Raw genomic sequence first — 56,792 nt, 5'->3', positions numbered from 1 at the left:
GTTTATTTAATCCCCAAATCCAAAAAACTTTGGGAACTTATCGCACATTGCTAGCAAATGAATTTTTCTGTACAAAAGATGAAATTGCCAATTTAGAGGCAATTTTTAACTTCCAGTTAGAGACATTAGAAAGTTTTTTGCGGCGCTATCTAGCAGTTTGAATTAGGTAATGGGGCATAGGGCATGGGGCATAAACTCAATCTTCAATTTTCAATCCCTAATGCCCAACTCTCAACCTCAATGCCCAATGCTCAATAATCTAAAATCCAAAATCTAAAATCCAAAATTCTATGAAATCATCCCTAGGTGTAAATGCTGCTCAAGCACGTCAGACAAAAGAGCGATTTGCCCAACCAGAGGAACAACTCACCTATGAATTGGGGAAGGCGGTACAGGAATTGCCACCCCTGTACACTAGATTATTAGCGGGAACGATCAGTGTCATCGTATTTGGAGCGATCGCTTGGGCGTACTTCTCGCAAATAGATGAAGTAGCAACAGCGCCAGGGGAATTAATTGCTTCTACACAGGTAAGACCGGTGACATCCTTGGGTGGAGGGTCAATTGTGGCCGTCAAAGTGCAAGAAGGCGATCGCGTTACTAAAGGTCAAATTCTGATTCAAAAAGATCCAGACTTGCAGAAAACCGATGTTTCTCGCCTAGCTAAATCTACCAGATTGATTCAGGACGATTTGCAACGTTTAGATGCAGAACGCATCGGAGGCAAAACTACTGGGACGAAACTGCAAGATGAACTTTTAAGCTCCCGTCTGCAAGACTTCCAAGCGCGTCAAGCAGGGGCGGAAGCAGAAGCAAATCGCCAAATAGCACTCATTGATCAAGCCAAAGTCCGCTTGAGCCGATTGCAAGATAACTTAGTTAATGCCAAAAGCAGCGTTGCAAATGCTAAAACCAACCTTGTCAACGCAGATAGCATTCGGATCAAAATTGAAAGTAATTTGGCGCTTGCTCAAGAAAGGGAAAAAAGCCTACGTACCTTAATTACTCCTGGCGCTGTACCTCGTGTCGATTACTTGGATGCCCAAGAAAGATTAACTCGTGCAAAGACAGAAATCACTAGAGCACAAGATGAAGTAACCAACGCCCAGAATAAAATCACAGAGGCTCAAGATAAAGTCACATCATTAGAAAAAGATATTGCTGCCCAAGTCCAAGAAATTCGCCAAGCAGAACAAGCTTACAATGCCGCGCGCAGTCAGTCCCAGCGTGTAGCATCAGAACGCCAAAGTGAAATTCTGACCCAGTTCAACAAGCGTAAAGAAGAACTAACAACTGTTCAAGGTCAATTAGAGCAGGCGAGAAAGCAGCAAGCTTTAGAAACGATTGAGGCTCCCGTTGCCGGTACGATTTACAGAGTTAAAGCCACCAAGGGGCCAGTTCAATCAGGTGAAGAATTGCTATCAATTTTGCCAGAAGGAGAAGAAATGCTCTTAGAGGTGAAAGTTCTCAACCGCGATATTGGGTTTATTCGTCAAGGAATGAAGGCAAAAGTAAAAATGGCGACTTTCCCCTTCCAGGAATTTGGCACTGTGAATGGCGAAGTTATGCAAGTCAGTCCGAATGCAATTGTTGATAAAGAATTAGGCTTAGTTTTTCCCACCAGAATTAAGCTAAATAAACACTCAGCCAACGTGCGGGGTCAAGAAGTACAATTTACACCAGGGATGGCTGCTACAGGTGAAATTGTTACTCGTAAAAAGTCAATTTTGACATTCATTACTGAGCCTGTGACACGGCGATTCAATGAGGCATTTTCGGTTAGGTAGGTTTGTAGCCTCTTCTGCTTTTATAACCATTTCAAAAGTCTACGACGGGCTACGCCTACGCATCCCACAAACTACACCTAAATGTAAGGGTTTAGCATTGCTAAACCCCTACATCCATTCAGGTTGGACGAGCGCTTTGGTTGATTTTTTGAACAAAACAGTATTGGAATCAACTGCAAATCGCTATATTTTTCAAGCGATACCCAAAAATTTTCTTTACTGATATATTTGTTTTTGGATTCCTTCTAGTAATTTTCCCAAATCAAGATTATTCTCATCTTTATTATCATCATTGCTATCGACATTGATGCTGCCCAGGATATTCTCAAAGGTTTGGAATTGCGACCATAATTCTGGATTGACTAATTCGTTATTACCTTCGGCTGGTGTCAAATATTCTGCTGTTTCTGTAATTGCCTGACTTATTAAAGAACCAACATCAGAACTATTAAAACTAGCAATAGTCTCTGGTGTTAGATATCTTGCTGTTTCTGTAATTGCCTGACCTATTAGAGAACCGACATCGGAATTATTAAAACTAGTAATAGTCTCTGGTGTTAGATATCTTGCTGTTTCTGTAATTGCCTTACCGATAAAAGAACCAACATCGGAATTATTGAAACTAGTAATAGTCTCTGGTGTTAAATATCTTGCTGTTTGTGCGTCGATGTGTAGCAGGTTGTCGTTAGACATCGCCTGCCTTGCCAGAGAACTGACATTGGAAATATTAAAACTAGAGATTGTAGTTTGTATATTGTTTAATGCTGTGTCTGCAATCACCTGACTTGCTAGAGAACTGACATTAGAAATATTCAAACTAGAGCTTGTAGTTTGTGTACTATTTCCTGCGGTTTCTGTGACAATCTGACGTACTTGGGCATCAGTCAGGCTGGAGTTAGCACTCAGCATAAGGGCAACTACACCAGCAACGTGGGGGGCTGCCATAGAAGTGCCGCTATAAGTGGCATATTGATTATTCGGAACTGATGAATAGACTTTGACTCCTGGGGCTGTGACGTAAGCGATTTCATTCGTCCCAGAGCGGTTAGAGAAGTCAGGCATGTTATTATTCTGATCCACTGCCCCAACGGCAATTCCCGACTTGTATGCATAACGGGCGGGATAGTCTGGTGATGAGTCACCATCATTACCGGCTGCCATGACAACAATCACTCCTTTGCTGCTGGCATAGTCAATGGCTGACTGTAGAGTACGGTTGGAAGATGTGCCTCCTAAACTGAGGTTAATTACATTAGCTCCATTATCGACAGCGTAGCGAATACCTTTAGATATGGAATTATAGGAACCAGAGCCAGAGTCATTCAAAACTTTAACGGGCATAATCTTGGCATTATATGCAATACCAGTGACACCGTAGTTATTATTTTCTCCTGCGATCGTGCCGGAAACATGAGTACCGTGACCGTTTTTATCTAGGGTGTTATTGTTTTTCTCAGCAAAGTTCCAGCCGTAATTATCATCAATATAACCATTGCCATCATCATCTATACCGTTACCTGCAATTTCGTTGGCATTCGTCCAAATATTATTTCTTAAATCCTCGTGGTTATAGTCAACCCCAGTATCTACAACAGCAACAACAACACCCTTACCTGTGTATCCCTGTGTCCAAACTTCTGGTGCTTTAACAAGGTCTGCTCCCCAATTATTGCCACCAAGATCAGGAACATCTGCAAAGGTATTTTGACCAGTAGCTCTAGCCACTGCTGCTGCCCCATCAATCAAGCCATAGCCATTGGTGGAGTTATAATTTTCAGTGCTAAAAGCATTAGCAGTAGCGTTACTTGTATTTTCGGAGTCACCGTTATTTAGCAACTGCACATCAGCATCGGTTGAGTTGTAGCTACTACTTCCGCTAAAGTTGAGGCTGTAATCATCCTTCGTATTAAAGCTATCTAATGAAGAGATTGAAGTGACATTTAGCTGTTTATTTGACAATATCTTGTTATTAACATCATCAATGAGCATAAGCTTTTGTTCTCAAAGATAGCAATAGTTTTTTGACAGATTGAAGCGTCAAAACCTTTACAAGAAAAGATTTTAAGTTGTGAATAAGCTCCATTGTTAATAATTACTATGTAATCTCATAACAAAATGCTAACTCTACTACTAAAAAGCATAATCAATAGTGGAATTATTGTTAATAAGTTAATTGATACAATCAATCTTAAATTTGTAATAATATAAGTATAAATTGATGGAATAAAAAATCAATTGTGCTATGTATAGCAATCCTAAATGAGTTACGAACAAAAAGATCCCCAATTTGTTGAATAAGTCGGGGATCTGAACCTCTCGGTGGAGAGCAAATCAAATATTTTACTTTTCAGAAACCACACTTGAGGATTGTTCTATGCCAAGCTATTTCCTGCTGTCGTTGTGACTATCTGACGCACTTGAGCATCAGTCAGAGTTTTGTTAGCACTGAACATCAGCGCAACTACACCCGCAAAGTGATGAGCCGCCATAGAAGTGCCTGGAAGAAATTCATATTTATTACCAGGATATGTCGAGTAGATGCCGATACCAAAATAGTCTTCGTATGCTCCAGGAGCCTTCACCTGATAGCTCAGTTGAAGGGTTCTACCAACGGATATTGTGCTGCTGAGGTATTTTGAACTATCAGGTCTGGCTTGATCAGCCGCCGCAGCGATCGTCTTTGAGGTTGCTGGAGACATCGCTTGAGTAGCGTTTTTGTTGCGTTATTGGCTCTTGGCAACATAGTCATACGTGTAATTATTGCCGGCGAAAGTGTTGATTACTCCAGCAGTGTAACTACTGCGATCGCTGGCTCTAAAACTATTTACACCACTCAAATTAAAGCCAGAGTAATTATTAGTATCATCAAAAATATCAGAAAGCTTTTAGCTATTACATCTACTAAATGTTTGCTTGCTGCCGCTGATATAGTGACCAATACAAACCTTTTTGTTGCAACAACTGTGAGTGAGTACCACGTTCGGCAATCACGCCTTGCTCCAATACCAAAATCAAGTCAGCACGTTTGAGGGGAGCAAAGCGGTGAGCAATCAGGAACACGGTACGGTTGGCGGAAATTTTTTGTAGGTTTTGCAGTACTTGCTGTTCAGTTTCACTATCCAAAGCACTGGTAGCTTCATCCAAAACTAAAATCGGCGCTTGGGAAAGAAATAGCCTGGCGAGGGCAATACGTTGTCTCTGTCCGCCAGATAAAGCTGTACCGCGTTCACCAACATTGGTTTCGTAACCGTAGGGTAATTGACTGATGAAGTCATGTGCTACTGCTAATCTTGCCGCCTCTACTACTTGCTCTGCGGTAATGTCGGGATTACCGAGAGTAATATTTTCCAAAATAGAACCGTTGAATAAAAAGTCTTCTTGGAGAACTACACTAATTTGTTGCCGGAGTGAGGCTAAATCTGCACTTTTTATATCAAAACCATCAATAAGGATGCGTCCTGATTCAATTTGATAGAGGCGTTGCAATAGCTTAGACAGGGTACTTTTACCAGAACCGCTGCGTCCGACAATGCCAACAAATTGCCCTGGTTCGGCATTGAAAGAGATTCCCCGTAGAATTGCTTCAAAGTTCGGGCGGTAGCGGAAAAAGACTTGCTCGAAGGTGACTTGACCTTTCAGGGGTGGTAAAACTAGACCAGTTCCCAGTTCAGCTTCTGGAGAGACGTTGAGAATATCACCAATGCGATCTACAGAAAGTAGCACTTGTTGGAGGGTTTGCCACAACTGTACTAAGCGTAAAAGTGGGCCTGTGACTCTACCAGACAGCATTTGAAATGCAACTAGCTGTCCAACTGTAAGCTTTTGTTCAATGACTAACTTGGCACCAAACCAGAGAATCAGCATGGTGGAAAAATTGGTGAGAAAGTCACCTATATTGCTGCTGATATTGGAGGTAGTAGAAGCTTTAAAACCTGTGCGAATGAAGCGAGCAAACAAGCCTTCCCAGCGATCGCGGGCTACTGGTTCGGCTGCATGGGCTTTAACGGAGTGAATCCCTGTGATTGTCTCTACTAGAAACGATTGACTATCGGCACTCCGGTTAAAGGTTTCGTTGAGCCAGTTACGCAGAATTGGTGTTGCAACTATCGTCAATGTGGCAAACAGCGGTAGTACTGCTAAGGCCACAAAGGTGAGTGGGATATTATAATAAAACATCAATGCTAGGTACACCACAGCAAAGATGCTATCCAGAATCACAGTTAATGCTGTACCTGTGAGAAACTGACGTATTTGTTCGAGTTCCTGGACTCGTGCTACTGTGTCTCCGACGCGCCGCGACTCAAAATAAGCTAATGGCAGACGCATCAGATGGCGAAATAGCTGTGCTGATAAGCTCAAATCCAGACGACGGGCTGTATGGGTAAAGATGAATAGGCGCAGAATGCCAAGTATGGACTCAAATATGGCAACGAAAAGAAGTGCGATCGCCATCACATCGAGAGTCGGCAAACTCTCCTGCACCATTACTTTATCAATGACGACTTGCGTAATTAGTGGTGTTGTTAACCCCAAAAGCTGCAAGGTAAAAGATGCTAACAATACTTCTGTTAGCAATCCCTTATACTTCCAAACTGCTGGGGTGAACCAACTAAGGTTAAATTTTTCTTGCTGGGATATGAGTTCTACTTGCCACAATCTTCCATCCCAAGACGCTTCAACTATGGACTGCGATAAGGTTTCACAAGTCCGTTCGGGATTTAGAGGGTTAGCGATAATGAGGCGATCGCCCTTCATTCCATAGGCCACTACCCAGGATGGACTCTGGGGTGAGTCAGAATTCCACAGCAGTAAAGCTGGAAATGACAACTGTCGCAACTCACCCCAACTCACTTGTAACCGCCGCAATACTAACCCTAACTTTTCTCCTGCTTCCACAACCTGTTTTGGGCGTTGTCCTCTGAGTTGGCGCTGCACCCATTCAAGTTGCACAGAATTTTCTAACTGTTGCGCCACCATTGTTAAACAGGCAGCAGCGGTGTTCCAACTGGCAACAAACGGATAATTTGAGATGATTAGATTTGCTGCTGGGAGTCCTCTTTGGGGTTGGAGGCTGTGGGGGCTGGAAGTTCCCTCTGAGGCTGGCGCTAGTGAAGGAGTCGAAGAGAAGGAAAATGTCTCCCTTTCTCCCTCGATATTTACTGGTAACACTTGCCAGAACTCCTGAATTTGTGGGTTAGAAAACTCTGCCCACAGCGCTGTATTCCAACACACTACTACTACTTCTTTACTAGCAGCTACAGCTTTAAAATCCGCAGACAGCTTTTGTAAGTCACCAAACCAATCCCCCGCATCTAGGGCGGCTAAAGGTTTACCAACGCCCTCTTCTCGTAAGCGAACTTTCCCAGCCACAATTAAGAATTGGTAACCGCCGACATCGTTTGACCAGATTTTTTCTCCAAGACGATACTGACGAGTTTGGCACTCCTTTTCCAATCGGGATTGTTGTTCGGGAGTCAGCCAGCATAACGGTGGCTGATTCCAAGGCAAAGAAGCTAGCACTTTTAATCGTAAAGATTCATTATCCAGAATATTTAACTCACTTGTAATTTGACTGTCAGTTTTTGAATTTTCTCTGCTAGCCATTTCTCAAACAACTCATTTTGTAGTGCTTGCTTCAGTTGAGTATCTTCTAAAGACGCTGGCAAAAATTGTTCTACTCGAAACAAACCATAAGGTACTTCTCCTTGGGGAGAGTCTTTGCCAACGATTTGTATTGGTCCTACCAATTGCCCAGGACTTGCCACATCAATAGCTGCCCGTAATATATCTGGCATACTTCCTCGGCTGACTATTCCCATCATGCCGTTCACAATTCGGTCATCTGAAAGTGAATACTCTTTAGCTAGTTGCTCAAAACTACCTCCTTCTTCAATTTGGGTTTGTAGTTCGTCTGCCAATTCTCGATTATCAACAACAATCCGAGAAAGTACTACCCGATCCAAGAAAATTTTGCGTTCAATAAAATATTCTTGGAGTTTTGGTTGGGTTACTACAGCTTTCAGCTTTTCTAACTTGTAACCAAAAGTAACCGATGTGTGAAAGGTAGCGTAATCTGTGTTATTGGTCTTTAACCATTCTTGAAAGCTTTGGGGGTCAGTCAGTTGATTTTTCAGCCTAAAGTCAATAATTGCCTGTTCAGTTATTGCTGTACCAATCTCAACATCGTCTCGTGTTCGGATTTCTTCCTCAATTACATACTGGCGAAGAATATCCCCAATGAACTGCCCCAATTTTCCAGAGGACTGCAAGTACTTTACTGCTTCCTCAATAGAAATTATTTGGTCATTAATTGTCAAAAATGATAAAGATTCCATGAAATAATTATGTGAAAATGGTTAAACACTTATAGGACTTTTAAAGTAAATCATATAAAAATCATCTGGTCGTTGATGAATAAATATGATAAAGATTCCATGAACTAATTACATCTAAATGGTCAAAAAATTATATAGCTAGTAAATACAATAATTTCCCATGATCAGTTTTACAGTCTAGCGGGGACAAAACAGGATTGAAAATATCAGCGTTAGTGTAGTCGTAAGGCAGATTGCTTATTTTCTCTCAATGCCCAATGAGGCCAGCCAATCATCGGGGAAACCCCTTGGCCCTAGACTCTTACTTTTGGAGAAGACCTTGCTGGTTACCCAATGCCCCACCTAAACGAGTAATTATTTATTCTCACCGTTCTACTTAATGAAACTTATCCATGTCCAGGCAAGTAACACAGCTGCGATCGCACCGATTAATGTATTAAAAATATTTACTACTTCATTAGTCAGCCAAGTATACTTAGATTGCAGTGTTGCCCCAATCACACTTTCTAAATTAGTGGCAATAAATGCAGCCAGCACACACCAAGCTACTCCCAATAGGTCAATTAAACCAACTCCCCAACCAACAAATGCGATCGCTACAGAAGCCACAATACCAGCTAAAGTTCCTTCCAAGCTTACCGCTCCTTCTGTACCACGAGGCACTGGTTGGAGTGTGGTAATTAAAAAGGTGCTTTTACCATATGCTTTACCAACTTCACTAGCAGTGGTGTCAGCCAGCTTGGTACTAAAACTCGCTACATAGCCTAACAATAATAGGGACTGGGGATTAAGGGCTATAAATTGGGGACTAAGTACAACAAATCCCGAATTGATTATCCCTACTCCCAAGGCACACAGTGCCCCAGTCAAAGCCGAACCCCAAACATTTTCTGGCCCTCTTGCCCCCGAACGCTTTTCGGCAATTCCTTCTGCCTCCTTCTGGGCCATACCGATGCGGGTAACGCCAGAACCAACCAGAAAATAGAACATTACGACTGCATATCCTTGCCAGCCTAGAGTTACCCAAATTAGGATGGCCAAAAACCAAGCGTGGAATAATCCAGCAGGGGTAAGCAGCTTTTTCGGAGTAATCCAAGCTAAACCCAATAGAATTGTGTTTAATACTACCCCCACCAACCAGGGATTCACAGAATTAATTAAGGATGACATCAGCAATTAATCATGAGTAATTTTGTTTGAATATCAACAGAATAACGAATTTGTCATGCTTAAAGCTTAATTTATGAAACCTCTCCACCTAAAGTAATATGTTTGTATTGTTAAACTCAATAGCGTAGGCATCGCCCTGAAAGCTGAATGTAAAACTACAAACAATGTTTTAGATATACACTGCAATCTTGACTAAAGAACGTGGATTAAACAAAATGCAAAGCTTTTCACTTATTTGGGTGGACTCTTCAAGTGCGTAACGCATCCAAAGCACTTTCATCGGATGCGTTAAGTTTCCAACACACCCGATGAAAGTCGTAAGTTATTAAATCTTACGTTCCTAAGCGTCTGGCAATACAAACCTAAATTAGTATAGCCGCAGGGTGTAACACCTGAAGTGGTACTCAGTCACCAATCTTAGCCATAAGGATAAACAATATAAGTTAATGTCAATTAAAACTGTGTTCAAGTTAACCACAATCAAGACTTAACAGCATAAATTGTAGATACCATGAACTACTAGTCTTTTCCACACAAGCTATGAGCCAAACCTTATTCCATCTTGCTTTCCCTGTGACTGACATTGCCCAAACAAAAGCATATTACGTGGATGGCTTGGGCTGCATTCCTGGTCGTGAAAACCATCATGCCCTGATTCTTAATCTCTACGGGCATCAACTAGTGGCTCACATCACCAAAGAACCCTTGACACCACAAAAAACTATCTATCCCAGACACTTTGGGCTAATTTTTACGCAAGAAAGTGACTGGCAAGACTTACTAAAAAGAGCACAACAACAACAGCTACTTTTTCGTGAAGAAACCAAAAATCGCTTTGTTGGTTCTCCTCTTGAGCATCGCACTTTCTTTTTAGAAGATCCCTTTTTTAACCTAATGGAGTTCAAGTATTATCGTTACCCAGAGGCGATTTTTGGGAGTTACGAACATACACAAATTGGGGATAGGATTTAAGAAATTCGTAATTCTTAATACTCGCCTCCGACGAGAAGCAAGCTACGTAATTCGTAATTGAAAGATGAATAAATCCAGTATGGCAAGCATTCTAGCTACTGACTGGATTTTTATTCAGCAAGGGTAGCTTAATACCCTTTGCTAAAGCTGCTTTCACTACTGCTAAACTTCTAGAGTCTGTCAGCATCCAAGGGTGTAAAGCAACTGGTACTATGACTTCGCTTCCTACGGGCATTTGTGAACTATTTGCTGGGACAATCATCAAATCATAAGGTGTCCATATAGATGTAAAATCTAGCTGCCCCAATATTACAGCATCAGAATTTAAATCTTTGAGAAAAATACTGTCAGGGCGCATTTGTATGCAACCAGGACGCAAGGAACCATAAGCAACCACGGTTCCATGATGAGGGGAAGAGATCGTGATAAACCGCTGAACGCGGTTAATTCCTCCCAGTCGCTGGACATAGTAACGGCTGACAATTCCTCCCATGCTGAAGCCTACTAAATCTAGCCGTTGTTCTGGCGCAAATGTGGCTGTAACATAATCTGCTACTTGCTTTGCCAACTCATCAAGACCCACACTACCATTATTAGGTACGAGATCCAGGGAATATACAGACCATCCCTGTAGTCTTAACTGAGCCGCCATTTTATGGAAAACTGCCTCTGTATCGTCAATCCCGTGTATTAACAAAACGGGATTGCGTTGTTGATTTTCAATGTTCATTTACAAAATCTAGCTGAATTAGGGGGTGTATTTCACGTTTGTAGGTACATACTGCTCTACAAACTGAAGCTATTCTTTTTCGGATTCTTTATAAAGATATCTTTGCAAAACCGAAATGCTTCCAAAGCTAGTACGTATAAAATTTAACTAATTAATCTCATGATCTGCCAATAGGCTATGACACTCCTCCTACTGGTTGAAAGTAAACCGCTTGCTTTTCTCTAAGCAGTAATTTCCAAACAAAGAAATGTTAAATTTTGTAAAGCCGGCTTTCAGAATCTTGCTCTTAGTTACAGTAAAATTTAATAATTAGTTCTCGGTGTATACAGGTTGCAAGTGCTTGCAAAAGAACATTTGCCCTATAGTTTTACTACAATGTTGATTAAGCTACAAGCCTATAAGGGTTGTCACCAGAACAGGTGACGCAAAGCAGAAAACGTAACATTATATCGTAATTTTTAACGATTACGGTCGAGTTCCAAATATAAAAGGCAGGAGTAATTGTAATGGATTTTATCAAAAAGTTAATTTCGGGTATTCTGGGTTTCATTACCGGACTGTTACCAGGCAAGAAGAAAAGCAACGGCTACTTTTTGGAATTGGACGAAGCCAAAGATGCTGCTAAAGATGCTGCTAAAGAAGTAGCATCGAACGCTAAGAAAGTAGCAGAGACAGTTGTATCGAATGCTAAAAAAGTAACAGAGACAGTTGTATCAGAAGCGCCAGAAGCATCCAAGCCGGCTTCATTGAACGGAACAAAAACCGCCGCAACTAAGGCTAAAGCAAAATCAGCTAAAAATCCCAAACCAGCCGATGTTACGCTAGTCCAGACTGCTGAGGGTCTGAAAGTTGAACCTGGGAAAAATGCAAAAGCCGCAGCAGCCAAAGTAATCAAAGAGCAGCCAACTGAAACTACCTTTGCGCCTAAATATCTCGCTCCTTCGGCTACTAGCTCTAATGGTCGTCGTCGTCCAGGGGCAAATATGAGTGTTTACCTAGACATGGCACGTCAGGTTAAAACCCCTGGTTAATTCTTAGAGGCGCGAAATTTCGCGTCTCTTTTATATCTCTATAGTATTCATGAGTTAAGTGTAAATACGCAAGATTAGGACAAGTTTACCAGCTGTAGATGGGGGAACTCTCCAAAGTAGGAGCGATCGCTTAATTTTCTCCACTACAACTGCATCTTTTAGAGTCGAGGCTTTATCATCTAAAACTACCCCTTCTACCCGACCTTTCTTGACGCTAAACTCAAAGACGATTTCACCAGTAAAGCCGGAAGGTAAGTATTGTGTCCTTCAGAGGATTGAACGTACAAACCGCCGAAATTATGATTTTGATTGGCTACTGTATTCATAGGTTAGATAGTTTCTTTGTATAACTAATCGGCATCTTTAACAAACACCAGTCCACTATATAAATGAAAAGCTGAGTCCCAATTAGTCTGTTCCCTACGCAACAAATGAATGTGAGACTTGATATGACTCAGCATTTCTGTTTGATCTAATGTTGTATCTGCAAAAGATGTGAAATCTGACCAAATTTTGACTTGAGGTAGTTGCTGGTCAATCCAACTCGATAAACTATTCCAATTAATTCTGATTGTATTTTGGCTAGCTTGAGGAATGATTTCTAAACCTTGCTGAAATTCATAGCCGTTATCATCAAATCGGAGAATGCAACGTCTACCAGGTAGGTGTAAATCACAAAACTGGGCATAGTCTTGTGTTTGAGTTTTCCATTCCAGTTTACGGCGGGCATCAACATCTACAACTTGTTCAAAAATAGGCAACATTCCCACTACTCTTGCTGTGACTTCTGACCAGTCAAAAGTGAGAGAACCGAGTTGATTGGTGTCATTACGGCAAACAACAGTAGCTTGTGGGCTAGATTCTTGGAAATATTTGACTTGATAAACTTGAATTTGTTGAATTTGAGGTATTGTTGCCCAAAAGCAAGAAATACTAGCCTGCTGTAACTGTTTGCCGTAAAATTTTAGTTCTCCCACTTGACCAGTGCGGTACAACCTCCAGCCACGACTTGGCAGTAATAGCCTTGCAGTATAAGGGTCTAGCTGCATAATTTGGGCGAATTTGCGAGATGCTTCTGTTTTCATCTCGTTACTGAGTGGTTCTAAGACTAGTACGCCAAGTTCGGTGTTATTAGGTTCAGATTTTGCTTGGGAAATGGCTCTTTGTCTTTCTTCAAGCTCCGTTTCTTGTAGTCGTTGTAAACTTTGACGTGCTAGCGTCACTATTTTGGTATTTGTCGTATCCCGCAGCAATTGCCGATAAATTTTTTCCGCATCCTGACGCTTTCCAGATACTTCATGCAAACGACCAAGATAAAATTGCACCCAAGGATTGTCAGGTGATTCTTTTTGCAGCTGTTTGAGTAATTTAGCAGCTGTTTGATAATCTTTATGGTCAAAGGCGATCGCAACTTGCTCAATCATCACTTTAAATACACGGTGGAGTGATGTCTCGCGCAAAATTAATTTTGCGTGAGCTATAAATCATTTATACTTCACAACTTGCGGTAATCAAGGATAATGCTACTACTGGGGCTGTAACTGCCCTCAGGATGCGGCGACCAAGGGAAACAGGTTCAAATCCAGATGCGATCGCATTCTCAATTTCTTGTGTTGTCCATCCTCCCTCTGGGCCAGTAGCAATGACAATCTCGTCAGAGATGCTACTCAGCACTTTGTTTAAATGGGGATACTCACCACGAGCTTCACAAATGTAACGGTGACTTGTCTGATTAGCGGTGACAGCAGTGCTAAAAGCAACAGGCTCTAAAATTGTCGGCACGAATGAGCGCTCTGATTGTTCGGCAGCTTCCGCAGCGATGCGCCGCCAGCGTTCTAGCTTTTGAGGACTAGGATGAAGCAAAGTGCGATCGCTCAATACTGGTGCAATACAAGCTACTCCCAACTCTGTACAACACCGCACCACTTCATCAAATCCATTGCCTTTAGGCAACGCCACCATCAGCGTAATCGATACAGGTAATTCAGTTTCTACTAAAAGCGATTCTAAAACCTGTGCTTGTTCCCCTGCTAGCTGCGCTAACCACCATTTTCCCTTACCATCCATTGCAATAAAGCGATCGCTTTCACGCAAGCGCAACACACGCCCCAAATAATGTTGCTGTTCTTTAGTGAGCAAAATTTGCCCTTGTTGTAATTGGGAGGGTGCGATCGCAATTCTTTGCAGTTGAGACATGAGATTTGAGAATTTCAAGAATATAAAATCAAAGATGGACAAAGATAAATCCATCTGTGTCCATCATGGTTTAATTATTTATTCGGCTTACGAAAGATTCTGGAAGTAAGCTTCTAGAGCTTCAGTCACTAACTGAGTCATAGGCTTACCTTGGCTTTCTGCTACTTCCTTCAACTTGCCATAAACCTCTTCTTTCAAATTTACCCGATGGCGCGATTTGTTTGCACCATTAGCCGTGTTAGGTTCGTAAGTGCTAGCAAATTCGCGGATGGCATCAAAACCAACGCGATCGCAAAAATCACCAAAGCTTTCCTTCGATTTCCGAGATTTCTTAAAGTAGACAAAAATCGGTTCTAGGAAGCTGTCTAAATCATTGTGGTGCAGCTTCTCTGTGTAAGGTTGTGCCAGTCGAGTCTGATTTGGCGAACCCCCTAACCATAATTGGTAAGATTCTGGGGCGCTACCGACAAAGCCCAATTCTGCTAAGTAGGGACGAGCGCAACCGTTGGGGCATCCTGTCATCCTTACCACAAAATGCTCATTTTGTAAACCAACTTTATCTAACAGAGCGCGAACCCGCTCTAAAATACCTGGTATTGCGCGTTCTGATTCCGTGATTGCCAAACCGCAAGTGGGCAAAGCCGGACAAGCCATTGCATAGCGCACTAAAGGTTCGATTTTACTAGGGTCGTCTCCTACACCGTGACGGCTGAGAATGTCTTGAATAGCTTGCTTGCTATCTGGTTCGATATCGTAAAAAATTAGGTTGTGGTTGGCTGTCAGACGGATGGACAAGTTGAACTGCTCGACAATTTCCCGCAAGGCGGTTTTCAGTTGAAACGAACCTTCATCCTTGATTCGACCATTGTCAATGGAAATTCCTAAGAATAGCTTGCCATCACCTTGCTCATTCCAGCCGAGGAAGTCGTAATATTTAAACTCTGGCAGTGGTTTAAAGGCTTCAATTGATTTACCGAAATATTCTTCAACTTGGGCACGGAATTTATCTAGGCCCCAGTCGTTGATTAGATATTTTAATCTGGCATGACGACGATCAGTGCGATCGCCATAATCTCTCTGGGTCGCAACAATCGCTTTCACAATGTCGTAAACGTCATCTTTCGCCACATAACCGATGGGGTCTGCTAACCTAGCGAAAGTTTCTTCTTTACCGTGGGTTCGCCCTAAACCACCACCAGCAAAAATATTAAATCCTTCTAATTGCTTCTTCTTATTGGTAATCACTACCAACGTCAGGTCTTGAGAATACAAATCAATCGAATTATCCCCTGGCACCGTCACGCAAATTTTAAACTTGCGGGGCATATAGTACGTGCCATAAATCGGTTCTTCGTTGTCATGGATAATTGTGCCATTCCCATTGCGTTGTCGGGCTGCCTTTACCTCTGGGGCTTCTTCAGCACTAATTGCTTTTTCCCCATCTAACCAAATTTCGTAATAAGCGCCTGTTTGTGCTGTCAACAAGTCAGCAATATTCTGGGCATACTCCCAAGCATACTGATACTCTGGGCGATTCTTAAAGGGGGCTGGTGGTGCCATCACGTTGCGGTTAATGTCGCCGCAAGCTCCCAAAGTCGAACCCAGGTTCTTGACAATGGTGGCAATTGCTGATTTAAGATTCTTCTTTAAAATTCCGTGCAGTTGGAAACCTTGACGGGTTGTTGCTCGTAGCGTGTGGTTGCCATACTCATCAGCTATTTTATCTAAAGCCAGATACAGCTGCGGCGGTACTAAACCACCCGGATTTTTTGTCCGCAGCATAAACTGGTAATCTTTTTCCTGTCCCTTGGTGCGGTTGTCGCGATTATCCTGCTGATAGGAACCATGATACTTCAAAAGCTGCACCGCACTTTCGGTAAAATGCGTAGTGTCTTGAAGAATTTCAGTTGCTACAGGTTCACGCAGAAAATTACTATTTTCCTTGATTCCTTCTACTTTGGAAGGCTTACGGCTAGCGATAGGGGAAGGAGCAGATTTAACCATTAGACTTGTATAGTATTCTCAATAAAGCATTACGTAGACACCGAATCAGCACCCTTCGGCTACTTGATCCCCGGTAATCCGGCCGGAATAATGAGGAATATTTTAATTTTACCACGGCAAAAGCCGGCTTTGTCAGTGATGTAATACTTAACAAAACCAGCTTTTTGGAGTAGTGAGTTTTAAGTGCTGAGTCCTGAGTACTTAAGTAAAGTATAAACTGACTGAGGACTCAATAATCTTTTATTTGAAGCGATATCCAATACCGCCATTGATACTAACAGCAGGAGTATCGCTATTTTGGTAGGCACCAAGCCCGACTTTAGCATTAGTGTAGACGAGGAAGTTGTTAGCAACTTCCGATTCAACACCAGCACCTACCACTACTGAATCTTTGTTACCTATGGGAGTTGGTGAGCCATCTTTCTCTACAAAAGAATAACCACCAGTTAAATAGGCATTAGTTCTATTAGCGATGGGCACATCTACAGAAAGTTCTGGGATAATAGCACTTGTCTTATCACTCCAGAGGACATTACCGCGTGCAGAAAATGGCGTAGTTCCTAATTTCACGCGACCTGTGACATTACCACCAAATGTGGCATCATCGTTGATACCTTGTCCGCCGCTGGTAACGCCAGCTGCAACACCAGCACCAATATAGCTAGCATCAGTACCCTTTTTAGTTTCAGCAGAAGCTTGACCAGCTGATAGGAAAAAAGGAGCAACTATTAAGGAAGACAATGCAGAAATTGTCATGAAAGACTTGAGTAAGCGCTTCATAATTTTTACCAAATTTTGTATTTTTTACTTGTATATTCCAAGTCGAAAATCGTGTGATAATGTTCCAAATGTTTCCCAGATTTTATTAAATGAATGTGGCTATTGATGCATAACGCTTAGAGGTTAACTATCCATGAGAATAATAAATAAGCTGTTATAATTACATTCAATGTCTTTTCATCCAAGTTCTTTGTTCCAAAAATAGACGCTTTTAAAACTGGCACAATATTTGGAACTAAAACTAAGTCGGGATATGGTAAATAAAATACCCGACTAACAATTTTTTACCGAGCTTTTTACAGAGGATGAAAAAGTAGGCTGTAGCATCTGTTGCAACAAGCTATAGAGAGAATCTATAAAGTTAATTTTGAGCAGTTATCGTGGAGATTGAATAATGCTAACCGCTGCAAAAACGTTGTCTGGTTTGATGGGTTTATGTGTCGGTGATGCGTTGGGTGTGCCGGTGGAGTTTACTAGCCGCGCTGAACGAGTAAAATCTCCAGTGACAACGATGTTAGGTTATGGCACATGGAATCAACCACCAGGAACTTGGTCAGATGACAGTTCCTTAAGCTTTTGCTTGGCAGAATGCCTTTGTAGAGGGTATTCGTTGGATGCTATAGCCAATTCCTTCTGGCGCTGGTACAAGGAGGCTTACTGGACTCCCCGTGGCGATGTCTTTGATATTGGTCAAACTACCCACACAGCAATTATGCGCTTGAAACAGGGAGTTGTTCCCCATCAGGCGGGCGGTAAGGTTGAAAATAGTAATGGCAATGGTTCGTTGATGAGAATCTTGCCGATGGCTTATTGTCACAGAAACTTGACTTTAGGCGAATTGCTAGCACGGGTGCATGATGTTTCGGCGATTACTCATGCTCATGCGCGATCGCAAATGGCCTGCGGCATTTATATTAGTATTGCAGTGGCGCTCTTGGAAGGGGCTGACCTTCAAACAGCTTATCTACAAGGATTGCAAGATATCCAAACAATTTATTCTGTGCGGGAGTTTTTGTTAGAGAAGCCGCATTTTGGCAGAGTTTTCAGTGGTGAAATTGCCAAAGTACCAGTGGAAGAGATTAATTCTGGTGGCTATGTGATTGATACCTTAGAGTCATCCTTATGGTGCTTGTTAAATAGCTCATCTTATTCTGAAGCAGTGCTGAAAGCTGTCAACTTAGGCGGAGATACAGATACTACTGCTGCCGTCACCGGTGGGTTAGCGGGTATTTACTACGGCGTGGAAAATATTCCCAGACAATGGATGAACCAAATTGCCCGTAAACAGGACATTATCTACTTGGCAGAGCGTTTTGCAAGGGCTGTTTACGCTTAGGACAACATTTCATTAATTCTTTGCGTCCCTCTGTGCTTACCTTCGCGGCCCTATCCTGCGGGAAGGCGTTCGCGTAGCGTCTCGTAGAGAAGCGCCTATGCGTTTAAATTTCAACCCTCAATTCGCCACGATTTTACGCAAAGCTTTACTTAGAGTTATTAGTTGAGAGGAAAAAGTGAGGAGTTATGAAAATTCTAACTCCTCACTCTTTAACTTTTAACTTGCTGAGAAATCCACTGCAAGTAGGCTTTAGAACTGGCAACAATTGGTAAAGCAATAATTTCTGGCACTTCATAGGTGTGCAGTTCCTTAATTTTGGCCTCCATTGCAGGAAATTGTGCCAAATCAGTTTTAATCAATAATTGCCATTCTTGCTCTTTATGCAGTTCCCCTTGCCATCTGTAAATTGAGTGGATTGGTAACAGACTCACACAAGCAGCGAGTTTTGCTTCCACAAGGGCATTTGCAATTGTTTCTGCCTCCTGGATGTTGCCAGTTGTCACCAATACCAGACCATAGCCAGCAGGTGTCTCCATGACCTCTAAACCGTTGCAGACAAAGAATAGACCTGACCATCAATCAGCAGTCGTGTAATGCCCTTAGCTTGGAGATGAGTCCGAGCCTTATGGAGCATTTTACTATCGGGAACTTTAATCACGCGATCGCGCTTCGTAGAAAAACGCTTTGCAACGCGATGGTTATCAAACACTGGCAGAGTTCTTTGCTGGGTTTCCAGGCTGGGAATTTGCCCCAAATCACCAAAGTCCTTGAGAGGTCGGGTAATTAATTCCGAAGAACGGTCAATCACCAAATAGCAAGTTTTCGGCAAATTGGCTATCGACAGAGGTAAAACTTGAACTGATGCTTCACCTGGTCTTCTTTTTGTGACTAACGGCCTTTGGTCATCCAGGTCATCGTCATCAAAATCTTCTTCCTCAAAGTCGTCATCTTCTAAATCATCATCTTCTAAATCGTCCAAATCATCCGATTCGTCTAGCAAATCTTCGCCCAGCATGTGCGCGATGACGGCCGCTCCTGGATGTTCATTCTTTAGCGGTGGGATAGGGATGCTAACGATTTCCGGCGGCTTTGGCTCTGGAGTTTCTAATTTCTCTGTGACTCGGAGTTTGGGTTTTTCCGCCGCTGAGGGGCGTCGCCGCACCCGTCTACTAGCAGCGATTGACTCGGCCGTTTCCTCTGAGTAAAGTTGCTCCTCTACATGAATTACCCGACGTGGCTGCAGCTCAACCTTCGGCACTTCCACAGGGTGGCTCTCAATGGGTGGAACTTCTATCTCAAGCTCCGGTTGACTCAGCAGCGGTAATTGCTCGTAACTTACCTGCGCCCTCCCCTCAGGAGTTCTCGCAGCCCGCTTTAAGGAGACTAAGTATTCATACTCATCTTCTGGCAAAGTGCTTTTGAGCAGGCGACTAATTGTCGAATTACTCACACCATAGCGGTCTGCCAAAGTTGAGGTTGTTTCGGCAGTCTCTCGATATAACTTAAGAATTTCTTGCTTGTCAGAATCTGTTAATTTTCTCACGGTAGATACCAAAAATCTTTACTAAGCTCGTTTTCGTCCACTGGTACGCCGCGTTCGTCTTAGTGATGCGTCATATTCTAAGACAGCGCCCATGCCAAATAACACTCCACTGAACACCCAAAACACTTCTAATATTTCCCCACTTTGATAATTGGGGCTTTGGGCGTATTTAAACCACATATCTGCAATGTAAAGCGAAAAGGCCGCCGCTGCAATCATTCGCCAAGACTGGGAAACTCTTCCCCCCCAAAAGGCTAACAGCAAAGTGGTAGCAATAATTAACAAAACCACATCGCTAACTACGTAAAACCAATTCAAAATAGCGACTAGCAGTTCTGAGGGTGTTCCCTGTTGCATAGAAATCCACCATGCTAACAAACTACCGAACATTGCAATTGCTAACACAATTAGCCACTGCCATTTTTCCAGATTGATTCGCCTGGAAGCCACAGCTAAAATCATGCCTGCGCCAAGTAATAGATAACTAAGTACAAAAAATATATCGCCTAAAGACACATCCGGTTCATCTTTTAAAATTATTTCGGTATAGCCGAAAATTATCCCCCCAACGAAATAGGAAAGCATACCTAAGCCAATTAAGAGCCAAACATTTCGGCCACTGACGATTTGCGGACTTAGCCAGTTCCTCAAGCATAAGATACTGGCACCCAAATAAGCTAAAGCTTCAAAAATATTTGTGCCAATCACATACCACTCGGCCCGGCTTTCTATGCCATCTGCTCCGGGAACTTTGGCACTAAACAACAAAAAGTATAGCAGTGCCAGTACGGCCCAGCCAATATTAGCTAAGACAATGTTCTGAGTGGTGAAAATTGATTTAGAAAGGAACGAATTCTCGTAAGAGTTATTCATAGGGCTTGACTATGTAGATGCACTCTGGCAGTATTTTGAGTTAAAGGACTGTATGTCTAGCAGTGTGTCTACTAGGTAATACACAATCGGACACCAAAAGCAAGTGCCAGTGGCAGGAACTTTGTTAAAGAATTTCCATGCTACTGCCATAGTTTACCTAGTGGCGATTGATTTAGCCAAGCGAAAAATAGCGATCGCTCGGCTTCTGGCATATCTTCTAGCTTATAAATCACTTGTTTGGTAAAATTAGCGTTGCCAAAATACGCCTTTCCTAATCGATGCAGTTCTTGTAATAAGATAACTACATGATTTTCTTGCCAATCAGGTATTTTGGCTGTCGGTAACGGATTAGTAGATACCAAATATTTCACTGCTTCTAAGGAAGATGCTTGAGGAAATTGCTTCTGCTTTAACACTTCCGCAATATCTTTTTCAAATAATGCAGCTTGCCGAGCACCCAAAAAATCTTCAATGTCGATAGAAACACCTTGCAACAGCAAAATACTGGCTTGGACTAAAATCGCCGTTTTGCCATGACCACCTGTGTCACTATCCAGCTGCTCTAAACGGATTTTACCCCAGACGCTAAACCGTTCCGGTTCCTCCAATAAAACACAGGCTTTACCCCGATTATCCGTTAATTCTCTCCATAAGGCTCTAGCTTCTTCCTCTTGACTAGCTTTGAAAACACTAATCAAGCGAAAAGTCTGCCCTTGATAATTGAGAATCGGCACCTGCTGATCCTTTTTTGGGTGCTGAATGCTTGATATTTCAACATCCTGCCGTTTGAGAATAAACATGGCACTAGCAAATAACTCCTCACAGGGGCACTCTTAATATGGAATATATAATGGCATTTGGCAGCATCGCCAAGGCTGAAATTACCTAGCATACTGTGGAAATGAGCCTAGCGATCGCCAAATCCTTCCCGAAGGTAGCCGCCCAGAGGGCGTTGGCGTTAACAGGCAAATAACCCCTTGACAACTCAATATATCTAAACCAGTACCCCATCTGTTTCGTTTTCGGTGTAGATTGACTAACTAGCGACTAGCATCTTAGCCTTGCTAGTAGTAAATCTGCAATTTTTGATTGCTTCTTGGTAGGTGAAGACGATATAATAGTGTAGGTGACTCCTTCGGGAGCCATTATTTTGTTTTGGGCGCGTAGCTCAGTGGATAGAGCAATTGCCTTCTAAGCAATCGGTCGCAGGTTCGAACCCTGCCGCGCTCGTTTTAACTCAATATGAACCCTTAAGCAATGTGAAGTGATACAATCATTTGCACATTTGAGGGTTAATTGTTGCTGCATCATACCAAGAACAAGGGCGATATTGCTGCTACGAAAGCGATCGCCGATCTAACGCTTAAAGGATACTTGATTCTTACGCCACTTGTTTGTGAGCATTTACCTTTTGATTTCGTTGCCTACAAAGATGATAAATTTTATAAAATACAAGCTAAATACGCAGCAGACAATAGGGTAGTCAATAAAACTATTTGGGTAGATAAAAATGGAACTCATCAAAAGAAGTACAAAGTAAATGACTTTGACTTTTATGCTGTTTATCTGCCTGATATAGATAAAGTTGTTTATCCATCAATTAACTTTGATGGTTGCTACATAACTACCCAGATACCTAATTCAGCTACACCGTTTTACTGGTGGGAAGATTTTACAGACTTTACTGAAGTAGCCTCTAAGCGAACCTACAAGGAGTTTGGCGTTGATTTAACAAGTAGAAAGGTTAACCCAGACTCTAGGATTCATACCAGAAAAGTAGAAAGACCATCTAAAGAAGAACTAGAAAAACTAGTTTGGGAAAAGCCAACTGCACAAATTGGTAGAGATTTTGGTGTGTCTGATAAGGCTGTAGAAAAATGGTGTAAGGCTTATGGGGTAGAAAAGCCACCCAGAGGATATTGGGTTAAGAAAGCTTATGGAAAAGTAGAGGGACAGTTAATAAGCCATGACGAAGGTTAAACGACCACATCTTTAGTTGGGATGTAAGTTCTATTAGCATAATACCCACTTGATACCCCAAATTTTGGATTCATAGCCAAATTATGTCAAAACATCAACTAAGGGACTCAGTTTTCTCAGCTTTAAATCCCTCTGAAAACCTGAAACCCTTAACTGTTCGTTGATTGTTTTGTAAATTTAAAAAGCCCGTGACGAGGATTGAACTCGTGACCTCACCCTTACCAAGGGTGTAGCCTAGAAGCCCAGAAGCCTTACCTGTAAACACCCTAGCGAGTCCTAGCACAACCTTTAAGACGGGGTTAGGACAGTGAGGGAAATCAAGCCAGTTAATAATAATGGTTCTATTCAGCTAAAGTTCTCCGTAGGGGGTAAAAGGTACTCATTTAACCCAATACCGGGGGGTCAGTTTACTAACCACAGGGACTTCAAGACGGCGCAGGCGATCGCTAGCCAAATACAAAATGACATCCTGGCTAAGAACTTTGACCCAACACTAGACCGATATAGGCTAACTCCAAAGCAGCAACCTATACAATCCGGTAGCCAAACCTCAAAACCTCAAACGTTGTTAGAACTGTGGGATTATTGGGTAGACAGCCTTAATCTTTCAGTAGCTACCAGACAACATCACTACAAGGCTATTAGGCAGCAGATTATAAAAGCTAACCCATATTTGATGGATACGCTGTGGTTGAGCCAATCCAACTTAGCCCCCGCAACTTTTAATCAACGCTTGGGTTATTTGAAAAGATGCTATCGCTGGGCTATATCAAAAACCCTGGTAAATATTAACCCCTATGACGAGCTAAAAAACCACAGGGTTTACGTGAAGTCAATCAAACCCTTTACTTCCACAGAGATTAAAGTGATTATCCGGGGCTTTGAAGAGTTAGCCACGCACTACGCGCCCTTTGTTAAGTTTTTACTGGCTACAGGTGTTAGGACATCTGAAGCTATTGGGTTACGTTGGTGTCATGTAGACTTCGACCAGGGGTTTGTAACCATCCAAGAAAGTCTTTCTAGAGACTGGGCCGGTAACGGGTATCAGAGGGTTAGAAAGGAGACTAAAACAGGCGGTAGCAGACATCTGGGAATGACTGATGAGCTACGGTTACTGTTGTGGTCGATCAAACCTCCTAAACCTGAGCAAGATTCCTTAGTATTTACTACGGTTAAAGGAAAACCTATAGATGATGGTAACTTCCGAGAGAGATACTGGGTTAAGGTACTAACTAAAGTCGGTGTAGATTACCGAAGACCTTATACAACTCGGCACACGACTGCTAGTCATGCCATAGACCAAGGCACTCCGGTTACTGGGGTGGCATACTTACTAGGGCATAAAGACACCCGGATGGTTATGCAAACTTACGGGCATATGGTTAACCGCCCAGAGTTACCGAATATACCTATCAGATAAAAGTTTTTTTAGTCATCTTAAATAACTCAAACTATTGTATATTTCCTGCTGTAGTCAAAGACTAAATAGGGTTCTAGGAAAACACATTATCCTAATGCCAACTAAAAACCCTCTGGATGTCCAGAGGGCTATTTGTTTCATCATTGGTTTTCTAGGGTTTACTGGGTACGTTCTGTAGCCACTGTAGTAGTTTATTAGTTACTTCGTTTTGCTTATCGATCGCGGTATTCAGCTTGATGATAGTATCAGCCATTTTCTTCTGATTTTGGTTTAGTTCCTCGATGGTTTCCTTGAGTGATTTTGGACGTTTAGGTTGTTCTTGGTAGTTCTGTAATAACCAGTTAGGTGAGTGGGTGAAAAAGTTAAACATTTTTGTTATTCCTTAAGGTTTTCTTAGTATTTAATCGGGCTTCTCTGATAGCCGTTCTCAGAACTGTGCTAACAGATTCCCCAGTGGTTTCAGAAAGCTCTGTAACCCATTCATAACTATCAATATCAAGTCTGACTGAAACTCGCGTGTTAGTGGTCATTTATCTGTCCTTTGTGTTTATCGCCTACATCTATAAAGTGTCATTTATTTAGAAAAATATTGACAATGTACAGACAGATAACCCGATATTTTCAAAGGTAAATAAAATGTCTTACTTAGACCAAATCAGACAACAAACACAAGACTTAATCGCCGAGGCAACAAGGGCAAAAAAGGAACTTGATGCGGCAGAAAAGAAGATTAGGGATGAAAAAGTATTTGCTAGTCAGTCTTCATTAAATGCGCTTCATGTTATCCAAGATGCTATTCGGATCTGGATTAAGCAAGGTACTTTGACCCGTAGGCAATCAGAAGTATACCTAAACCGCTATGTGGAACTTTTTGGACTGGAAAAAGCCCAAAATGAATACTTGCGCTTGGCTGCTAACTTGTTAAACCATCCCCATTATGGAGTTGAGACAACTACTAGTAGATTTGGTAATGGGGGTCTTCTGTGGAAAGGTCAGAACTACCAGAACACTCAAGCACTTTATGAAGCTATTCAAGAGGTTTTAGGTGATGATCCTTTTGATTCAGTTGAATGGGTAAATGAAATATTGGAGCTTGTTTTTGTAGACTCTACTAAACTAGCTGCTGATACTTTCCTACCAGACCGATTTGCCTCAATAGCCAACCTAATCCGCCGAATAGTGCAGGAAGCTAAAACACCCGTCAGCATCCCTGATATCTCCCAGTTCACTGTTGATGATGCTGCTTTCTTATCTGCCTTCCTTGGTCGTTTCTAAACCACATTAGGAGCCTCTAGGCTCCTTTGATTAACCTAATAATCAATAGCCCTACTGGACACCCGGTGGGGTTTATTGTGCGCGTAGGGTCGCAGCAAGGCAATATGGGAATCCCCTATTATCTCTGGTTATCTCCGGTTAGCTCGGATTATCTCGGTTTTTGGATACAGCAAGGCTATTGAAAGATTGCCAGCGATCACCATAGTATTTATACTTATAAAGGATAAAACATCGCTATCCTTAGCTGGTAAGGGTTATAGCCATTTAGATGTCCAAAATACTTAGCTGACTTATGATGCCCAAAAGACCGACAGGGTAAGCGTTAGGGGCTTAAAGGTGCGATATTGGAACCTTTTAGTTGCGGCTAGTCGGCTTATGGGTCAGCCAAAATAACCCTAGCTACTCTAACAGGGTTAACCCATGTGCCAGTTTATGCATTTGTGTACCAGTTAAATACTGCCAAATACTGTTAGCTATGTTACAATGATATCAAGGACATCAAAGATATCAGAGGTTAATCAAATGGCTACTACATATAGAAAAACTATCCCATTGCGCTTCGACGATGATCAGTATGTCATACTGACCCATGACCACATTCAATACATGGCTGAGACTGGTAGTAGAGTATCCCTAAATACTTACATAAAGATTAAGTTGGGTTTAGTAGAGCCTATAACCAGCCCAGAAGTATAAGTACTTATTCCTTAAGATAAATATCTAGTATTCTTTAGATTCTCTTAAGGTTTCAGGGGGTAACTCAAGGACAGTCAGAGGCTAGAACCCTGATTCTTTGGTTGATGTTGAGAAATGACAATATCCAAGAGTAGGGACAAAAAGGAACACACCCAAATGACTAGAAACCTAAAGATAAATATCCGGGCTAATGAACAGGAAGTGGCAAAGATTAAACAGCTTGCCGCGATCGCTGGCTACTCTCAGTCTGAATATATTAGGCTAGCGGCTTTAGGCCTTCCCGTGCAACCTCAAGTAACCCAATAAAACAACAGGGGCAACCAGCTACTAACTAGTTACCCCCAACCCTAAATATTTCAAAGAAAACAACAGACAGGGCTAAGTGCCCAAAGGATTTATCTAATGCTTCATTATAACTCAGATACAAGTAATAAGTCAAACTTCGGCGGATTTGATGATGATGATACCAGGGGTGAGCGGGTATTAGCTTGGTTAAGTTCCATAGACTTGTTTGGCTTATCTGTCGGTGTCGGTGGCGATATGTCGCGCTCAGTAGACCCCAAAGATGATGGTAGCCCGGACAGAGCCAAAGTGGAAGCTAGAAAGTTTGTTCAGAACTCCAGAGAGAAAGCCTTTGCATTCTGGCAAGTATTTGAGGCTGTTTATGGTCGGCGGTTAGAGTTAGATGGTTGGGCTGATATTGTCCACTTTGATGGAGCGGCTACCACAAGAGGTAAACTTATGGCCAAGTTAGAGAAAGCCTTACAAATGGCTTCCCCCCATGCGTCTAGAGGTTTTTATGAGCGCCAGTTAGATATTCTGTTAGAAAATAAGAAGTTCCAACCAGTTAAGAAGTACCTATATCGGGTTTATAAAGAGTTCTCAGAGCAAAGGATTTATATTGGGCATTTAAGCTTTGAAGAACAAGAAAAAATAGCTAAGGAAAAGGGGCTTAAAGGAAGACCCTCTCACTACTATGAAAAGGACTTTAGACCCTTACCAGAATGGGATAACTTAGGTAAAATACTGTTTGGCACTGATGACCAACTAACCCATGAAATGATTACCACTTGGTTAGTGGGAGCGGTTAAGCGCGCATTAGACCCAGGTTGCCCCATGAAGCGATCGCTAATACTCAAAGGAGATCAGGATGCTGGGAAATCTGCTTTCTCCAGAATACTGGCTAAGGATTGGGGTACTGAGTTAAGGGCAGGGACTTCCGAGGAAAATATTATTCGCTTATGTAAGTTTACCTGGATTATGGAGCTATCCGAGTGCGATCGCTTATTCAAGGGTAAAGAAGCCAGTGTGCTTAAAAGCTTACTCAGCACCAGAAAGGATACATACATTCAGAAGTTTAAAGAGGCGGATGAGGCATCTGTAACCGAGCGGGTAACTTTATTTATTGGTACAACCAATGAGTCTAAGTTCCTGGTTGATACCACAGGTAACAAGCGCTTCTGGGTAGTAGACATGGAAGATGGCTGGAAGTTACCGCTAGATTGGTTAACCGCCAATGTAGACCAACTGTGGGCAACTGCTTATCATAAGCTCATGTTTGAGGGACATCCTACCGATTTATCAGACAGCAGCCAAGTAGCATCAGAGGTCAGAAATAGAGACTACATGGTAGAGGGTAGCTGGGTGGAACAGCTAGGCCGAGTACTGGAAGTAGCTACTAAAGATGGCAGTAGAGAGATCGCATTTAAGGTGGTAGACATCCAGTCAGCTATGGGGACTCATGCGGATAACCAAGGGAAGAATAAAACCGCAGTTATCAACAGCCTTAAGCAGCTAGGGTATGATCAAAGAGCCGTCAAAGTTAATGGCAAGACAGAGCGGGTTTATACCTTAAAGACTGCTGAGAAACCCAGAATGGCTAAGTTTGTAGATGGTGGGTGGGTTTACTGGTCAGACAAGCTGGATGGCTGGCAATCCTCGGATGATGCCAACATAGAAGACAGGAAGAAAGCCAGAGGTCATGCGTAGGCAACTAACAACTAAATAAATAACCCTTGGTTACATCGGCGGTTTAGCTGGTGTAACCTTTATAGTGCTTATGGGGTATGGCTTCCAGGGTATTGGTTACATTATTAGGTTACATCGGGTTACATTATTTTTAGGATTATGTAACCGCCAGGATTTATATAGGGCATAGCTTCTAACCACTAGGTTACATAGTTACATAATATTCTCTAAAAGTAAACTACTAAACAACCCCTAGTAAATAATATTCTGGATTTTGATGTAACTATGTAACCGAGAGGCTGTAACCTATAACCAATAAGCCTTCTAGCGGTTACATAATAACATAACCGGGATGTAACCGGGATGTAACCGGAAGCAACCCGGCGATCGCCAGTAACCGCCTAGCCCCTCCGGTATCCCTAAGATAACCACACGGGGGGCTTAAGTTATCGAAGGACTAATGGATATCCCTATGGCGCGACTTAACCGGACAATAAGGCTACATTAGTACTAATAAGCACCCTTAAGCCCTCCGGGGCTTTTTAATACTTATATGAAAAAGAATACTGCTTTAGGTTTACTTACGATCGCTGGGCTATCCACTTACCACATAATCCCTCTGATGTCCCCTAAGTTGGTAGCAGTTAATGAGCCTACCCTTTTCGGTATAGGTTTTCAGTATGACCAGTGGGGTACTAGATACTCTGCGATGACCGATTGTAAGCGCCAAGGTTGGATAGTAAAGACTGATGGTAACACTTTACAGTATCAGGAAGCCAATGACGCGCCAAGGCTGGAAATACTGCAACAGATATGTCCAACTGAGGATTTAGATTAGGCATTAAATAAATGAGAGTCCGATTATGATGATGACTACTGCGAGGACTAAAAACCCCCAGGAAATATTTTCCCATCATTGTCATACTCAGGGTTGACTAAGTGTCTACAACAGCATACAAAAAAGACAACCCTAAGATGAATAACAAAGCCCTGGATATTATCAAAGCCTTTAACCCTAAGCAAAAAGCTATATTCAAAGACCTGACCCCCGAACAGAAGCAAAGGTTGCTAATAGTCCTACTGAAGCGATCGCAGGGAACCAGAAAGCCAATACTGAAGCGCCATAAGAAAACCCAAGTAACCCCGGCATCCTCTACTGAAGCAATAGTAAACTCCCTTGAAATCCAGTAAATACAACAAAGCCCCCGGAACCTCTGGGGGTTTTTAACTGGGAAATATTTTATCCTACTGTGCGCGTCGGGATGCCCCCAGGATACCCAAGGGTTAACCCTGTTTGCCTCTATTTGGTGTCCTCGGCTGACTAATATTACCCCTAATGTTCTAGCGATCACCTCAGATGCTTAGTCACTAATCGGTTTAATGTCATAGCCTATTTAATCTACTGTAAACCTACCAGTTTAGCGAGTACATAGTGGGTAAATAAAATATTGACTGTTTATTAATAAGCAATGCATTTGGGATACCCGGTATGAAACAGAAGATTCAGAATAAACAGTTAGCGGTCAGGATGAAGGAATCTACTCTTCAGTGGTTGGAAAAGGAAAGCCTAAGAAGTGGTCAGAGTTCATCTGAGCTAGTCCGGGAAGGTATTGAGATGCTACAGAAGTCCAGGGATACGCAGGCAGTTCAAGGGCTAGTCCAAGAGTATCTATTATCCTTAGACCCCTCTGAGTTTCAAGATGGGCTTCAGTGCCTTATAGACATGATTAAGGAGCGCGTTGATGGCGAACAATAAACCCTGTGTAGTCAAGGGGCTACCGGAGGATATTAGGGAGGTTGTAGACAATCAGCTTGCCAGAGGAATCCCAGCCCCATCTATATGTAGGTGGTTATCTAATCAGGGTTTTAGGGTGAACCCTCGGCAAATATATAACTACAAGGATAAGTCGGTTCCCCAGGCTGCCCCTAGTAACCCTGAAGCCCCTATTTATTCCCCGGATGCAACTGATAGTCAAATGTTGCGATCGCTGCTAAAGACCACCCTAGATGCTGTTAGTAGCCTGAATGATCAGTATACGCTTACAGGCGATTTAAGGACTGCTAGGGTACTCCGAGAGATGGCTGAAACTGCCTCTGGGCTTCTAAAGTTCCGACTGACTAATGAACAGCCTGATCCGCATATTGAGGTATCGGTTAATCTATGTAGCCTTGAGGCAAAAATGGGGATACCAGAAGCGGATTTGAACCAATGGCGGAATGATGGCGGAGAAAATGGCGGATTCCGCGATGATGGCGGAGAGGATATCCAGTAACTAAAGTCCTATTACTGGCTTTTACTTCGGCCCTAATAGCCAAATCAGAGTAAACAAAGGAGCCAGTAAACCAAAAGGACTACTAGAAAAATCTCTTGGCAGTTTTGCAGACCCCCTACGTTGAGTTAAAGATTTGCCATATATATGGCTAACATTCCTAGACTGTCCTATGCTTAAGACATATTTAGGACAAGCTAGAGTGGTTTAGGACTGGTAAATGTCTCTGAAAAAAGCCCGTGACGAGGATTGAACTCGTGACCTCACCCTTACCAAGGGTGTGCTCTACCACTGAGCCACACGGGCAAAATATAACTTTGGTTTTTTAGTTGTAAGTTATAATGCTGGGAGCTTTGCTCTTAACCCAGACATTATAACTTATAACTTCGTAAGTGGTGGGCCGGGCTGGATTTGAACCAGCGTAGGCGCAAGCCAACGGATTTACAGTCCGTCTCCATTAACCACTCGGACACCGACCCGATTTGTCTCACGATTTAAAATCTTAGCACCATGTTTTAGAAATTGCAAGTGGTTAGGAAAAATAACTTTTGGGTAGAGATCGCAACAAAATTGCGTCTCTACCATCTGGATAAAAAATACTGGTTACACGCTCATTTCCAGCATTCGTTGCATTGGTCGAAGTGCAGCCAGCCGAATATCCTCTGACATGGTAATTTCGGGAGTACGATTTTTCATTGCCCAGTAAAGCTTTTCTAGGGTGTTTAACCGCATAAACGGACATTCGTTACAAGCACAGTTATTTATCGGCGGTGCAGGGATGAAGTGCTTTTCAGGAGCTAGTTTTTGCATTTGGTGAATAATTCCCGGCTCCGTAGCAACGATAAATTCCTTGGTGGGGCTGTTTTGACAATACTTGAGTAAAGCAGCTGTGGAGCCAATAAAGCTGGCGTGGCGCAATACACTACTTTCACATTCTGGGTGTGCGATCGCCTCTGCTTCAGGATGGGCAATTTTTAACTGGACAATTTTCTTTTCCGAAAAGGTTTCATGGACAATACAGCTACCTTGCCATAGCACCAAATCTCGTCCAGTCTGTTCCATCACATACCGCCCCAAATTCCGATCTGGGGCAAAAATAATCGGCTGTTCTTTTGGTATCTGCTGCACAATTTTCACGGCGTTGGAACTGGTGCAAATAATATCGCTCATCGCTTTGATATCAGCAGAACAGTTGATGTAAGACACCACCAAATGATCTGGATGCGCTGCTTTAAAAGCTGCAAACGCCTCTGGTGGACAACTGTCTGCTAAAGAACAACCAGCATTCAAATCTGGTAAAAGTACTAATTTATCGGGATTAAGTATCTTTGCTGTTTCTGCCATGAAGTGAACACCAGCAAAGACGATCACATCCGCATTGGTTTTTTCGGCGGCTCTTGCTAGTTGTAATGAATCCCCAATAAAGTCGGCAATATCCTGAATATCTGGCTCTTGATAATAATGCGCCAGGATAACTGCGTTGAGTTCTTTTTTGAGACTCTCAATGGCGGCAAATAAATCTAGTGGTAGTTCACCCGGTTGGGTTTTTTCTCGTTGAGCTAGTGCAGTAGTAAACACAGTTTAGGGGTGCTTTAAATTGCAAATTTATGTCCTGTGGAATCAATTATAGTAGTTTTTACCAAAAATAGTGGACGGTTGATATTTTGGGGTTGTGTCCAAATCGGGCTGAGTTTCATATCCTGGAGATAGACGGCAAGGAAAGTGGCATGACCAGTCAGAAAACTCAATCGATAACCCTCAAAATTGCTGTAATTGGAGATGTTCACGACCAATGGGAAGTGGAAGATGGTATTGCACTCAAGCATCTGGGTGTTGACTTAGCGCTGTTTGTCGGGGATTTTGGCAACGAGTCGGTGGAAGTGGTCAGAGCGATCGCATCTCTCGATATTCCCAAAGCAGCCGTAATGGGCAACCACGATGCTTGGTACACTGCCACCGAATGGGGACGCAAAAAGGCTCCTTATGACCGCTCTAAGGAAGACTGGGTACAGGAACAACTCGATTTATTAGGCCCGTCCCATGTCGGTTACGGTAAGTTGGATTTTCCCGCTTGGAATTTAACTGTAGTGGGGGGTCGTCCCTTTACTTGGGGTGGCCCAGAGTGGAAATTCGCGGAAATCTGTCAAGAACGTTACGGTGTGACGAGTTTGGAAGAATCCGCCGATCGCATCGTGAAAGCGATCAAAAGCGCCGCTTACGAGACAATTATATTTTTGGGTCACAATGGGCCTAGTGGGTTAGGCGATCGCCCCGAAGACCCCTGCGGCAAAGACTGGCACCCAATTGGCGGCGACTTTGGCGATCCAGATTTTGGGGAGGCGATTTCTCATGCCTTGACTGCTGGTAAAACCATTCCTCTGGTGACATTTGGTCACATGCACCGAGATTTACGCCATACCAAGAAGGTGCAGCGCAAACCCATCTTTAGAAGTCCAGAGGGGACAATTTACTTAAATGCGGCTAGTGTCCCCAGGATTGTGGAAAATGACAGCGAGAAGTTGCGTAACTTTTCCATTGTCACCCTAGAGGCGGGTGTGGTTTCGCAAGTTTCCCTAGTTTGGGTGGGGAATGACTTTCAGGTGGCTTCAGAGGAAATTTTGTACGAGCGATCGCGTATTGTGTCGTAGACATTCGCATCCAGTAGTGCAATCTGCGTAGATAATAGGGTATAGTATTATCTGTCAAGTTTAGTGCTAACCAACAAAAGCGCCCGAATAGCGTCTGAAACTAGGATAAGCACAAGTTTGACAGATTTACTGGAGAGGTGGCAGAGTGGTCGATTGCGTCCGACTTGAAATCGGATGAGGCTAAAACCTCCGGGAGTTCGAATCTCCCCCTCTCCGTTGAACAAAAATTAGATTTTACAAGTGTTTTTGAGTAAATCAACTATTAGGTTTTTTGAGATGAAAGTTGATTGAGTATTTTTGGCTATTATTTACTGTGAAGTGGCTTTGATTTCTTTATCAAATTTGAGTTCATCTCAAAACCATTACAAAACATACATAGTAAGTCCTGGTTAATAAGGCTTTGTAATGGGTCAGTAAGCCTTAAATTTTCCCAAGGTGGGTAGTTCCTAAGGCCGCAAAAACAATTTTATGATGGCAAATTGGCTTGGAATTTAGTGTAATCAAACAGTAATACACCAACAAATTCGTAGAGATGCATTATGTAGATATGCATTATATTGAATCAGAAGAGAAATAAGCACCCTTCTTTCTATTTGCATCTGGATGAGTTGCCTGAATATTATCAATAGTGTCAGAACCACCAACTGCTAATGGTTTGATATGATCATAGTGTAAATCATCGCCATAGTATATTCCTGCACCTGTCAAGGCACACTTATTTCCCTGACTCTTAATCAATAACATTTTTTCTTCCTCTGTCAAACGAAGTCTTCTATCCTCTCTCTTAAAATCACTTTTGATAATTTCTAGCCTTTCATTAAAGCCTTTCATAATTATATCTAAATCAGCATTACTAGGTTTTTTCATATAGAGAAAAAGCTCTTTTAATCTCTTTTTTATTTCCTCTCTATGAAACTTAGCCATTTCGTAATTCAAGTCAGATAAAATGTGCCAAAGCATGTAGAAGTCCTGAAATATTCTGACAAGAACGGGTAAATTTCTGCCAGCATCAAAGATAGAATTTAACTCCTCTCTCAAAAAATCATTAACATCACCATCATCAATATCTTTGTCAAGGAGAATCAATCTTAGGTTTTTGATAAAACTTTCTACATGTTTAATACTTTCTCGAAATGAACGCAAAGAGTCTACATTCGTAGATGCACTATGAAGTAATTTTGTCACATCTCTCTTATCTTTAATTCTCGCATTTACAGAATTATTTTTGATATGTATATTAAGTACACCAGTGGACTTACCTTTACCGCTTGTCTTATGGTAGTCTAGATAAACTAATAATGTATATAATTCTTCATTTTGCATTCTATCGCCATAATCATTTTTATTGCGCGCGATAGTAATATAGAACCAGTTTTTATGCTTTCCAGCGTTCTTTTTGATATCATCAATTAAGTCCTTCTTGACCCAAGCATTCCACATTTCAAAGGAATTTTCTAAGATTGGGAATGGTTTATTATTAAGTCTAATAAATAAATCCACAGGTTGAAATTGACTGTTAATCCTCTCTTCAATTTCTACGACTAGGAGTGGGAAATCATAAATTCTATCTTGCAGATTTACGTCAAAGGTATCAAATTTACATTTTTCTAAATCTTTAAGTATTCTTAATTGCCTCAACGGAAACTTATCATTTTTTGATTTTTGTTCATTGCCTTATTCATCAATATAAGATCCTCCGGTAAATGCAAGAATTGAAAGTAGTCTTTGCTGTCCATCAATAACTTCCCATACTCCATCACTTCGACTAAAGATAAATATTGGTGGTAGCTGTATGCCAAGCAAAATACTCTCTATTAAAGCAGATGCTTTTGGAATACTAATAACTTCTGAGCGTTGGTAAGGTGGGCGTAGAAGTAGTCTTTTCTTCCTTATTCTTGACAGAAAATCGTCAATAGTTACTCTTTGGGGATCTGGCTTTGTTGTTCTTAATGTTTCCAATTGGGGTTCTTCCGGTGCTTTTATGGTGGTTACTAAATTTTAGTAACCACCATAAAAGCACCGGAAGAACCCTAATTTTTAAGTGAGATGAAAAAATTCTTTCAAAATCAGCTTGCTTCAAAAATATGTCATCCATGTATTCTAATAGTTACCTCGTAAAACGCATTTTTAAATTCAGCTATAGACAGCCTATTTAACTTTTTACTGATATGACTATATATCAGTGTATGTATAAGCTATGAAGCAGTGTATCATTATTTTATTGGAAACTGTAACAGATGATGGCTCTTCTTAGTGGGTACAGTAAAAGCGATCGCCCCACTCCCGCCTTATGCTTGCATCGTGCTAGCATAAAGATAAATTCTACTTTGAGGTAAAGCAATGGCTACCCTTTATGTAAGAAATTTACCTGATGATTTGTATGCCAAGCTGCAAGAGTTAGCGGCATCTGAACACCGTTCCATTAATGCCCAAGTTATAACTCTGTTAGAACAAGCTTTAAAAACTGAAGCACAGCAAATAGAAGACCAGAAACGCCAGAATGTACTTAAAGTCCTAGAAGAAAGTCGCCAGCACCGCCGTGTGAATCCAGCAGACTTCGGATTACCTGATAGTACTGAAATGATTCGAGAAGACCGCGACAGATGACCACCCCTCTAAGATGCGTGTTAGATACCAGTGTGTGTATCAAGTATTTTATTGCTGATCCACTAACTGCCAAAGTTAACCAACTTTTCGACCATTTTGCCAATCCACAGACGGAAATATTTGTTCCAGACCTCTTTTACATTGAGTGTGCTAACGCTTTATTGAAGTACGTCCGTGCAAGGATGTACACTGCTGCTGAGGTTCAGACAGATTTAGCCACCCTCAAAGCTTTTCCGTTACGTGTTGTCTCGACATCTGACTTGATGGCGGATGCAGTTACTATAAGCTTGAGTTATGGAACTTCTGCCTACGATGCTTCTTATGTTGCACTTTCACAGCAGGTAGGTGCTACTTTGCTGACTCTCGACGGCAAGCTGGTGAAGGCTTTAGCCGCTTCGTCTTACAATGTTTGCTCGTTTAATGACTTCGAGGTTCCGGCGTTGGAGTCGATGTAGAAGCGATCGCCTTTCCTCACCATATATTTAACCCCAAAGCATTGAATGAGGCTAAACAAATCGATACAAACTCAGAATTGGGGAAATTAAATTTTTATCACTGACTTATCTGAGTTGCAATAAAATTAGTTTGTAAAGCAGGGAATAAACCTGCTGTTTTTTAATATTCAATTGTCAAAAATGCCTTTTACTTATAAACGCACGGTTCGCTTTCAAGATACTGATGCTGCTGGGGTAGTTTATTTTGCTAATGTTTTGGGTATTTGCCATGAAGCTTATGAAGAATCTTTAGAAGCATCAAGTATTAATCTCAAAGATTTTTTTACTAATCCGTCTGTGGGGTTTCCCATTGTTCATGCTAGTGTTGATTTTTTGCGCCCTATGTTTGTTGGGGACAAGTTGTTGATTAGTTTAATTCCGCAAAAAATAGGTGTTGATAAGTTTGAAATTACTTACGAAATTACAGTGGGTGAGGTGGTAGTTGCTAAGGCTATTACTCGTCATGTTTGTATTGATGTAAGTAGTAGAAGTAAGCAGGAATTATCCGAAGAGATAGTCGAATGGTTGGAAACTAACCGCAGAGACGCTGAGGGCGCAGAGAGAAGAAAGTCGAGAGAGATTATGTGATGGGATTTTGGAGAAATTCTGTGGCTATTTCTTGTAACTTTTGGCGGTTAATCTTACCTTGAGAGTTACGGGGTAAGTTTTGCTGGGGAATCCAATATTTTGGAATTTTAAATTTGCTGAGTTTGTCTTTGAGTAGGGTTTGGATTTTTAAGGCAGAGGTATTTGGTTGTTTGGGAATGTAAATCGCTGTTAAGGCTTGTCCCCAATGTTTATCTGGGATGCCGATGACACAAATATCGGCAACCATTTGAGTTGCTTGTATAGCTGATTCAATCTCTGCTGGGTAAATATTTTCCCCACCTGTTATAATTTTATCGCTGTTACGTCCGACTATATTTAAATGTCCTTGATCGTCTAAAAAGCCTAAATCATCTACTTGGAAATCAGTTTGATCTTCTCTGGTTATCGGATAGTAACCAAGGGCTAAAGATTTAGCATGAATGGTAATATTTCCGATTTGATTGGAATTTAAAATTTCGCCTTGCTGATTGCAAATAGTTACTTTCGCATGGGGAAGAATTTGACCACTGCTAATTTTACCACTCAGAAAATCATCCGGTTTGAGGGTAGCAATTTGAGAGGCGGTTTCTGTCATACCATAGGTAGGTGCTAACCTGACGTGGTGAAATCTGGCTTTTTCTAGTAGTTCGTTCCATGCTGGCGCACCTCCCAAAAGTACAGTATTAAATTGGGATAGCCATTCAGTTAATTCTGGATTTTGCAGAAGACGTTGTAACTGCGTTGGTACTAAAGATGTGAAAAATTCTGATTGTTTAATATTTAATATTTGACCTGATTCTACAGCTTTAAATGGTTGAATAGCTAGTTTACCTGCGGTAGTGAATGAGCGCATAAATTGCATTAAACCGCTAACGTGATATAACGGCAATATGCAAAAAGAATTTACTTGCTTTAGTTGAAAGTATTCTGTAAATCCTTGTACTGATGCTGTGAGAGTTTCCCAGGTGTGGATGGCAAATTTAATTTGTCCTGATGAACCACCTGTGGCAATCATGATGCTATTGGGAATTAGGCATTGGATATTATTATTCCCATTCCCTATGCCCCATGCCCCATGCCCCATTCCCAAAATAATATCTGGTTGTACTAAATCAAAGACTTGTTGCCATTCTTGTGTTCCCCAGTCGGGATTACAAAGAAAAACTGGACAATTAGCTGCACAAGCAGCAATAAAACTTGCTAAAAATCGTAATGGTTCACGTTCAGCTAATATGATTTTTGGTGGGGTTCCACGCGCTGATAATTGTGTTAGTTCTAAATATAATTCTTGAGCTATTTGATTAAATTTACGGCTGTCATGACCAATAAGCCAATCATCCTGAGATAGGTTATTTAGACAGTCTAAAGGTTGTTCCATAAACTTTGAAACCACGTTTCTTCTTGTTCAAAAAAATGGTCGATGCCAAAACCAATTGCTCTGTTGTTTTGGGATAATTCGGCTGCTAGCTTGAGTGCTGCAAGTCTAGCGATCGCAGTTTCAAATACTGATGAAAATACAGTATCAATTTGATGCTGGTGGCAAAACTTTCTCAGACGAGATGGTGATCCGACTATTCCAGGTTTAATCACAAAAATCCCTCGCCAGCCTTGTTGATAACAAGCAGCAAGTTGCCCAAGTGTGGCAACAGATTCATCTAAAGCGATCGCAGTTTCATAACTCGTACTCAATTCCAACATCTGCTGAAATTGCTCAACGGGTAACGGTTGTTCGATAAATTCAATTTCTATGGGTAGTTCTGCATTTGCCTTGAGATTGTCGCAAGTCCGCAGCCATAAGTTTGCTTCTTCATAGGTGAGTCCACCGTTGGCATCTAATCGCAGTTTGGTAAAGGCTGGTAATGTCTGTATTAATGACTCAAAAATTTCTAGTTCATGAGCGATCGCATACACACCAATTTTCCACTTAAACGTGCGATATCCCTTCTGCCATAAAGTTTCCCATTGATTCACAGCCGCTTCCCCTGCTGCTAGTAAGGCACTAAAAGATTGGGCATGGGGCATGGACAAGAATTCACTTCCCCACTCTTGCGCTGACTCAAAGCCAAATTGACAAGCAGGTAACTCATCTGGGATGGAGAAAATTATCTCATCTGTGATTTCCACTGGGAGTTGGCGACAAAAATCTAAGGCTTGTTCTAGGGTTTCGGAACCGAACCAGCTAATGGGGGCAATTTCTCCCCAACCGAGTTTACCTGATTCATCGGTGAGACGAAGAATAATACCTTCACGAATATCCCACTTACCATGATTGGTGGTAAGCGATCGCAAAAACTTTCGCTGATATGGACGAAATTTAAATTGATAACGCATCAATTAATAATTGCTAAAGCATAAATCCCAGTCCGAACAGCAAGCAAGCCCAAAAATGCACGGCTACGGCGATGAATTTACAGTTACTAACTTTGTCCGGCTGGTTGTGATTTTCTTGAACGTGGCGGCATAATTTGACAGCAAAGGGTAAACTTACCCAACTCAGTAACGTCCAAACTGGAGAAATTCCCAATAGTACAAATAGCAAGGTGAGGGGATAAATGCTACCAGTAAACCAAACTAGGAGTTGGGCACCTTTTGCTGTTCCTAGACGGACAATAGGCGATCGCTTACCTGCGGCTATGTCATCTTTAACTTGGTGAAAATGTGAGCAAAACAAAACTAAGGTTGTGGCAATCCCGACAATGACTGAGGCTGCTAAACTTGTCATTGACCAAGTTTGAGTCTGGCTGTAGTAAGCTGCTTCCACTGCTAAGGGACCAAAGGCAAAAAAGCAAAGAATCTCGCCTAAACCCCGATATCCTAAGCGGAAGGGAGGCCCTTGGTACATATAGCCCAAACCACAGCATACTAGAATGATGGCGATAACAGTTAGGTCTTGTTGCCAAAATGCGATCGCTAGTATGCCCAGCAACCCCAAACTTAAACACAAATTTCCTAACCAAAATATTAATAGCTTATTGCCTGTTAAGTTCACCAAAGAATGATGCTTATTTTGATCAATCCCTGTTTCGGAATCAAAGACATCATTGCTGATATTTTCCCAGGCAAGAATTAAGATTGCAGCAGCTACAAAAGTAGAGAATACTGCACCATTAAAAATTTTAGTTTCGGCAAATGCTACTGCTGTTCCTACCCAAATGGGCATAATGGCAACGCTGTACATTGGCGGTTTAATCGCTGCCATCCATAACTTAGAGTTGGGATATAAAATCTGCTTGGTAGTCATCAGTCGTGATTAATTAAATTGCCGGAATATTACTCACACTTGAGATTTTATAATTTAAAGAGACGCTAGATATTCATGAGCTAAAAACAACTGTCACTTTTACTGTGGCTCGTTAACCTTGTGTTGTTAACACTCCACCCTCGCTTACGTTGCAGCTCAAGGCTGGAAATGGCTTGTCAGGGTCTAGGAACACCACAAACAAGGCAAATCCTACGCTGGTGAAATGACAACTTAATATGTTACCTGTAGAAATACGACCACGATTAATTACACTTTAGGAAGTTAACTTAAAAAAAATTTACTATAGATCCATGACAGTTTCACCATGTCGTAGCAACCTCTTTGTAGAGCACAAAGATTTATATCAATTTTTGGTAGCAGTGCAAGAAAAGTGCGTCAAAAATAATTGCAGGCAAATTGTCAGTATCTCTCAGGAGATCGATTTAGTTGACCCTTTACTTGTATTGGATAAACTTACACAAGCAAATGAAATAAATTTTTACTTTGAGGATAAAGGTAAAGGAGAAGCGATCGCAGCAATTGATTCTGTAGCAAAATTACAGATTGATGGTGCAGAGCGTTTTACTCAAGCTGAACATTTTATCAAATCTTGTCTAAAAAATGTAATTAATTTTGGTAACACTAATCAACCTTTTTCTGGGCCTCACTTTTTTTGTTATTTCAGTTTTTTTGATAAAAATACCCAGGTAGATTATCCATTTCCATCCGCTACCATCTTTCTTCCACGTTGGCAAGTAGCTGTGAAAAATCAGCGTTGTATATTAGTAACAAATATAATTATCAATGAAGATGCAAATATTCAAAGGTTGTTGGAAAATTTGCAACATAAAATTGATTTTATCCAATCTTTAGAATATTATTCTCCTAATATTGATTATTTTCAGGCAAACTTCTACAAAAAATCTGTCACGAATGCTACTCAGTTTAAACGTTCAGTAGCATCTGTTTTGGAAAAAATTCGGTCTAGCCATTTAAGTAAAATTGTCTTAGCAGATATATTAGATGTCAAGTCAAGCAACAAGTTTGACTTAGTTAAATCCTTAAATAATCTTAGGCAAATACATCCTAACTGTTATATTTTTTCTACAAGTAATGGCAAAGGTCAAAACTTTATTGGTGCAAGTCCAGAAAGATTAATTAGTATTAATAATCAACAGTTAATTACGGATGCTTTGGCTGGTTCTGCACCGCGAGGTAAAACCCCTGCTGAAGATGCAGCTAATGCTAATCGCTTACTCAATAGTGAAAAAGAAAAGCACGAACATTCGCTAGTACTTGATTTTATTACACAACGCCTATGCCAGCTAGGTTTGTTACCCCAAATATTAGCACCACGGCTGCGACAATTATCGAATATCCAGCATTTATGGACACCAATAAGTGCTATGGTTCCCGCTAACATACATCCATTAAAGATTGTTGGACAATTGCATCCTACACCAGCCGTTGCGGGTGCATCACGAGATGTGGCCTGTGCGGAAATTCGGCGTTATGAAAACTTTGAAAGGGGTTTATATGCTGCGCCTCTGGGTTGGATAGACTCTGAGGGAAACTGCGAGTTTATTGTGGGAATTCGTTCAGCATTGATTGATGGCGATCGCGCGAGATTGTATGCTGGTGCTGGTATCGTAGCTGGTTCTGATCCTGATAAGGAGTTTGCAGAGGTGCAACTGAAACTTCAGGCTTTACTGAAAGCGTTAGTTTAAAGAGACTTGCAAATTACAAAACATCCAAAGATTTCTCTGCATGAAAGCATATCTTGTAATTCTAGTATTGTAAATGCTTTATGAAAATTGAAGTGGTAAAAGCTACTCAACAACAGAAGTCAGTGCTGTGTAATTTAATGGAACTATACCAATATGACTTAAGTGATATAGAAGCTAAAGATGTAGATATCTGCGGCTTGTTTGGCTATCGATATTTTGATTACTATTGGACAGAACCAGAGCGATACCCATTTCTGGTTAAAGTTAATGAGAAACTGGCAGGGTTTGTACTTGTTAATCAGCATACCTACCTTTATCAAGATAACAATGCGATGTCTATTGCTGAGTTCTTTATCCTCAAGAAGTATCGAAGCCAGGGTATTGGTGAACAGGTAGCTACTCACATTTTTGATCAGTTTCCTGGCAATTGGGAAGTACGGCAGACAGCTTTGAACTTAGGCGCACAAGCTTTTTGGAGCAAGGTCATTAGTCAATACACTAATGGAGCTTTTAAAGAGGTTTTCTTAAATGATGAGCGATGGCATGGCCCAATTAAAACTTTTGACAACTCAGATAAACTATTAACATAAAAAATACACCGATTTATCCGGTGTATTTATAGCGTTACTAGAGCATATACTTTTGATGATATCTTACACTAAATCCTCATGAGTAAAAGCTTTAGCATTAGCTCCGGTGTAAGTAGCTACAATATGACCATTGCCAGTTATTTGATATTTGTATGTTACTAATCCTTCTAAACCAACGGGGCCACGGGGAGGCATTTGTTGCGTACTAATTCCTACTTCTGCACCAAAACCATAGCGGAAACCATCAGCAAATCTGGTAGAACAATTATGGAATATATTAGCTGAATTTACCAATCCAAAGAAAGTTTCTACAGATGCTGAATCTTCAGTGATAATCGCGTCAGTATGACGAGAACCATATTCGTTAATATGAGCGATCGCACCTTCTATAGAGTCTACAATCTTTATCGACAAAATAAAATCGCTGTATTCTGTTTCCCAGTCTATTTCTGTTGCAGCTACAATGTTAGGCAAAATTTCTAAGGTGCGTTTATCACCCCTTAATTCCACATGGCGTTCTTGCAAAGCCTCACCAACTTTTGGTAAAAATTCTGTAGCAATTGATTGGTGAACTAGCAAAGTTTCAATTGCATTACAAACAGCAGGATATTGCGCTTTCGCATCGACAGTAATTGGAACTGCTTTAGAAATATCAGCAGATTTATCTATATAAAGATGACAAATCCCATCAGCATGACCTAGTACCGGAATGCGCGTATTTTCTTGGACAAACTGCACAAAGGAATTAGAACCTCTAGGAATAATTAAATCTACATATTTATCTAACTTCAAAAGTTCTAGGGTTTCTTCTCTAGTTGTCAACAACTGCACCGCATCAGGGTTAACAGCAGTTTGAGATAATCCTTGCTTAATTGCTTTAACTATTGCTTCACAAGAACGCACCGCTTCCTTTCCACATTTGAGAATCACACCATTTCCTGATTTAATCGCCAAGGAAACAATTTGAATCGCCGCCTCTGGACGCGCTTCAAAAATAATCCCCAAAACGCCTAAAGGACAAGTAATTCGCTTGAGAACTAAGCCAGTATCAAGTTCGCGGTGAATCTGCACTTTACCGATAGGATCAGCTAGCTTACCGACATCTCGTACCCCAGCGATCGCATCTCTTAATTTATGTTCATCTAATTGCAAGCGCTTATAAAGTGGTTTGGGAATACCTTCAGAAGTAGCAGCTTCACAATCAGCAACATTTGCTTGTAAAATTTCATCTTTAGCTGATTCTAAAGCTTGAGCGATCGCAACAAGGGCTTGATTTTTTGCCTCAGTGGAGAGAATCGCTAGCTTACTTGCAGCTTGGCGGGTTTGCCCTGCGATCGCAATTAGGGGAGAAGCAATGTTAAGAATAGTCATAGCACAAATCTTTACCTTTTCTTCATCTTATCAATGTGAGTTCACCATTGCTTATCGTCTTCCTCCAATCGGGTGAACCATCTGGGTAATCAATAATTACTCTGATCGGGTGAAGCAAGACTTGGTTCAAAACATTTATTCTGTGATTATCGAACACTGGCAAATTAGAGATAGTAAATTTACAGCAACAAGAATATTCTAAGTATTATTGCAGAGCTTATTTGAAATCCTTAAAAATGATTTATGCGTACCGGGGGCTAGAGAGACATCGTAATTTATGTTTCTTTAGCCTTTTACTTAAGTAAGTAATTTATACTACCGGATATTTGAATTTTTACGAAATTGTGATGACGATCGCTGGATCTATTGAGTATTGATGGATCAAATACCACTCCTATGCTAGGGAGATCCTATGTCATTGCAATCTGGATTAGATGCCTTAAAACAAAAACGTTATCAAGAAGCGGTTGAATTACTCGAACAATTCTGCCGTGATTGCGTTGAACGTGATTCCTCAGATTATCTTTCAGCACAGATGTGGCTGATGAAAGCCTATCAAGCCACAGGCGAAATTGAAAAAGCCAAGAGCCTGTGTCAAAAGTTAATGATGAGTGAAAATCCACAGGCTCGTAGTTGGGCAGAACAAGCTAGTCAATCCTTCCGCCAACCACCAGCAACCCAATCTAACGCCAGCCAAAAAGCTAATCGCGCCGCCACTACTGGGATGAAATTAGCAATGGGGGGTGTGGGTGGTAGTTTGGCGTTAGCTTCTGGTGTCACCATGACCTTGCTGTTTGGCATGGTCTTGGCCTTAGGTTTGAGCTTAGTATTTATTTTGGGTAGCGACGATCCACTCCAAGGGCTAGCGATCGCTATTGGTTTTACCCTAGTTTTTAATATCGCCGCCTTTTTCATATCTCCATTCATCATGGACTTAACTCAAGGCTGGCTTTACCAAACTCGCTGGGTAGAGTTAGCAGAAATTGAAACCCTCAGTCCAGAGACAGCTAAAATTATTAACCAAATCTGTCAGCAGAAAAAGCTGAAAACACCCCGTTTAGGAATCATTAACGATGAAAACCCCACGGCTTTTACTTATGGGTCATTACCTAATAGCGCCCGTTTAGTCGTCAGTCAGGGACTTTTTACTTATCTGGATGATGATGAAATTGCTACCGTCTACGCTCATGAATTGGGGCACATTGTCCACTGGGACTTTGCAGTGATGACAGTAGCTTCTACCTTAGTGCAAATTTGCTACCTGATTTACAGCACAGCTAGAAGATTGGGGCGTGGTGGCGATAGCAAAATTAAAGATGCGATGCAAACTGCGGGTCTAGTTGCCTACGTGTTTTATATCATTGGTACTTATTTACTGCTGTACCTCTCTCGGACACGAGAATACTTTGCTGACCACTTTGCAGCCGAAAGTACAGGCAATCCCAATGGATTATCCCGCGCTTTGGTGAAGATTGCCTACGGGATATTAGAAGAAGGTTCACGCACACAAGAACCCAGCCGTTTAATTGAAGGGACTCGCGCCTTGGGTATCTATGACCATAAAGCCGCCGCTTCCACAGGAACCGCTTACCGCATTGCATCCGATCCGCAAAAAATTGGTCGCGTCTTTTTGTGGGATATGTTTAACCCTTGGGGCTGGTGGATGGAGTTAAATTCAACTCATCCCTTGACAGGGAAACGAGTTCGTACATTAAGCACCTATGCCGAACAATTGGGTTTACCGACTGAATTCGATATGGGGCGAGTTGTAGGCGAAGGTAAAAGTCTTAATAAAAGTAGGCTTTACGGTAACTTCTTTTTAGATGTTGTGCTGTATGGTGCTGAAACTATAGGTTTCTTTATTGGCTTAGTAATGGGTGTGATTCTGTGGTCAAGTTCCCCAAACACAGGTTTAGCATTTGGTGCGCCACTTATTGGTTTAGGGATGGGGATTCTGGTTAAAGCCTTGGTGATGTTCCCCGACTACAAGCAAGCACCAGAAACCGACATTCTCACGCTGATGTCAGATCCTTACGCCAGTCCGTTGCGTGGAAAACCTGCAAAACTGGAAGGTCAACTAATTGGTCGTGGCGACGCTGGTTATAAGTTTGGTTCCGATTTAAAAATTCAGGATCGTAGCGGGATGCTTTATTTGCATTACGCTTCACGCTTTGGCCCCATTGGCAATTTCCTATTTGGGATGAAGCGAGTCCAAAGCTTGATTGGTGAACAAGTTGGGGCGGTGGGTTGGTTCCGTCGAGGTGTTGCACCTTGGATGGATTTGATTCAACTCCAAAGTGAAAATGGCACCATTGTCAACAGTTACCATCGCTTCTGGTCATTCATCCTTGGCGGTGGATCAATTATCGTAGGAGTGGTCTTGACTATGTTTTTGAGCAGCTAGCTGAGTTTCTAGCTTGCTGTCAAAGCATTTCTCAGTCCATCCAAGCTTTAATTTGTTAGGAGGTGGTTAGTAACTGCCTCCGTTTTTTTATTACGGTTCAGTTAAGCGCTACTGGTATAAAATTTTGGGTTTTCGAGACGCGATAAATCGCCGTCTCTACAAGTGTTTTGGTCTTATCTGAACTGTATTGACTTATAAATCGCCTGTAGAAGCCTATATTTGTATCTGTAATTTTCCTCCTTCCCTGCCTTCGGCACGCTGCGCGATCGCATTTACTTGTTGGGCGATCACATTTGCTTGTCGGGCGATCGCATTTGCTTGTTTGGAGATCGCATTTGCTTGTTGGGCGACCTCATTTGCTTGTTTGGCGACCTCATTTGCTTGTTGGGCGACCTCATTTGCTTGTTGGGCGATCGCATTTGCTTGTTTGGCGATCACATTTGCTTGTTTAGCGATCGCATTTGCTTGTTGGGCGATCGCATTTGCTTGTTTGGCGACCGCATTTGCTTGTTGGGCGATCGCATTTGCTTGTTGGGCGACCGCATTTGCTACCGAAAGCTTACTTGTGCATTAAACTTGTTGGCTGCCTTTAACCAGGTTCGCCACCACTGTCACCAACTTATCTGGCTCGATTGGCTTAGATAGATGAATTTGGAATCCAGCTTGCAGAGCCAACTGACACTCTTCATCTCTGGCAAAGGCCGTCAGTGCTACAGCTGGAATTTTTTTTCCTTGGGGTGCTTCCCTGATTCGCACTTTGCGAATCAGCGCATAACCATCTTCATCTGGCATTCCGATATCACTGACTAAAACATCTGGTTTTAATCGTACCAGCGCTTCTAAAGCTTCACCTACTGAACTGACCGATGTCACCATAAAATAAGCTCAGGCTTTTCTCTAAGCATTTTTAACATTTCACGGACATATCGAAAGCCACGATAATAAGCTTTCAGGTCAATAATGCCATAACCGAGATTATGGTGACAGAAATCAGCGAGAAGATGATGGGATAAATTGACCATAAAGAATGCTAGATTAGCAGCATTAGTTACAGCAGTTTGGCTTCATACTATTTTTGTAACATTGCCTAATCAAGAAAATTTCAGACTTTTTATAGATAACCATATATATAAAAAGAAGGAGTAGCTACTCCAATAAAAAATATAAAAGTTAAGATACATTGTTGGTTCGCCACAATGACTTCCATGAGAATTTCAATGTAGGTTTTGAATGGTCTGGAGCATTAAAATTACAGATTTTGATCGCTCCAAATTTGGATTTCAGCTCAGTACAGTTTGTAACAGGCAATGAATAAAACTGAGGTAATTATGTCGGATCAAATTAACATATGTGAGTTGCTGACAGAACTATCCACAAACGAACAGCAACTTCTATCCGGTGGTCACGGGGGTCATGGTCATGGTCACGGGGGTCATGGTCACGGGGGTCATGGTCATGGTCACGGGGGTCATGGTCATGGTCACGGGGGTCATGGTCGTGGTCACTGGGGTCGTGGTCACTGGGGTCGTGGTCACTGGGGTCGTGGTCATCATCGTCGCTGGGATTATGATGATGATTAATAAAAGTAAAGCCATAGCAGAGCGTCTGCCGCTGCCTGCCACCAGTTGAGCACAGCGATCGCCTCAGGGCAAACGCATCTAAAGTATAAGAATCCTTTAATAGCAAGGGTTTTGGCGTTTTTTAATTTAACCTATTTTTTCGTCAATATCCTTATCTAACAGGGGTTTCAGAAATACCGTGCGTTCGCCCTGGGAATAGTTAGGTGTTCAGTAGTAGATTTAACTGCGGTAAGGGTAGTCTCATTGTGAGTAACCAAAGCATCAGGCGCAAAATCAAATAATTCTTGGTAACGCTGACGCTCCTTCTCGACTACCATTCGTGTTGCTTGTAGTTCGTCGGAAGCGAACGCGAGTTCTACAAAGAGAATTAGACACAATTTAGCTATCTCAACCTCCAACTATTATCATAATAATAAAGAATTCATAAATAAATCCACCTAGAGTGCTGTACAGCAACAAACATAATAGGTAGATTTAAGCAAATTTTTTTATAGCTTAAGGAGGGCCTGATGGTTACAGCAACAGTACCAGGACAACAGGTCAAAATCGGCCCAACCAAGTTGCTGATTAACAATGAGTGGGTAAATAGTGTCAGCGATCGCCGATTTGAAACAATCAACCCGACTACAGGTGAGGTAATCTGTGAAGTATCAGAAGCAGACGCACCGGATGTAGATAAAGCAGTACAAGCAGCCCGTGCTGCCTTTACTAGTGGAGAATGGAGAAAGATATCTGCTACCCGTCGCGGCGAGTTGCTTTACAAGCTAGCTGATTTAATTGAGCAGAACACCGATGAGTTGGCGCGGTTAGAAACTCTCGATAACGGTAAGCCATTACAAGATTCATTAGGTGACTTGGGGCTAGTCATCGCCTGCTATCGTTACTACGCAGGCTGGGCTGACAAAGTACAAGGTAAAACCATCCCGATTAACGGGCCATACTTCTGCTACACTCGCCATGAACCTGTGGGTGTAGTTGGTCAAATTATCCCCTGGAATTTTCCCCTGTTGATGCAGGCGTGGAAATTAGCACCGGCTTTGGCAACTGGTAATACTGTAGTTATGAAAACAGCAGAACAAACACCATTATCAGCGCTGCGGGTAGGTGAGTTGATTGTTGAAGCTGGTTTCCCCCCTGGTGTGGTGAACATTTTATCAGGATATGGGCCAACCGCCGGGGCTGCGATCGCTCGTCACATGGATATTGACAAAGTGGCATTTACTGGTTCCACTGAAGTCGGTCATCTAATTATGGAAGCAGCTGCCAAAAGTAACCTGAAGCGTGTGACTTTGGAACTTGGTGGTAAGAGTCCTAACATCGTCTTTGCCGATGCAAATATGGATGCAGCGATCGCAGGTTCCCACGATGCCCTATTCTTTAACCAAGGGCAGTGCTGCTGTGCTGGTTCGCGGCTATTTGTCGAAGAAAAATGTTATGACGAGTTCGTTGCTAGAACTGTAGAAAGAGCGAGAGTGCGGGTTGTCGGTAATCCTTTCGATGCCAATACAGAACAAGGGCCGCAAGTAGACAAAGACCAATTCGATCGAGTGATGAGCTATATCGAATCTGGAATGCGTGAAGGGGCCCAGATGCTATGTGGTGGTAATCAAGTCGGCGACAAAGGTTATTTTATTGCACCTACAGTCTTTGCCGATGTCCGCGATGACATGAAGATTGCCCAAGAGGAAATTTTTGGCCCAGTGATGAGCATCATCAAATTCAAAGATATTGATGAGGTAATTCAACGGGCGAATGCCACCATGTACGGACTTGCCGCCGCTGTGTGGACTCAGGATATCACTAAGGCCCATGCGATCGCCAACAATCTCCGGGCTGGTACTGTCTGGGTAAATTGCTACGACGTATTTGATGCTGCTGCACCCTTCGGTGGATTCAAGCAATCTGGTATTGGTCGAGAACTCGGCGAATATGGCTTGCAGCAATATACCGAAGTTAAGACCGTTACTATCAAATTGTAGTTCGGCTTGAGTTTAGCTTTAACCATGTTCATCCCTCTAAATCTGAAAAAAATCGGTTTTAGGGGGATGATAATTGTGATATTTGATATGGGGTGGGCATGATAAATAGACTTGCATACAACCCCTAGAAAATTCTGATGATAAATGCGATCGCTACTAGATTTCGCCAACTTATGGCTGGGAGAAAAAGCCCGATTGGCAGATATGACCGTAAAAACAAAACCAAGCGTTCCTTAGCACTGTATATATGCATAGGGTTAGTAGGTGGAATTCTGGCATTGTTGTTAATGACATCCCCAGGACTGGCCCAAAAACCGGAACCCCAGCAAACCCCAAAACTCCAACAACCGTTATTAGTAGCCACACGAGTTATACCGCCTTTTGTACTACCAAACAAAGGTGAGCTATCGGGGTTTAGTATCGACCTCTGGCGCAGCATCGCCAACCAAATAGGTGTAGAGTCTAAATTTATAGAATATTCCACTGTGCCGGAACTGCTTTCTGCCATTAAGGACAGCAAAGCCAACTTGGGAATTTCGGCTATCTCGATTACAGCCGAACGCCAGCAGAATTTTGATTTCTCATTACCCATTTTTACTGGGGGGCTGCAAATAATGGTACGAAACGCAGAAACCAACGACAGCGCCTTCCCAAATATTTTGCAATTATTTTTCTCTGCTAGCCTCTTGCAAGTAATAGGCGTTGCCTTAGTGCTAATTGTCGTAGCAGCCCACATTATTTGGTTATCTGAACGCAATCATAAAGATGGGATGATTCCCCAATCATACTTTCCTGGCATTTTCAAAGCCTGTTGGTGGTCAGCTGCCACATTAGCAACCCAAGCTGATGAAATGCCCAAGGGAGTACTGGGACGCTTAGTAGGTATTGTCTGGATGTTCATCGGAGTACTTTTTGCCGCCTACTTTACAGCCAGCGCTACTACATCATTGACAGTACAACAGCTTCAGGGCGATATCAGGAGTATAGACGATTTACCCGGCAAGGTAGTGGTCACAACTGCGGGTAGTACAGCAGCCACATATCTGCGAGAACATCGTATTTCAGTTTTAGAAGTTCCTAAGATTGAGCAAGCTTACAATGCTCTGCAAACAAAAAAAGCTGATGCCGTGGTGTTTGATGCACCTGTACTCCTTTTTTATGTTGCCAATGAAGGCAAAGGAAAAGCACAGATTGTTGGCAGTATCTTACGTGAAGAAAGCTACGGCATAATTCTGCCTAACAACAGTCCCTACCGCAAGCAAATTAATCAGGCCCTGCTGAATCTCAAAGAAAATGGCACTTATCAATCGTTATATGATAAGTGGTTCGATGCTAAAGAATCTTGAAGAAGGGAGTGGGGAAAAATCAATTCAAAATTCAAAATGACGTTCGCGGACTCGCTAACAAAATTGAAGAAAAAGACTGGGGGAGATGAGGGAGATGAGGGGACAAGGAGAATAACCCATGCCAATGCCCAATGCCCCATTCCCAACTCCCTACTCCCCACTCCCTTCTTTGGCAAGTTGGGCTTTTGCCTGTTGCCAGAGAGTTTCTAACTCATCCAAACTGTAATCAGAAAGGGGACGGTCAACAACCGCCTCCATTTTTTCTAATCGCTGGACAAATCGCTGATTTGTGCCTTGCAAACCGGTACTGGGGTCAAGATTATGCCAACGGGCTAGCTGAATCACTGCAAACAGTAAATCGCCTAATTCTGCTTCTTGCCGTTCGGGTGTTTCCTCAGCTAAAGCCTGTTGAAACTCCCCCAACTCCTCATGAAACTTATCCCAAACACCCTGAATATTTTCCCATTCAAACCCGATCGCCGCAGCCTTTTGGGAAATCTTCATTGCCGCCGTCAGTGGGGGAAGGGTGCGCCCATAACGACCGAGTTTAGCACTAAGTTTTTGCGCCTCTGGAGATAATTCGCCTTTTTCCGCAGCCTTGATTTGTTCCCAATTTTGCCGCACCTCATCCACACTAGCAACCGACACATCACCAAACACATGAGGATGACGGCGAATCAACTTTTGGGAAATCCCCTGAGTTATTTCCTTAAGAGAAAATTGCCCCGATTCGCTAGCGATTTGGGCCTGCAATACTACCTGTAATAATAAATCGCCTAACTCTTCTGCGATCGCACTCTTATCCCCACCCTTAATTGCATCCACCACCTCATAAGCTTCCTCAATCACATAAGGCGTGAGCGTTTCGGGAGTTTGAGCCAAATCCCAAGGACAACCACCATCAGGCGATCGCAACTTTGCCACCACCTCAATCAACTCCTGCAACGCCGCCAAAGTCTCATTTTTATCTTCCATACCTCTGCGCTTCCCTTAGCGTTCCTTTGCGTTTAAAAAAATTATTTCTTTAGTCTCGGACGACGACCGCGACTTGTAACTTTACGCTTCTTAATTTTGCCACTAGGAAGCAACCCCCGAACCCCCTGCTTTTTAAAACGCTTATAAGCCGAACCGCCCCAATCGCTCAGAGAATGACTCATTGCACCGAGTTCCAACCCCAAAAACAGGGCGATATATTCAGTATCGTAATCCACAAGCGATCGCCCCACAGTTTGTCCCAAATCCTGCCAAGTAAAACTCAGATTCCATAACCTTTCTGCGATCGCCAAAACGAAAATTGCCAAGATAGCTAGCAAACACCCCAGATAAAGTATCCGCAGAATCGTGCCAATAATCGGCCCGTGGGATAAAAAAGAACGATGCCGCAGACTTTTTTGATAAGGTAGCCAAATCCAGCGCAAGAAACCCCAGCGTTGAAATTGCACAGAGTAAATATCCAAGTCGGGGCCAAACATCAGCCCACCAAAGAGAAACCCGCCTGCAACCAACAAAGTCGCATTGCTGCTGCGAGTCTGCCAGAAAGTAACGCCTGCCACAAACGGCAGAGCATACATAGTAATGCGATCGTGCGTCCGACCAGAGGGCATCCTAAATCCTGTTAGCGATAGCGGGGCGTTAAGCCAGTGCTGAGTAACTGAATACTGAGTCAGTATAAGAGAAAAAAAGATTTTCTTAAAACTACTAGCGCAACGCGAAATGTTTTGCTATATTAGTTAAGGATTAGTCAAACGGGCGGTTAGCTCAGTTGGTAGAGCGCCTGCCTTACAAGCAGGATGTCATCAGTTCGAGTCTGGTACTGCCCATTCAGTAAATTAAGGCTAGAGACAGCTTAGATGCGGTTTCTAGCCTTTTTGGATTTGTGGTATTCCTTAACTACGGCAGAGGACGCTGGCGAATCTGATCGCGCTCTAATACCGTGAACCGCTCCTCAAATTGCAATCCTTCTATCTCTAGTAAATTTAACAATAGTGTAACTGGCTCCTCTGGAACATGGGGGCGAAACCGCAGATAAATCACACCCGTTGGTGATGGTAATCTTAAGCGATAGATGAGTTCGCCATAGTCGCGATCAAACGTTAAAATCACCCGTTGCTCATTAGCGGCACGAGTCAAAACCTCTGTATCTTCAATACCTGGAGAATCCTCTGTCACTGAAGCAACATCATAGCCCGCTTGCCGTAGCAGCCGCACACTGGGCAATGGAAAGTTCTCATTCGCCAGAAACCGCATTACTTGGCCTCAGTAGACAGCAATGGTGTGTAGAATACATCCTCTTTGAGACACTCCGCGGCAAACGCGAACACAGCTTGGATTGCAGGAGCGCTGAGAGTTGGATAGCTTTCTGTAACTTGCTGTTCTGTCCAACCTTCGGCAAACAACCCCAATATGAATTCCACAGATAGCCGCGTTCCTTTGACGACAGGCTTTCCAAGGAGAATTTTCGGGTCTGAATGAATATAAGTTCTCCAATCCATACCAGTTTACCTTTATCGGGCTTCATTTATTATGAGCGATGCCTACGGTGGGCTGCGCCAACGCACCACTAAGATATTCCGCATTTTTATCAGATTCGTCAAAAATGCAGCAGTTGGAAAATAACTTTGCTACGGCAACAATTGACCCAAACTCAAACAATTAATCACTAGTTAATATTGAGGCAAGAAGGTCAGGATGAGACAGATGTGGGCAATGTCCAGAAACTAGTTCAATGGCATCAACTCCTAAGCGCTTGCGTGCGGCGTAGCGTGACCATGTAGGAGACAATATTCGGTCATCGGTACAAACAATATATTTACGCTCAACATGCGGCAAAGCTTTTAGAGGATTCGTTTCAAAGATATATGCCATAGATTGTTGCGAACGACTTTTCGAGATTGCCCACTGTGCTACATCTGGTTGACAATCATGAAAGAAAAACTCCCTTAATACTGCTTCGTCTGAATAATCCTTCCCTACGGAAGCTGGTTCAAACATATCAGGCTCATCGTAGAACTGTTGGAGTTTACTTGGGTCTTTTGGCTGGTAATTGAATGATTTGAGCGTATCAGAATCGAGACGATGAGAAAATTGGTCGAGTGTACTAATTTCGGGATATGGAAGTAGCGCAGCCACAAACACTAGTTGACGCACTTTTACGGCTTCTGCGACCAGGGGAATTATAGTACCAGCCATTGAGTGACCGACTAGGACAATATCATCATCAGTTTTTGGCAGCGCTTGAATTACTACATCTGCAAATTGGGACAAAGTAGCAGACGCATTTTCAATTGGCAAATCCATTGCTACGGTTTTGTGACCCTGTGTTTCTAAATAGGGAATTAGCAAATCCCAACACCAGGTGGCTTGGAAAGCACCGTGAACTAGACAGTATAGACTCATATCAATTGAATAGTGATAATGGTGGACGATTTTCCTAACTTCTCTTATTTTTTAGTAAATTTTTAACCTTAAGCAGGTAAGTAAATCAGCATCCTTATCGATTGCCTATTTCCTGCTATATATTCAAACAGCGGTTAAAACAGGCTGAAAAGGTTGCAATAAAATACCCAAGATTTTATCAACTTCTTTAATATAGTACTCAGTCAAATCTATATAAACAGTCGTCTCTTCTAAAAATAAAAACTTCCAGTTAGTTCCACTAGTAACCGAACCATAAATCCGCCCAACTTCATTGCCTTGATTTTGAATGAACAACTGCGCCGCAATCATTGCTGCTACACATTGACCCAGACCGCCGATAATATCTTCTTTTTTCGCTTCAAAAATAAACATTATCGGAGCAGAAATAAATAATTGTTCCTGGGAATTGCTGATGATGTAATCGCAAAAACCTTGCAAGCCTTGAGTTGGATCAACATTAAATTCATTTCCAGAAAACAGGGAGATTTTATTATTTAATAATCGTCTGACTTCTGCCAGTATTGGTGCAATTAAAAACTCTGACCTAGCTTTTTCGGTTGAAATAGCAGTTGCTAAAGGGATGTAATCTATTAAAATCGTTCTGAGTGTTTCTGATGGTGTAACAGGTTTTGTATCAGCAAATAAATTCCGAGTTTCATCGAGTGTTAAATCAAAACTATTTTTCACCTTGGCGAGACTAAAATCGCTGTATGCCATCCTTCCACCTTGTGATTATCTAGCAGTTCTCAGTTGGATGCAACATCTCTGACCTCTCTCCAAACCTCTCTCCTCTTAGGAGAGAGGCTTTGAATCTTACTCTCCTTCGCTGCGTTCGCGCAGCGTCTCGAAGAGAGGGAAGGGGCTGGGGGTTAGGTCTGTTTTACCTTGATTTGCCAACTCTTTCGCTCTCGCCTGGGAATCAAACTTTAATTTATTATCCCACTGCTGTGCTTTGCCAAATTTTTTAACAGCGCCATCAATATCATCATTTCGCGCTAACTTCTCACCTTGGATAACTAACACTATTGCCCCTTGCGCCAACCGCAATCGCGTTTGGCATGATTGCAACTCTTCTAACACTTCTGGATGACCAATGAGATAATTATTCAACAAATTGCAACCACTGAATAATAAATTATCGAAATCCAAATCCCATAAAATTATTGTTTTGTCTTCACTAGCAGAAGCTAACTCTTGTCCATTGGGACTGTAGGCGACGCTATAGACAGGTCTGCTATGACCATTAAGGGTTTTTAGGAGTTGACCACTGCTGACATCCCAGATTTTGATGGTGTTGTCTTCACTCGCAGAAGCTAACTGTTGTCCATTGAGGCTGTAGGCGGCGCTATAGACCAAACCGCTATGACCAGTCAGGGATTTAAGAAGTTGACCACTGCTGACATCCCAGATTTTGATGGTGTTGTCATAACTAGCAGAAGCTAACTGCTGTCCATTAGGGGTGTAGGCGACGCTAATGACCGCACTGGTATGACCAGTAAGGGTTTTTAGGAGTTTACCACTGCTGATATCCCAGATTTTGATGGTGTTGTCATAGCTAGCAGAAGCTAACTGGTGTCCACTGGGGCTGTAGGCGACGCTATAGATCGGTCTGCCATGACCAGTCAAGGTTTTGAGGAGTTTACCACTGCTGACATTCCAGATTTTGATAGTGTTATCTTCACTAGCAGAAGCTAACTCTTGTCCATTGGAACTGAAGGCGACGCTATTCACCCCACCGTTATGACCAGTAAGAGTTTTGAGGAGTTTACCACTGCTGATATCCCAGATTTTGATGGTCTTGTCCCAACTACCAGAAGCTAAGTGTTGTTCATTGGGATTGAAGGCGACGCTAATGACCGAATTGCTATGACCAGTAAGGGTTTTGAGGAGTTTACCACTGCTGATATCCCAGATTTTGATGGTCTTGTCCCAACTAGCGGAAGCTAACTGTTGCCCATTGGGGCTATAGGCAACGTTTCTCACTGTATCACTATGACCAGTAGGGGTTTTGAGGAGTTTGCCACTGTTAACATCCCAGACTTTGATGGTGTTGTCAAAACTAGCGGAAGCTAACTGTTTTCCATTGGGGCTAAAGGCGACGCCAATGACCGCACTGCTATGACCCCTCAGGGATTTCAGGGGTTCATCACTGTTAACATCCCAGACTTTGATGGTATTGTCAAAACTAGCGGAAGCTAAATATTGTCCATTGGGGCTAAAGGTGACGCTAATGACCGCACTGCTATGACCAGTCAGCGATTTTAGGGGTTTATCACTGCTGAGATCCCAGATTTTGATGGTCTTGTCAAAACTAGCAGAAGCTAACTGTTTTCCATTGGGGCTAAAGGCGACACTATTCACCCCACTGCTATGACCAGTCAGCGATTTTAGGGGTTTATCACTGCTGAGATCCCAGATTTTGATGGTCTTGTCA

General features: G+C 42.2%; 58 protein-coding genes, 5 tRNA genes and 3 pseudogenes (1 of these 66 running past the window's edge). 28 read left to right on the top strand and 38 right to left on the bottom strand.

The annotated features are described in order from the left end of the window. Positions 1–161, top strand: the 3' end of a protein-coding gene (locus tag F8R90_RS03915) for an SDR family oxidoreductase (protein ID WP_196509649.1). Its footprint begins 715 nt before the window's first position; 161 of the gene's 876 nt are visible here — the last part of the coding sequence; its start codon lies off the left edge, out of view; its stop codon occupies positions 159–161. 129 nt (positions 162–290) lie between these two features. Next, positions 291–1,787, top strand: coding sequence for an HlyD family efflux transporter periplasmic adaptor subunit (locus F8R90_RS03910; RefSeq protein ID WP_196509648.1), 1,497 nt, complete (start codon positions 291–293; stop codon positions 1,785–1,787). 216 nt (positions 1,788–2,003) lie between these two features. Here F8R90_RS03910 and F8R90_RS03905 read toward each other — a convergent pair whose 3' ends face one another. The 5 genes from F8R90_RS03905 to F8R90_RS03885 form a co-directional block, all read right to left on the bottom strand. Continuing rightward, positions 2,004–3,776: a S8 family peptidase gene (locus F8R90_RS03905; RefSeq protein WP_196509647.1), complete on the bottom strand. Its 1,773-nt coding sequence runs from the start codon at positions 3,774–3,776 to the stop codon at positions 2,004–2,006. 383 nt (positions 3,777–4,159) lie between these two features. Continuing rightward, the gene (locus F8R90_RS03900; protein ID WP_196509646.1) at positions 4,160–4,486 is read right to left on the bottom strand and encodes a S8 family serine peptidase; all 327 of its coding nucleotides are present in this window, start codon (positions 4,484–4,486) and stop codon (positions 4,160–4,162) included. A gap of 202 nt (positions 4,487–4,688) precedes the next feature. Further along, positions 4,689–7,391: a type I secretion system permease/ATPase gene (locus F8R90_RS03895; RefSeq protein WP_196509645.1), complete on the bottom strand. Its 2,703-nt coding sequence runs from the start codon at positions 7,389–7,391 to the stop codon at positions 4,689–4,691. Further along, positions 7,340–8,122, bottom strand: a complete 783-nt coding sequence (locus F8R90_RS03890; RefSeq protein WP_196509644.1) for a peptidylprolyl isomerase — start codon at positions 8,120–8,122, stop codon at positions 7,340–7,342. The genes F8R90_RS03895 and F8R90_RS03890 overlap by 52 nt, the downstream gene beginning before the upstream one ends. A 372-nt stretch (positions 8,123–8,494) precedes the next feature. Next, complete coding sequence (locus tag F8R90_RS03885) at positions 8,495–9,292, bottom strand: TIGR00297 family protein (RefSeq protein WP_196509643.1); 798 nt, start codon at positions 9,290–9,292, stop codon at positions 8,495–8,497. Positions 9,293–9,832: 540 nt separating this feature from the next. On the opposite strand from F8R90_RS03885, the gene F8R90_RS03880 reads away from it, so the two are divergent. Beyond that, entirely contained in the window at positions 9,833–10,264 is a 432-nt protein-coding gene (locus F8R90_RS03880) for a VOC family protein (RefSeq protein WP_196509642.1), read from the top strand. Positions 10,265–10,355: 91 nt separating this feature from the next. Here the strand turns inward: F8R90_RS03880 and F8R90_RS03875 are convergent, their stop codons facing one another. Next, entirely contained in the window at positions 10,356–10,994 is a 639-nt protein-coding gene (locus F8R90_RS03875; RefSeq protein ID WP_190892647.1) for an esterase/lipase family protein, read from the bottom strand. Between the two features lie 506 nt (positions 10,995–11,500). Between F8R90_RS03875 and F8R90_RS03870 the strand changes: the two genes are divergently transcribed. After that, the gene (locus F8R90_RS03870; protein WP_196509641.1) at positions 11,501–12,025 is read left to right on the top strand and encodes a hypothetical protein; all 525 of its coding nucleotides are present in this window, start codon (positions 11,501–11,503) and stop codon (positions 12,023–12,025) included. A 54-nt stretch (positions 12,026–12,079) separates the two neighbouring features. On the opposite strand, the pseudogene F8R90_RS33775 reads toward F8R90_RS03870, so the two are convergent. The 5 genes and pseudogenes from F8R90_RS33775 to F8R90_RS03845 form a co-directional block, all read right to left on the bottom strand. After that, positions 12,080–12,274, bottom strand: a pseudogene (locus F8R90_RS33775) (after-VIT domain-containing protein); the annotation flags it as partial. A 101-nt stretch (positions 12,275–12,375) separates the two neighbouring features. Further along, a complete protein-coding gene (locus tag F8R90_RS03860) occupies positions 12,376–13,449 on the bottom strand; it encodes a tetratricopeptide repeat protein (RefSeq protein WP_196509659.1) in 1,074 nt (357 codons plus the stop codon). A gap of 64 nt (positions 13,450–13,513) precedes the next feature. Beyond that, entirely contained in the window at positions 13,514–14,221 is a 708-nt protein-coding gene (locus F8R90_RS03855) for a 16S rRNA (uracil(1498)-N(3))-methyltransferase (protein WP_196509640.1), read from the bottom strand. Between the two features lie 87 nt (positions 14,222–14,308). Next, entirely contained in the window at positions 14,309–16,225 is a 1,917-nt protein-coding gene (gene sir / locus F8R90_RS03850) for a sulfite reductase, ferredoxin dependent (protein WP_196509639.1), read from the bottom strand. A gap of 240 nt (positions 16,226–16,465) precedes the next feature. Next, positions 16,466–17,005 carry a hypothetical protein gene (locus F8R90_RS03845; protein ID WP_196509638.1) on the bottom strand — a complete coding sequence of 180 codons (540 nt, stop codon included), beginning with the start codon at positions 17,003–17,005 and terminating at the stop codon, positions 16,466–16,468. Between the two features lie 394 nt (positions 17,006–17,399). Here F8R90_RS03845 and F8R90_RS03840 point away from each other — a divergent pair, with 394 nt between their 5' ends. Then, complete coding sequence (locus tag F8R90_RS03840) at positions 17,400–18,341, top strand: ADP-ribosylglycohydrolase family protein (RefSeq protein ID WP_196509637.1); 942 nt, start codon at positions 17,400–17,402, stop codon at positions 18,339–18,341. Between the two features lie 209 nt (positions 18,342–18,550). Here the strand turns inward: F8R90_RS03840 and cutA are convergent, their stop codons facing one another. From cutA to F8R90_RS33330, 5 genes are all read right to left on the bottom strand, one after another. Further along, entirely contained in the window at positions 18,551–18,877 is a 327-nt protein-coding gene (gene cutA, locus F8R90_RS03835) for a divalent-cation tolerance protein CutA (protein WP_196509636.1), read from the bottom strand. A 5-nt stretch (positions 18,878–18,882) separates the two neighbouring features. Next, complete coding sequence (locus F8R90_RS03830) at positions 18,883–19,884, bottom strand: transposase (protein ID WP_196509635.1); 1,002 nt, start codon at positions 19,882–19,884, stop codon at positions 18,883–18,885. Positions 19,885–19,905: 21 nt separating this feature from the next. After that, the gene (locus tag F8R90_RS03825; RefSeq protein WP_196509634.1) at positions 19,906–20,757 is read right to left on the bottom strand and encodes a hypothetical protein; all 852 of its coding nucleotides are present in this window, start codon (positions 20,755–20,757) and stop codon (positions 19,906–19,908) included. 140 nt (positions 20,758–20,897) lie between these two features. Continuing rightward, the gene (locus F8R90_RS03820) at positions 20,898–21,557 is read right to left on the bottom strand and encodes an Npun_F0813 family protein (RefSeq protein ID WP_190892674.1); all 660 of its coding nucleotides are present in this window, start codon (positions 21,555–21,557) and stop codon (positions 20,898–20,900) included. An 85-nt stretch (positions 21,558–21,642) separates the two neighbouring features. Continuing rightward, positions 21,643–21,768, bottom strand: coding sequence for a hypothetical protein (locus F8R90_RS33330; RefSeq protein WP_269141723.1), 126 nt, complete (start codon positions 21,766–21,768; stop codon positions 21,643–21,645). Between the two features lie 146 nt (positions 21,769–21,914). Here F8R90_RS33330 and F8R90_RS03815 point away from each other — a divergent pair. The 3 genes from F8R90_RS03815 (at position 21,915) to F8R90_RS03805 (ending at position 24,157) form a co-directional block, all read left to right on the top strand. After that, positions 21,915–21,987 (top strand) — tRNA-Arg (locus F8R90_RS03815). Between the two features lie 69 nt (positions 21,988–22,056). Continuing rightward, on the top strand, positions 22,057–22,737 hold the full coding sequence (locus F8R90_RS03810) for a group I intron-associated PD-(D/E)XK endonuclease (protein WP_196509633.1): 681 nt from the start codon (positions 22,057–22,059) through the stop codon (positions 22,735–22,737). Between the two features lie 307 nt (positions 22,738–23,044). Further along, entirely contained in the window at positions 23,045–24,157 is a 1,113-nt protein-coding gene (locus F8R90_RS03805) for a tyrosine-type recombinase/integrase (protein ID WP_196509632.1), read from the top strand. A gap of 151 nt (positions 24,158–24,308) precedes the next feature. Here F8R90_RS03805 and F8R90_RS03800 read toward each other — a convergent pair whose 3' ends face one another. Together F8R90_RS03800 and F8R90_RS03795 are read right to left on the bottom strand one after the other, a co-directional pair. Beyond that, positions 24,309–24,527 carry a hypothetical protein gene (locus tag F8R90_RS03800; RefSeq protein ID WP_196509631.1) on the bottom strand — a complete coding sequence of 73 codons (219 nt, stop codon included), beginning with the start codon at positions 24,525–24,527 and terminating at the stop codon, positions 24,309–24,311. Further along, a complete protein-coding gene (locus F8R90_RS03795; protein ID WP_196509630.1) occupies positions 24,520–24,687 on the bottom strand; it encodes a ribbon-helix-helix protein, CopG family in 168 nt (55 codons plus the stop codon). The genes F8R90_RS03800 and F8R90_RS03795 overlap by 8 nt, the downstream gene beginning before the upstream one ends. Before the next feature lie 106 nt (positions 24,688–24,793). Here F8R90_RS03795 and F8R90_RS03790 point away from each other — a divergent pair, with 106 nt between their 5' ends. The 8 genes from F8R90_RS03790 (at position 24,794) to F8R90_RS03755 (ending at position 30,369) form a co-directional block, all read left to right on the top strand. Beyond that, entirely contained in the window at positions 24,794–25,432 is a 639-nt protein-coding gene (locus tag F8R90_RS03790; protein ID WP_196509629.1) for a hypothetical protein, read from the top strand. A gap of 522 nt (positions 25,433–25,954) precedes the next feature. Continuing rightward, a complete protein-coding gene (locus tag F8R90_RS03785) occupies positions 25,955–26,128 on the top strand; it encodes a hypothetical protein (protein ID WP_196509628.1) in 174 nt (57 codons plus the stop codon). Between the two features lie 156 nt (positions 26,129–26,284). Next, positions 26,285–26,434 carry a plasmid mobilization protein gene (locus F8R90_RS03780; protein ID WP_196509627.1) on the top strand — a complete coding sequence of 50 codons (150 nt, stop codon included), beginning with the start codon at positions 26,285–26,287 and terminating at the stop codon, positions 26,432–26,434. 96 nt (positions 26,435–26,530) lie between these two features. After that, complete coding sequence (locus F8R90_RS03775; protein ID WP_196509626.1) at positions 26,531–28,117, top strand: VapE domain-containing protein; 1,587 nt, start codon at positions 26,531–26,533, stop codon at positions 28,115–28,117. Between the two features lie 532 nt (positions 28,118–28,649). Continuing rightward, positions 28,650–28,934: a hypothetical protein gene (locus F8R90_RS03770; protein WP_196509625.1), complete on the top strand. Its 285-nt coding sequence runs from the start codon at positions 28,650–28,652 to the stop codon at positions 28,932–28,934. A 101-nt stretch (positions 28,935–29,035) separates the two neighbouring features. Then, a complete protein-coding gene (locus F8R90_RS03765; RefSeq protein ID WP_196509624.1) occupies positions 29,036–29,287 on the top strand; it encodes a hypothetical protein in 252 nt (83 codons plus the stop codon). 298 nt (positions 29,288–29,585) lie between these two features. Further along, the gene (locus F8R90_RS03760) at positions 29,586–29,852 is read left to right on the top strand and encodes a hypothetical protein (RefSeq protein ID WP_196509623.1); all 267 of its coding nucleotides are present in this window, start codon (positions 29,586–29,588) and stop codon (positions 29,850–29,852) included. Beyond that, positions 29,839–30,369 carry a hypothetical protein gene (locus F8R90_RS03755; RefSeq protein ID WP_196509622.1) on the top strand — a complete coding sequence of 177 codons (531 nt, stop codon included), beginning with the start codon at positions 29,839–29,841 and terminating at the stop codon, positions 30,367–30,369. Before F8R90_RS03760 ends, F8R90_RS03755 begins: the two co-directional genes overlap by 14 nt. 231 nt (positions 30,370–30,600) lie before the next feature. Here the strand turns inward: F8R90_RS03755 and F8R90_RS03750 are convergent. The 3 genes from F8R90_RS03750 to nadA form a co-directional block, all read right to left on the bottom strand. Then, a tRNA-Thr gene (locus F8R90_RS03750) sits at positions 30,601–30,672 on the bottom strand. A gap of 87 nt (positions 30,673–30,759) precedes the next feature. Next, positions 30,760–30,845, bottom strand: a tRNA-Tyr gene (locus tag F8R90_RS03745). 124 nt (positions 30,846–30,969) lie between these two features. Beyond that, positions 30,970–31,944: a quinolinate synthase NadA gene (nadA, locus tag F8R90_RS03740; RefSeq protein ID WP_196509621.1), complete on the bottom strand. Its 975-nt coding sequence runs from the start codon at positions 31,942–31,944 to the stop codon at positions 30,970–30,972. Positions 31,945–32,093: 149 nt separating this feature from the next. Between nadA and F8R90_RS03730 the strand changes: the two genes are divergently transcribed. Continuing rightward, a complete protein-coding gene (locus F8R90_RS03730; RefSeq protein ID WP_196509619.1) occupies positions 32,094–33,014 on the top strand; it encodes a TIGR04168 family protein in 921 nt (306 codons plus the stop codon). Between the two features lie 131 nt (positions 33,015–33,145). Beyond that, positions 33,146–33,230: transfer RNA gene (locus F8R90_RS03725), tRNA-Ser, on the top strand. Between the two features lie 336 nt (positions 33,231–33,566). Here the strand turns inward: F8R90_RS03725 and F8R90_RS03720 are convergent. Next, the gene (locus F8R90_RS03720; RefSeq protein ID WP_196509618.1) at positions 33,567–34,652 is read right to left on the bottom strand and encodes an HNH endonuclease; all 1,086 of its coding nucleotides are present in this window, start codon (positions 34,650–34,652) and stop codon (positions 33,567–33,569) included. A 36-nt stretch (positions 34,653–34,688) separates the two neighbouring features. Further along, positions 34,689–34,973 carry a DUF262 domain-containing protein gene (locus F8R90_RS03715; protein ID WP_196509617.1) on the bottom strand — a complete coding sequence of 95 codons (285 nt, stop codon included), beginning with the start codon at positions 34,971–34,973 and terminating at the stop codon, positions 34,689–34,691. Between the two features lie 381 nt (positions 34,974–35,354). On the opposite strand from F8R90_RS03715, the gene F8R90_RS03710 reads away from it, so the two are divergent. The 3 genes from F8R90_RS03710 (at position 35,355) to F8R90_RS03700 (ending at position 36,703) form a co-directional block, all read left to right on the top strand. After that, on the top strand, positions 35,355–35,621 hold the full coding sequence (locus F8R90_RS03710; RefSeq protein ID WP_196509616.1) for a FitA-like ribbon-helix-helix domain-containing protein: 267 nt from the start codon (positions 35,355–35,357) through the stop codon (positions 35,619–35,621). Beyond that, a complete protein-coding gene (locus tag F8R90_RS03705) occupies positions 35,618–36,076 on the top strand; it encodes a type II toxin-antitoxin system VapC family toxin (protein ID WP_196509615.1) in 459 nt (152 codons plus the stop codon). Before F8R90_RS03710 ends, F8R90_RS03705 begins: the two co-directional genes overlap by 4 nt. Before the next feature lie 180 nt (positions 36,077–36,256). Beyond that, the gene (locus F8R90_RS03700) at positions 36,257–36,703 is read left to right on the top strand and encodes an acyl-CoA thioesterase (protein ID WP_196509614.1); all 447 of its coding nucleotides are present in this window, start codon (positions 36,257–36,259) and stop codon (positions 36,701–36,703) included. On the opposite strand, the gene F8R90_RS03695 is transcribed toward F8R90_RS03700, so the two are convergent. Genes F8R90_RS03695 through menA form a run of 3 tightly spaced genes read right to left on the bottom strand, consistent with a single transcriptional unit; the run spans position 36,696 to position 39,944 of the window. Then, on the bottom strand, positions 36,696–38,081 hold the full coding sequence (locus tag F8R90_RS03695) for a 2-succinylbenzoate--CoA ligase (RefSeq protein WP_196509613.1): 1,386 nt from the start codon (positions 38,079–38,081) through the stop codon (positions 36,696–36,698). The genes F8R90_RS03700 and F8R90_RS03695 overlap by 8 nt on opposite strands. Then, positions 38,066–39,034: an o-succinylbenzoate synthase gene (locus F8R90_RS03690; protein WP_196509612.1), complete on the bottom strand. Its 969-nt coding sequence runs from the start codon at positions 39,032–39,034 to the stop codon at positions 38,066–38,068. The genes F8R90_RS03695 and F8R90_RS03690 overlap by 16 nt, the downstream gene beginning before the upstream one ends. Positions 39,035–39,047: 13 nt before the next feature. Then, positions 39,048–39,944 carry a 2-carboxy-1,4-naphthoquinone phytyltransferase gene (gene menA, locus F8R90_RS03685; RefSeq protein ID WP_196509611.1) on the bottom strand — a complete coding sequence of 299 codons (897 nt, stop codon included), beginning with the start codon at positions 39,942–39,944 and terminating at the stop codon, positions 39,048–39,050. Positions 39,945–40,255: 311 nt separating this feature from the next. Between menA and F8R90_RS03680 the strand changes: the two genes are divergently transcribed. Further along, positions 40,256–41,671, top strand: a complete 1,416-nt coding sequence (locus F8R90_RS03680) for an isochorismate synthase (protein ID WP_196509610.1) — start codon at positions 40,256–40,258, stop codon at positions 41,669–41,671. A gap of 80 nt (positions 41,672–41,751) precedes the next feature. After that, positions 41,752–42,261, top strand: a complete 510-nt coding sequence (locus tag F8R90_RS03675; RefSeq protein WP_196509609.1) for a GNAT family N-acetyltransferase — start codon at positions 41,752–41,754, stop codon at positions 42,259–42,261. Between the two features lie 63 nt (positions 42,262–42,324). On the opposite strand, the gene F8R90_RS03670 is transcribed toward F8R90_RS03675, so the two are convergent. Further along, the gene (locus F8R90_RS03670; RefSeq protein ID WP_196509608.1) at positions 42,325–43,632 is read right to left on the bottom strand and encodes a glutamate-5-semialdehyde dehydrogenase; all 1,308 of its coding nucleotides are present in this window, start codon (positions 43,630–43,632) and stop codon (positions 42,325–42,327) included. Between the two features lie 412 nt (positions 43,633–44,044). Between F8R90_RS03670 and F8R90_RS03665 the strand changes: the two genes are divergently transcribed. Further along, entirely contained in the window at positions 44,045–46,036 is a 1,992-nt protein-coding gene (locus tag F8R90_RS03665) for a zinc metalloprotease HtpX (protein WP_196509607.1), read from the top strand. Between the two features lie 213 nt (positions 46,037–46,249). On the opposite strand, the gene F8R90_RS03660 is transcribed toward F8R90_RS03665, so the two are convergent. The 3 genes and pseudogenes from F8R90_RS03660 to F8R90_RS03650 all read right to left on the bottom strand — a co-directional run. Further along, on the bottom strand, positions 46,250–46,474 hold the full coding sequence (locus tag F8R90_RS03660; protein ID WP_196509606.1) for a hypothetical protein: 225 nt from the start codon (positions 46,472–46,474) through the stop codon (positions 46,250–46,252). Between the two features lie 132 nt (positions 46,475–46,606). Next, positions 46,607–46,909 (bottom strand): annotated as a pseudogene (locus F8R90_RS03655) (response regulator); the annotation flags it as partial. Continuing rightward, positions 46,906–47,097, bottom strand: a pseudogene (locus F8R90_RS03650) (IS4 family transposase); the annotation flags it as partial. The pseudogenes F8R90_RS03655 and F8R90_RS03650, both read right to left, overlap by 4 nt. 267 nt (positions 47,098–47,364) lie before the next feature. Between F8R90_RS03650 and F8R90_RS03645 the strand changes: the two are divergent. Next, positions 47,365–47,616 (top strand): hypothetical protein, encoded by a 252-nt coding sequence (locus F8R90_RS03645; protein ID WP_196509604.1) that lies wholly within the window; start codon positions 47,365–47,367, stop codon positions 47,614–47,616. 167 nt (positions 47,617–47,783) lie between these two features. On the opposite strand, the gene F8R90_RS03640 is transcribed toward F8R90_RS03645, so the two are convergent. Then, positions 47,784–47,933, bottom strand: a complete 150-nt coding sequence (locus tag F8R90_RS03640) for a hypothetical protein (protein WP_196509662.1) — start codon at positions 47,931–47,933, stop codon at positions 47,784–47,786. Positions 47,934–48,125: 192 nt separating this feature from the next. On the opposite strand from F8R90_RS03640, the gene F8R90_RS03635 reads away from it, so the two are divergent. Together F8R90_RS03635 and F8R90_RS03630 are read left to right on the top strand one after the other, a co-directional pair. Further along, positions 48,126–49,595 (top strand): aldehyde dehydrogenase family protein, encoded by a 1,470-nt coding sequence (locus F8R90_RS03635; RefSeq protein ID WP_196509603.1) that lies wholly within the window; start codon positions 48,126–48,128, stop codon positions 49,593–49,595. Between the two features lie 137 nt (positions 49,596–49,732). Further along, entirely contained in the window at positions 49,733–50,941 is a 1,209-nt protein-coding gene (locus F8R90_RS03630) for a transporter substrate-binding domain-containing protein (RefSeq protein WP_196509602.1), read from the top strand. Positions 50,942–51,091: 150 nt separating this feature from the next. Here F8R90_RS03630 and mazG read toward each other — a convergent pair whose 3' ends face one another. Together mazG and F8R90_RS03620 are read right to left on the bottom strand one after the other, a co-directional pair. Next, positions 51,092–51,916, bottom strand: coding sequence for a nucleoside triphosphate pyrophosphohydrolase (gene mazG / locus F8R90_RS03625; protein WP_196509601.1), 825 nt, complete (start codon positions 51,914–51,916; stop codon positions 51,092–51,094). Between the two features lie 41 nt (positions 51,917–51,957). Continuing rightward, positions 51,958–52,545: a metal-binding protein gene (locus tag F8R90_RS03620; protein WP_196509600.1), complete on the bottom strand. Its 588-nt coding sequence runs from the start codon at positions 52,543–52,545 to the stop codon at positions 51,958–51,960. Positions 52,546–52,688: 143 nt separating this feature from the next. Between F8R90_RS03620 and F8R90_RS03615 the strand changes: the two genes are divergently transcribed. Further along, positions 52,689–52,761 (top strand) — tRNA-Val (locus tag F8R90_RS03615). Between the two features lie 70 nt (positions 52,762–52,831). Here the strand turns inward: F8R90_RS03615 and F8R90_RS03610 are convergent. From F8R90_RS03610 to F8R90_RS03590, 5 genes are all read right to left on the bottom strand, one after another. Then, positions 52,832–53,188 carry a DUF5615 family PIN-like protein gene (locus tag F8R90_RS03610; RefSeq protein ID WP_196509599.1) on the bottom strand — a complete coding sequence of 119 codons (357 nt, stop codon included), beginning with the start codon at positions 53,186–53,188 and terminating at the stop codon, positions 52,832–52,834. After that, positions 53,188–53,433 (bottom strand): DUF433 domain-containing protein, encoded by a 246-nt coding sequence (locus tag F8R90_RS03605; RefSeq protein ID WP_196509598.1) that lies wholly within the window; start codon positions 53,431–53,433, stop codon positions 53,188–53,190. The genes F8R90_RS03610 and F8R90_RS03605 overlap by 1 nt, the downstream gene beginning before the upstream one ends. 160 nt (positions 53,434–53,593) lie before the next feature. Beyond that, the gene (locus F8R90_RS03600) at positions 53,594–54,337 is read right to left on the bottom strand and encodes an alpha/beta fold hydrolase (protein WP_196509597.1); all 744 of its coding nucleotides are present in this window, start codon (positions 54,335–54,337) and stop codon (positions 53,594–53,596) included. A 123-nt stretch (positions 54,338–54,460) separates the two neighbouring features. Next, positions 54,461–55,075, bottom strand: coding sequence for a hypothetical protein (locus F8R90_RS03595; RefSeq protein ID WP_196509596.1), 615 nt, complete (start codon positions 55,073–55,075; stop codon positions 54,461–54,463). A 96-nt stretch (positions 55,076–55,171) separates the two neighbouring features. Then, the coding region (locus F8R90_RS03590; RefSeq protein WP_196509595.1) for a WD40 repeat domain-containing protein at positions 55,172–56,792 on the bottom strand (1,621 nt) is incomplete at its 5' end.

The organism is Nostoc sp. NZL (assembly GCF_015714705.1).
Lineage (GTDB): Bacteria > Cyanobacteriota > Cyanobacteriia > Cyanobacteriales > Nostocaceae > Nostoc > Nostoc foliaceum_A.
The sequence above is the reverse complement of the archived record's forward strand: the minus strand, read 5'-3'. Positions and strand labels throughout refer to the sequence as shown.

What these genes read in the sequence shown, in the direction of transcription:
- F8R90_RS03910 (WP_196509648.1), top strand. Translation starts at nt 291, where the DNA reads ATGAAATCATCCCTAGGTGTAAATGCTGCTCAAGCACGTCAGACAAAA.
- F8R90_RS03905 (WP_196509647.1), bottom strand. Translation starts at nt 3,776, where the DNA reads ATGCTCATTGATGATGTTAATAACAAGATATTGTCAAATAAACAGCTA.
- F8R90_RS03900 (WP_196509646.1), bottom strand. Translation starts at nt 4,486, where the DNA reads ATGTCTCCAGCAACCTCAAAGACGATCGCTGCGGCGGCTGATCAAGCC.
- F8R90_RS03895 (WP_196509645.1), bottom strand. Translation starts at nt 7,391, where the DNA reads ATGGCTAGCAGAGAAAATTCAAAAACTGACAGTCAAATTACAAGTGAG.
- F8R90_RS03890 (WP_196509644.1), bottom strand. Translation starts at nt 8,122, where the DNA reads ATGGAATCTTTATCATTTTTGACAATTAATGACCAAATAATTTCTATT.
- F8R90_RS03885 (WP_196509643.1), bottom strand. Translation starts at nt 9,292, where the DNA reads ATGTCATCCTTAATTAATTCTGTGAATCCCTGGTTGGTGGGGGTAGTA.
- F8R90_RS03880 (WP_196509642.1), top strand. Translation starts at nt 9,833, where the DNA reads ATGAGCCAAACCTTATTCCATCTTGCTTTCCCTGTGACTGACATTGCC.
- F8R90_RS03875 (WP_190892647.1), bottom strand. Translation starts at nt 10,994, where the DNA reads ATGAACATTGAAAATCAACAACGCAATCCCGTTTTGTTAATACACGGG.
- F8R90_RS03870 (WP_196509641.1), top strand. Translation starts at nt 11,501, where the DNA reads ATGGATTTTATCAAAAAGTTAATTTCGGGTATTCTGGGTTTCATTACC.
- F8R90_RS03860 (WP_196509659.1), bottom strand. Translation starts at nt 13,449, where the DNA reads ATGATTGAGCAAGTTGCGATCGCCTTTGACCATAAAGATTATCAAACA.
- F8R90_RS03855 (WP_196509640.1), bottom strand. Translation starts at nt 14,221, where the DNA reads ATGTCTCAACTGCAAAGAATTGCGATCGCACCCTCCCAATTACAACAA.
- sir (WP_196509639.1), bottom strand. Translation starts at nt 16,225, where the DNA reads ATGGTTAAATCTGCTCCTTCCCCTATCGCTAGCCGTAAGCCTTCCAAA.
- F8R90_RS03845 (WP_196509638.1), bottom strand. Translation starts at nt 17,005, where the DNA reads ATGAAGCGCTTACTCAAGTCTTTCATGACAATTTCTGCATTGTCTTCC.
- F8R90_RS03840 (WP_196509637.1), top strand. Translation starts at nt 17,400, where the DNA reads ATGCTAACCGCTGCAAAAACGTTGTCTGGTTTGATGGGTTTATGTGTC.
- cutA (WP_196509636.1), bottom strand. Translation starts at nt 18,877, where the DNA reads ATGGAGACACCTGCTGGCTATGGTCTGGTATTGGTGACAACTGGCAAC.
- F8R90_RS03825 (WP_196509634.1), bottom strand. Translation starts at nt 20,757, where the DNA reads ATGAATAACTCTTACGAGAATTCGTTCCTTTCTAAATCAATTTTCACC.
- F8R90_RS03820 (WP_190892674.1), bottom strand. Translation starts at nt 21,557, where the DNA reads ATGTTTATTCTCAAACGGCAGGATGTTGAAATATCAAGCATTCAGCAC.
- F8R90_RS33330 (WP_269141723.1), bottom strand. Translation starts at nt 21,768, where the DNA reads ATGGGGTACTGGTTTAGATATATTGAGTTGTCAAGGGGTTATTTGCCT.
- F8R90_RS03800 (WP_196509631.1), bottom strand. Translation starts at nt 24,527, where the DNA reads ATGTTTAACTTTTTCACCCACTCACCTAACTGGTTATTACAGAACTAC.
- F8R90_RS03795 (WP_196509630.1), bottom strand. Translation starts at nt 24,687, where the DNA reads ATGACCACTAACACGCGAGTTTCAGTCAGACTTGATATTGATAGTTAT.
- F8R90_RS03790 (WP_196509629.1), top strand. Translation starts at nt 24,794, where the DNA reads ATGTCTTACTTAGACCAAATCAGACAACAAACACAAGACTTAATCGCC.
- F8R90_RS03785 (WP_196509628.1), top strand. Translation starts at nt 25,955, where the DNA reads ATGGCTACTACATATAGAAAAACTATCCCATTGCGCTTCGACGATGAT.
- F8R90_RS03780 (WP_196509627.1), top strand. Translation starts at nt 26,285, where the DNA reads ATGACTAGAAACCTAAAGATAAATATCCGGGCTAATGAACAGGAAGTG.
- F8R90_RS03775 (WP_196509626.1), top strand. Translation starts at nt 26,531, where the DNA reads ATGCTTCATTATAACTCAGATACAAGTAATAAGTCAAACTTCGGCGGA.
- F8R90_RS03770 (WP_196509625.1), top strand. Translation starts at nt 28,650, where the DNA reads ATGAAAAAGAATACTGCTTTAGGTTTACTTACGATCGCTGGGCTATCC.
- F8R90_RS03760 (WP_196509623.1), top strand. Translation starts at nt 29,586, where the DNA reads ATGAAACAGAAGATTCAGAATAAACAGTTAGCGGTCAGGATGAAGGAA.
- F8R90_RS03755 (WP_196509622.1), top strand. Translation starts at nt 29,839, where the DNA reads ATGGCGAACAATAAACCCTGTGTAGTCAAGGGGCTACCGGAGGATATT.
- F8R90_RS03730 (WP_196509619.1), top strand. Translation starts at nt 32,094, where the DNA reads ATGACCAGTCAGAAAACTCAATCGATAACCCTCAAAATTGCTGTAATT.
- F8R90_RS03710 (WP_196509616.1), top strand. Translation starts at nt 35,355, where the DNA reads ATGGCTACCCTTTATGTAAGAAATTTACCTGATGATTTGTATGCCAAG.
- F8R90_RS03705 (WP_196509615.1), top strand. Translation starts at nt 35,618, where the DNA reads ATGACCACCCCTCTAAGATGCGTGTTAGATACCAGTGTGTGTATCAAG.
- F8R90_RS03700 (WP_196509614.1), top strand. Translation starts at nt 36,257, where the DNA reads ATGCCTTTTACTTATAAACGCACGGTTCGCTTTCAAGATACTGATGCT.
- F8R90_RS03695 (WP_196509613.1), bottom strand. Translation starts at nt 38,081, where the DNA reads ATGGAACAACCTTTAGACTGTCTAAATAACCTATCTCAGGATGATTGG.
- F8R90_RS03690 (WP_196509612.1), bottom strand. Translation starts at nt 39,034, where the DNA reads ATGCGTTATCAATTTAAATTTCGTCCATATCAGCGAAAGTTTTTGCGA.
- menA (WP_196509611.1), bottom strand. Translation starts at nt 39,944, where the DNA reads ATGACTACCAAGCAGATTTTATATCCCAACTCTAAGTTATGGATGGCA.
- F8R90_RS03680 (WP_196509610.1), top strand. Translation starts at nt 40,256, where the DNA reads ATGACAGTTTCACCATGTCGTAGCAACCTCTTTGTAGAGCACAAAGAT.
- F8R90_RS03675 (WP_196509609.1), top strand. Translation starts at nt 41,752, where the DNA reads ATGAAAATTGAAGTGGTAAAAGCTACTCAACAACAGAAGTCAGTGCTG.
- F8R90_RS03670 (WP_196509608.1), bottom strand. Translation starts at nt 43,632, where the DNA reads ATGACTATTCTTAACATTGCTTCTCCCCTAATTGCGATCGCAGGGCAA.
- F8R90_RS03665 (WP_196509607.1), top strand. Translation starts at nt 44,045, where the DNA reads ATGTCATTGCAATCTGGATTAGATGCCTTAAAACAAAAACGTTATCAA.
- F8R90_RS03645 (WP_196509604.1), top strand. Translation starts at nt 47,365, where the DNA reads ATGTCGGATCAAATTAACATATGTGAGTTGCTGACAGAACTATCCACA.
- F8R90_RS03640 (WP_196509662.1), bottom strand. Translation starts at nt 47,933, where the DNA reads ATGGTAGTCGAGAAGGAGCGTCAGCGTTACCAAGAATTATTTGATTTT.
- F8R90_RS03635 (WP_196509603.1), top strand. Translation starts at nt 48,126, where the DNA reads ATGGTTACAGCAACAGTACCAGGACAACAGGTCAAAATCGGCCCAACC.
- F8R90_RS03630 (WP_196509602.1), top strand. Translation starts at nt 49,733, where the DNA reads ATGATAAATGCGATCGCTACTAGATTTCGCCAACTTATGGCTGGGAGA.
- mazG (WP_196509601.1), bottom strand. Translation starts at nt 51,916, where the DNA reads ATGGAAGATAAAAATGAGACTTTGGCGGCGTTGCAGGAGTTGATTGAG.
- F8R90_RS03620 (WP_196509600.1), bottom strand. Translation starts at nt 52,545, where the DNA reads ATGCCCTCTGGTCGGACGCACGATCGCATTACTATGTATGCTCTGCCG.
- F8R90_RS03610 (WP_196509599.1), bottom strand. Translation starts at nt 53,188, where the DNA reads ATGCGGTTTCTGGCGAATGAGAACTTTCCATTGCCCAGTGTGCGGCTG.
- F8R90_RS03605 (WP_196509598.1), bottom strand. Translation starts at nt 53,433, where the DNA reads ATGGATTGGAGAACTTATATTCATTCAGACCCGAAAATTCTCCTTGGA.
- F8R90_RS03600 (WP_196509597.1), bottom strand. Translation starts at nt 54,337, where the DNA reads ATGAGTCTATACTGTCTAGTTCACGGTGCTTTCCAAGCCACCTGGTGT.
- F8R90_RS03595 (WP_196509596.1), bottom strand. Translation starts at nt 55,075, where the DNA reads ATGGCATACAGCGATTTTAGTCTCGCCAAGGTGAAAAATAGTTTTGAT.